The organism is Chryseobacterium sp. FH2 (assembly GCF_001045455.1).
Classification (GTDB): Bacteria; Bacteroidota; Bacteroidia; order Flavobacteriales; family Weeksellaceae; genus Chryseobacterium.
Genome location: NZ_LFNE01000008.1, coordinates 115,344 through 162,243 on the forward strand (window position 1 = coordinate 115,344; position 46,900 = coordinate 162,243).

At 33.6% G+C, this 46,900-nt stretch carries 56 protein-coding genes, 1 pseudogene and 1 riboswitch (1 of these 58 running past the window's edge); of the genes and pseudogenes, 23 read left to right on the forward strand and 34 right to left on the reverse strand.

All coding sequences use genetic code 11. The features are described from left to right. Nucleotides 1–95, forward strand: partial view of a cell division protein ZapA gene (locus ACM39_RS13570; protein ID WP_048511587.1) — the end only. Its footprint begins 193 nt before the window's first position; 95 of the gene's 288 nt are visible here — the last part of the coding sequence; its start codon lies beyond the left edge, outside the window; its stop codon occupies nt 93–95. A 228-nt stretch (nt 96–323) separates the two neighbouring features. Then, nucleotides 324–1,892: a ribonuclease Y gene (gene rny / locus ACM39_RS13575; RefSeq protein ID WP_048511588.1), complete on the forward strand. Its 1,569-nt coding sequence runs from the start codon at nt 324–326 to the stop codon at nt 1,890–1,892. A gap of 64 nt (nt 1,893–1,956) precedes the next feature. Here rny and ACM39_RS13580 read toward each other — a convergent pair whose 3' ends face one another. The 3 genes from ACM39_RS13580 to ACM39_RS13590 form a co-directional block, all read right to left on the reverse strand. Further along, on the reverse strand, nt 1,957–2,784 hold the full coding sequence (locus ACM39_RS13580; RefSeq protein WP_082140600.1) for a GLPGLI family protein: 828 nt from the start codon (nt 2,782–2,784) through the stop codon (nt 1,957–1,959). Between the two features lie 359 nt (nt 2,785–3,143). Continuing rightward, nucleotides 3,144–3,992 carry a GLPGLI family protein gene (locus ACM39_RS13585; protein ID WP_048511590.1) on the reverse strand — a complete coding sequence of 283 codons (849 nt, stop codon included), beginning with the start codon at nt 3,990–3,992 and terminating at the stop codon, nt 3,144–3,146. Between the two features lie 82 nt (nt 3,993–4,074). Then, the gene (locus ACM39_RS13590; RefSeq protein ID WP_048511591.1) at nt 4,075–4,332 is read right to left on the reverse strand and encodes a hypothetical protein; all 258 of its coding nucleotides are present in this window, start codon (nt 4,330–4,332) and stop codon (nt 4,075–4,077) included. Between the two features lie 608 nt (nt 4,333–4,940). Between ACM39_RS13590 and ACM39_RS13595 the strand changes: the two genes are divergently transcribed. Beyond that, nucleotides 4,941–6,182: an MFS transporter gene (locus tag ACM39_RS13595; RefSeq protein ID WP_048511592.1), complete on the forward strand. Its 1,242-nt coding sequence runs from the start codon at nt 4,941–4,943 to the stop codon at nt 6,180–6,182. Nucleotides 6,183–6,358: 176 nt separating this feature from the next. Continuing rightward, nucleotides 6,359–6,544, forward strand: a complete 186-nt coding sequence (locus tag ACM39_RS13600; RefSeq protein ID WP_048511593.1) for a hypothetical protein — start codon at nt 6,359–6,361, stop codon at nt 6,542–6,544. 242 nt (nt 6,545–6,786) lie between these two features. Here the strand turns inward: ACM39_RS13600 and ACM39_RS13605 are convergent, their stop codons facing one another. The 3 genes from ACM39_RS13605 to ACM39_RS13615 form a co-directional block, all read right to left on the reverse strand. Continuing rightward, nucleotides 6,787–8,091, reverse strand: coding sequence for a voltage-gated chloride channel family protein (locus ACM39_RS13605; RefSeq protein ID WP_082140601.1), 1,305 nt, complete (start codon nt 8,089–8,091; stop codon nt 6,787–6,789). Nucleotides 8,092–8,121: 30 nt separating this feature from the next. Next, nucleotides 8,122–8,188: riboswitch (Fluoride riboswitch) on the reverse strand. 19 nt (nt 8,189–8,207) lie between these two features. After that, the gene (locus ACM39_RS13610; RefSeq protein WP_082140602.1) at nt 8,208–9,047 is read right to left on the reverse strand and encodes a GLPGLI family protein; all 840 of its coding nucleotides are present in this window, start codon (nt 9,045–9,047) and stop codon (nt 8,208–8,210) included. Between the two features lie 47 nt (nt 9,048–9,094). Beyond that, nucleotides 9,095–9,562, reverse strand: a complete 468-nt coding sequence (locus ACM39_RS13615) for an acyl-CoA thioesterase (protein WP_048511595.1) — start codon at nt 9,560–9,562, stop codon at nt 9,095–9,097. A 119-nt stretch (nt 9,563–9,681) separates the two neighbouring features. On the opposite strand from ACM39_RS13615, the gene ACM39_RS13620 reads away from it, so the two are divergent. Further along, entirely contained in the window at nt 9,682–10,038 is a 357-nt protein-coding gene (locus ACM39_RS13620) for an arsenate reductase family protein (RefSeq protein WP_048511596.1), read from the forward strand. 475 nt (nt 10,039–10,513) lie between these two features. Here ACM39_RS13620 and gcvT read toward each other — a convergent pair whose 3' ends face one another. From gcvT to idi, 3 genes are read right to left on the reverse strand one after another with little or no spacing between them, the layout of a single operon-like run. Next, nucleotides 10,514–11,590 (reverse strand): glycine cleavage system aminomethyltransferase GcvT, encoded by a 1,077-nt coding sequence (gene gcvT, locus ACM39_RS13630; RefSeq protein WP_048511598.1) that lies wholly within the window; start codon nt 11,588–11,590, stop codon nt 10,514–10,516. Between the two features lie 9 nt (nt 11,591–11,599). Then, on the reverse strand, nt 11,600–12,070 hold the full coding sequence (locus ACM39_RS13635; protein ID WP_082140603.1) for a hypothetical protein: 471 nt from the start codon (nt 12,068–12,070) through the stop codon (nt 11,600–11,602). A gap of 5 nt (nt 12,071–12,075) precedes the next feature. Beyond that, nucleotides 12,076–12,585, reverse strand: coding sequence for an isopentenyl-diphosphate Delta-isomerase (gene idi, locus ACM39_RS13640; RefSeq protein WP_048511600.1), 510 nt, complete (start codon nt 12,583–12,585; stop codon nt 12,076–12,078). Nucleotides 12,586–12,843: 258 nt separating this feature from the next. On the opposite strand from idi, the gene ACM39_RS13645 reads away from it, so the two are divergent. Then, nucleotides 12,844–13,248 (forward strand): phosphoheptose isomerase, encoded by a 405-nt coding sequence (locus ACM39_RS13645; RefSeq protein WP_048511601.1) that lies wholly within the window; start codon nt 12,844–12,846, stop codon nt 13,246–13,248. A 93-nt stretch (nt 13,249–13,341) separates the two neighbouring features. After that, complete coding sequence (locus tag ACM39_RS13650) at nt 13,342–14,301, forward strand: D-2-hydroxyacid dehydrogenase (protein WP_048511602.1); 960 nt, start codon at nt 13,342–13,344, stop codon at nt 14,299–14,301. A 49-nt stretch (nt 14,302–14,350) separates the two neighbouring features. Here ACM39_RS13650 and mscL read toward each other — a convergent pair whose 3' ends face one another. Next, nucleotides 14,351–14,731 (reverse strand): large conductance mechanosensitive channel protein MscL, encoded by a 381-nt coding sequence (gene mscL, locus ACM39_RS13655; RefSeq protein WP_048511603.1) that lies wholly within the window; start codon nt 14,729–14,731, stop codon nt 14,351–14,353. A gap of 188 nt (nt 14,732–14,919) precedes the next feature. Here mscL and ACM39_RS13660 point away from each other — a divergent pair, with 188 nt between their 5' ends. Continuing rightward, on the forward strand, nt 14,920–16,434 hold the full coding sequence (locus ACM39_RS13660) for a bifunctional ADP-dependent NAD(P)H-hydrate dehydratase/NAD(P)H-hydrate epimerase (protein WP_048511604.1): 1,515 nt from the start codon (nt 14,920–14,922) through the stop codon (nt 16,432–16,434). A 79-nt stretch (nt 16,435–16,513) separates the two neighbouring features. Here the strand turns inward: ACM39_RS13660 and lgt are convergent, their stop codons facing one another. Beyond that, nucleotides 16,514–17,362 carry a prolipoprotein diacylglyceryl transferase gene (lgt, locus tag ACM39_RS13665; RefSeq protein ID WP_048511650.1) on the reverse strand — a complete coding sequence of 283 codons (849 nt, stop codon included), beginning with the start codon at nt 17,360–17,362 and terminating at the stop codon, nt 16,514–16,516. A 455-nt stretch (nt 17,363–17,817) separates the two neighbouring features. Further along, nucleotides 17,818–18,060, reverse strand: a complete 243-nt coding sequence (yidD, locus tag ACM39_RS13670) for a membrane protein insertion efficiency factor YidD (protein ID WP_048511605.1) — start codon at nt 18,058–18,060, stop codon at nt 17,818–17,820. 190 nt (nt 18,061–18,250) lie between these two features. Between yidD and ACM39_RS13675 the strand changes: the two genes are divergently transcribed. Then, the gene (locus ACM39_RS13675) at nt 18,251–19,528 is read left to right on the forward strand and encodes a replication-associated recombination protein A (RefSeq protein WP_048511606.1); all 1,278 of its coding nucleotides are present in this window, start codon (nt 18,251–18,253) and stop codon (nt 19,526–19,528) included. A gap of 50 nt (nt 19,529–19,578) precedes the next feature. Here ACM39_RS13675 and ACM39_RS13680 read toward each other — a convergent pair whose 3' ends face one another. From ACM39_RS13680 to ACM39_RS13700, 5 genes are all read right to left on the reverse strand, one after another. Next, nucleotides 19,579–20,013 (reverse strand): hypothetical protein, encoded by a 435-nt coding sequence (locus tag ACM39_RS13680; protein ID WP_048511607.1) that lies wholly within the window; start codon nt 20,011–20,013, stop codon nt 19,579–19,581. Nucleotides 20,014–20,120: 107 nt separating this feature from the next. Beyond that, on the reverse strand, nt 20,121–22,349 hold the full coding sequence (locus tag ACM39_RS13685) for a DUF2339 domain-containing protein (protein ID WP_048511608.1): 2,229 nt from the start codon (nt 22,347–22,349) through the stop codon (nt 20,121–20,123). A gap of 118 nt (nt 22,350–22,467) precedes the next feature. Continuing rightward, nucleotides 22,468–23,196: a hypothetical protein gene (locus ACM39_RS13690; protein WP_048511609.1), complete on the reverse strand. Its 729-nt coding sequence runs from the start codon at nt 23,194–23,196 to the stop codon at nt 22,468–22,470. A 362-nt stretch (nt 23,197–23,558) separates the two neighbouring features. After that, the gene (gene pheA / locus ACM39_RS13695) at nt 23,559–24,407 is read right to left on the reverse strand and encodes a prephenate dehydratase (RefSeq protein ID WP_048511610.1); all 849 of its coding nucleotides are present in this window, start codon (nt 24,405–24,407) and stop codon (nt 23,559–23,561) included. Between the two features lie 93 nt (nt 24,408–24,500). Then, entirely contained in the window at nt 24,501–24,914 is a 414-nt protein-coding gene (locus ACM39_RS13700; protein ID WP_048511611.1) for an acyl-CoA thioesterase, read from the reverse strand. 137 nt (nt 24,915–25,051) lie between these two features. Between ACM39_RS13700 and dnaA the strand changes: the two genes are divergently transcribed. From dnaA to ACM39_RS13720, 4 genes are all read left to right on the forward strand, one after another. Beyond that, entirely contained in the window at nt 25,052–26,506 is a 1,455-nt protein-coding gene (gene dnaA / locus ACM39_RS13705; RefSeq protein ID WP_048511612.1) for a chromosomal replication initiator protein DnaA, read from the forward strand. 121 nt (nt 26,507–26,627) lie between these two features. Then, entirely contained in the window at nt 26,628–27,077 is a 450-nt protein-coding gene (locus ACM39_RS13710; protein ID WP_048511613.1) for a low molecular weight protein-tyrosine-phosphatase, read from the forward strand. A gap of 100 nt (nt 27,078–27,177) precedes the next feature. Beyond that, nucleotides 27,178–27,363 (forward strand): hypothetical protein, encoded by a 186-nt coding sequence (locus ACM39_RS13715; RefSeq protein WP_048511614.1) that lies wholly within the window; start codon nt 27,178–27,180, stop codon nt 27,361–27,363. A 4-nt stretch (nt 27,364–27,367) separates the two neighbouring features. Next, complete coding sequence (locus ACM39_RS13720) at nt 27,368–28,066, forward strand: SAM-dependent methyltransferase (protein WP_048511615.1); 699 nt, start codon at nt 27,368–27,370, stop codon at nt 28,064–28,066. Nucleotides 28,067–28,149: 83 nt separating this feature from the next. Here ACM39_RS13720 and ACM39_RS13725 read toward each other — a convergent pair whose 3' ends face one another. After that, nucleotides 28,150–29,022, reverse strand: a complete 873-nt coding sequence (locus tag ACM39_RS13725; protein ID WP_048511616.1) for a DUF4349 domain-containing protein — start codon at nt 29,020–29,022, stop codon at nt 28,150–28,152. A gap of 135 nt (nt 29,023–29,157) precedes the next feature. On the opposite strand from ACM39_RS13725, the gene ACM39_RS13730 reads away from it, so the two are divergent. Next, nucleotides 29,158–30,225 carry a DUF2891 domain-containing protein gene (locus ACM39_RS13730; protein WP_048511617.1) on the forward strand — a complete coding sequence of 356 codons (1,068 nt, stop codon included), beginning with the start codon at nt 29,158–29,160 and terminating at the stop codon, nt 30,223–30,225. Here ACM39_RS13730 and ACM39_RS13735 read toward each other — a convergent pair whose 3' ends face one another. Continuing rightward, nucleotides 30,226–30,699: a DUF962 domain-containing protein gene (locus ACM39_RS13735; RefSeq protein ID WP_048511618.1), complete on the reverse strand. Its 474-nt coding sequence runs from the start codon at nt 30,697–30,699 to the stop codon at nt 30,226–30,228. Nucleotides 30,700–30,769: 70 nt separating this feature from the next. Between ACM39_RS13735 and ACM39_RS13740 the strand changes: the two genes are divergently transcribed. From ACM39_RS13740 to ACM39_RS19635, 7 genes are all read left to right on the forward strand, one after another. Further along, complete coding sequence (locus ACM39_RS13740; protein WP_048511619.1) at nt 30,770–31,615, forward strand: helix-turn-helix domain-containing protein; 846 nt, start codon at nt 30,770–30,772, stop codon at nt 31,613–31,615. A gap of 89 nt (nt 31,616–31,704) precedes the next feature. Further along, entirely contained in the window at nt 31,705–33,015 is a 1,311-nt protein-coding gene (locus ACM39_RS13745) for a TolC family protein (RefSeq protein WP_048511620.1), read from the forward strand. A gap of 24 nt (nt 33,016–33,039) precedes the next feature. After that, entirely contained in the window at nt 33,040–34,155 is a 1,116-nt protein-coding gene (locus tag ACM39_RS13750; protein WP_048511621.1) for an HlyD family secretion protein, read from the forward strand. A gap of 106 nt (nt 34,156–34,261) precedes the next feature. Beyond that, the gene (locus tag ACM39_RS13755) at nt 34,262–35,854 is read left to right on the forward strand and encodes a hypothetical protein (RefSeq protein WP_048511622.1); all 1,593 of its coding nucleotides are present in this window, start codon (nt 34,262–34,264) and stop codon (nt 35,852–35,854) included. A gap of 118 nt (nt 35,855–35,972) precedes the next feature. After that, nucleotides 35,973–36,785: a siderophore-interacting protein gene (locus ACM39_RS13760; RefSeq protein WP_048511623.1), complete on the forward strand. Its 813-nt coding sequence runs from the start codon at nt 35,973–35,975 to the stop codon at nt 36,783–36,785. Between the two features lie 80 nt (nt 36,786–36,865). Then, nucleotides 36,866–37,570, forward strand: coding sequence for a class I SAM-dependent methyltransferase (locus tag ACM39_RS13765; RefSeq protein WP_048511624.1), 705 nt, complete (start codon nt 36,866–36,868; stop codon nt 37,568–37,570). A 181-nt stretch (nt 37,571–37,751) separates the two neighbouring features. Beyond that, the gene (locus ACM39_RS19635; RefSeq protein ID WP_410470251.1) at nt 37,752–37,856 is read left to right on the forward strand and encodes a helix-turn-helix domain-containing protein; all 105 of its coding nucleotides are present in this window, start codon (nt 37,752–37,754) and stop codon (nt 37,854–37,856) included. An 84-nt stretch (nt 37,857–37,940) separates the two neighbouring features. On the opposite strand, the gene ACM39_RS19640 is transcribed toward ACM39_RS19635, so the two are convergent. Beyond that, nucleotides 37,941–38,063, reverse strand: coding sequence for a CHC2 zinc finger domain-containing protein (locus ACM39_RS19640; RefSeq protein WP_410470252.1), 123 nt, complete (start codon nt 38,061–38,063; stop codon nt 37,941–37,943). Nucleotides 38,064–38,293: 230 nt separating this feature from the next. Here ACM39_RS19640 and ACM39_RS13770 point away from each other — a divergent pair, with 230 nt between their 5' ends. Then, a complete protein-coding gene (locus ACM39_RS13770; RefSeq protein WP_048511625.1) occupies nt 38,294–38,587 on the forward strand; it encodes a helix-turn-helix domain-containing protein in 294 nt (97 codons plus the stop codon). Nucleotides 38,588–38,716: 129 nt separating this feature from the next. Here ACM39_RS13770 and ACM39_RS13775 read toward each other — a convergent pair whose 3' ends face one another. The 7 genes and pseudogenes from ACM39_RS13775 to ACM39_RS19480 all read right to left on the reverse strand — a co-directional run bounded on the left by ACM39_RS13775 (nt 38,717) and on the right by ACM39_RS19480 (nt 41,908). Beyond that, nucleotides 38,717–39,109, reverse strand: coding sequence for a hypothetical protein (locus ACM39_RS13775; protein ID WP_048511626.1), 393 nt, complete (start codon nt 39,107–39,109; stop codon nt 38,717–38,719). Nucleotides 39,110–39,119: 10 nt separating this feature from the next. Continuing rightward, nucleotides 39,120–39,332, reverse strand: a complete 213-nt coding sequence (locus ACM39_RS13780; RefSeq protein WP_048511627.1) for a hypothetical protein — start codon at nt 39,330–39,332, stop codon at nt 39,120–39,122. Nucleotides 39,333–39,434: 102 nt separating this feature from the next. Then, the gene (locus ACM39_RS13785) at nt 39,435–39,671 is read right to left on the reverse strand and encodes a hypothetical protein (RefSeq protein ID WP_048511628.1); all 237 of its coding nucleotides are present in this window, start codon (nt 39,669–39,671) and stop codon (nt 39,435–39,437) included. Next, on the reverse strand, nt 39,643–39,885 hold the full coding sequence (locus ACM39_RS13790; protein ID WP_048511629.1) for a hypothetical protein: 243 nt from the start codon (nt 39,883–39,885) through the stop codon (nt 39,643–39,645). Before ACM39_RS13790 ends, ACM39_RS13785 begins: the two co-directional genes overlap by 29 nt. Next, a pseudogene (locus ACM39_RS18895) lies at nt 39,878–40,066 on the reverse strand (RHS repeat-associated core domain-containing protein); the annotation flags it as partial. The gene ACM39_RS13790 and the pseudogene ACM39_RS18895, both read right to left, overlap by 8 nt. Nucleotides 40,067–40,128: 62 nt before the next feature. Further along, on the reverse strand, nt 40,129–40,794 hold the full coding sequence (locus ACM39_RS13795) for a hypothetical protein (protein WP_048511630.1): 666 nt from the start codon (nt 40,792–40,794) through the stop codon (nt 40,129–40,131). Between the two features lie 4 nt (nt 40,795–40,798). Beyond that, a complete protein-coding gene (locus ACM39_RS19480) occupies nt 40,799–41,908 on the reverse strand; it encodes an RHS repeat-associated core domain-containing protein (protein WP_048511631.1) in 1,110 nt (369 codons plus the stop codon). A 392-nt stretch (nt 41,909–42,300) separates the two neighbouring features. Between ACM39_RS19480 and ACM39_RS19485 the strand changes: the two genes are divergently transcribed. Further along, nucleotides 42,301–42,480 carry a hypothetical protein gene (locus ACM39_RS19485; RefSeq protein ID WP_228377116.1) on the forward strand — a complete coding sequence of 60 codons (180 nt, stop codon included), beginning with the start codon at nt 42,301–42,303 and terminating at the stop codon, nt 42,478–42,480. A 137-nt stretch (nt 42,481–42,617) separates the two neighbouring features. On the opposite strand, the gene ACM39_RS13810 is transcribed toward ACM39_RS19485, so the two are convergent. From ACM39_RS13810 to ACM39_RS13840, 7 genes are all read right to left on the reverse strand, one after another. Beyond that, nucleotides 42,618–42,923, reverse strand: coding sequence for a hypothetical protein (locus tag ACM39_RS13810; RefSeq protein WP_048511633.1), 306 nt, complete (start codon nt 42,921–42,923; stop codon nt 42,618–42,620). A gap of 11 nt (nt 42,924–42,934) precedes the next feature. Further along, on the reverse strand, nt 42,935–43,570 hold the full coding sequence (locus ACM39_RS13815; RefSeq protein WP_048511634.1) for a hypothetical protein: 636 nt from the start codon (nt 43,568–43,570) through the stop codon (nt 42,935–42,937). Between the two features lie 213 nt (nt 43,571–43,783). Next, nucleotides 43,784–44,473, reverse strand: coding sequence for a hypothetical protein (locus ACM39_RS13820; protein WP_048511635.1), 690 nt, complete (start codon nt 44,471–44,473; stop codon nt 43,784–43,786). After that, on the reverse strand, nt 44,474–45,295 hold the full coding sequence (locus tag ACM39_RS13825) for a JAB-like toxin 1 domain-containing protein (RefSeq protein WP_410470250.1): 822 nt from the start codon (nt 45,293–45,295) through the stop codon (nt 44,474–44,476). Further along, entirely contained in the window at nt 45,186–45,410 is a 225-nt protein-coding gene (locus tag ACM39_RS19645) for an RHS repeat-associated core domain-containing protein (protein ID WP_048511637.1), read from the reverse strand. The genes ACM39_RS13825 and ACM39_RS19645 overlap by 110 nt, the downstream gene beginning before the upstream one ends. Before the next feature lie 2 nt (nt 45,411–45,412). Next, complete coding sequence (locus ACM39_RS13835) at nt 45,413–45,949, reverse strand: hypothetical protein (RefSeq protein ID WP_048511638.1); 537 nt, start codon at nt 45,947–45,949, stop codon at nt 45,413–45,415. A 3-nt stretch (nt 45,950–45,952) separates the two neighbouring features. Beyond that, nucleotides 45,953–46,900, reverse strand: a 948-nt coding sequence (locus tag ACM39_RS13840) for an RHS repeat-associated core domain-containing protein (protein ID WP_048511639.1), incomplete at its 5' end; no start/stop codon positions are given.

Genomic DNA, 46,900 nt, shown 5'->3' on the forward strand with positions numbered 1-46,900 from the left:
CTGAAGTAGTGTCTGCAAACTACGAAAAAACGATAAACTCTACCAACGAAAGATTAGCCCTGGTTAATAATTCGTTGAACGAAATAGGGAAATAGATTTTTTTTCCCGCAGAACTGCCTACAATAATTCTAACACATTAAAGGTAAACTCAACGCTAAACAATTACCGAGCAAATGTCCATCGAATGGCGTGCCGATTTATCGGATTACAGACAATGGAAATCAGTTCAAATCGTGTTGATTAGGAGTTTACTCTCAATCTCTGGATTATTGTGGGCTTTTTTTATTTAAGAATATGAAGACAATTAAAACTCAATATAGATTATGACAACAGCCATTATAGTCGGCGTTATTTGCCTGGTAATTGGTGCAGTAATAGGAATACTTTTCTCTAAAAGCTCACTCAATGCTAAGGGGAAATTTATTATAGATGATGCAAAAAAGAATGCCGAAAACCTTATAGAAAAAGCTAATGTACAAGCTGAATCCATAAAAAAAGAAAAGAACCTTCAAGCTAAAGAAAAATTTTTAGAATTAAAATCTCAGCATGATGCAGATATCCAGTCTCGTGAAAGAAAGATGCAGGAATCTGAGAAGAGAATCAAAGACAAGGAACATAAACTGAATGACGAGCTTAGCAAGGCAGGAAAGCTTGAAAAAGATTTAGACAGGCAGATTGCTGATTATGCTAAGAAAAACGAAATTTTAGACAGAAAACAGCAGGAATTAGACTTAGTAATGTCTAAAAAGGTTGAAATCCTTGAAAAAATTTCTAATTACACGGCAGAAGAAGCTAAAGCAGAATTAGTGGAATCTATGAAAGCTGAAGCCAAAACAAGAGCTCAGGCACACGTTCAGAGTATCATGGAGGAGGCTCAGCTGAATGCAAAAGGAGAAGCGAGGAAAATCGTTATTCAAACCATTCAGAGAATCGGAACAGAGCAGGCTATCGAAAATTCGGTATCAGTTTTTAATATCGAATCAGACGAAGTAAAAGGTAGGATTATTGGTAGGGAAGGTAGAAATATCCGTGCCCTGGAAGCGGTAACAGGGGTAGAAATCATCGTAGATGATACTCCGGAAGCAATACTTCTTTCATGTTTTGATCCTGTAAGAAGGGAAATTGCAAGGCTGTCACTTCACAGGTTGGTTACGGATGGCAGAATCCACCCTGCAAGAATTGAAGAAGTGGTGGAAAAAACAAGAAAACAAATCGAGGAGGAGATCATTGAAGTAGGAAAGAGAACTATTATTGATTTAGGAATCCACGGATTACACCCTGAGTTGATTAAAATCGTAGGTAGAATGAAATACCGTTCTTCTTACGGACAAAACCTATTACAGCACTCCAGAGAAGTAGCAAATATTGCTGCAACCATGGCTGCTGAATTAGGATTAAACGTAAAATTGGCCAAAAGAGCAGGTCTGTTACACGATATCGGTAAAGTTCCGGAGCAGGAATCTGAACTTCCACACGCTTTACTAGGTATGCAATGGGCTGAGAAATATGGTGAAAATGCAGAAGTTATTAATGCAATTGGGGCTCACCATGACGAGGTAGAAATGACATCATTATTATCTCCGATTATCCAGGTGGCAGATGCTATTTCAGGAGCAAGACCGGGAGCAAGAAGACAGGTTCTTGAATCTTATATCCAAAGATTAAAAGACCTTGAATCTGCCGCATTAAGCTTCGAGGGAGTGTCCAGTGCATACGCAATTCAGGCGGGTAGAGAGCTGAGAGTAATGGTAGAAAGCGGAAAAGTGAATGATGAAGTAGCTTCTCAGTTATCTTACGACATTTCTGAAAAAATCCAAAACGAACTGACTTATCCCGGGCAGGTAAAAGTAACAGTTATCAGAGAAACGAGAGCCGTGAATATTGCCAGATAATAATTGATTCAAGATATGTATAAAAACCTTTCAGGAAACTGAAAGGTTTTTATTTTTTGAGATATCAAGGATATTTGATTGCTTCAGACAGTTCTATTGGATTGTTATTTCGCCTAATATAATCCTGCTCCTGTTTTGTAAGTTCTTTATAATCGGGGGTAAATGGTTGTCCTTTTTCATCTTGCCAGATAACTTTCACATTGCCGGATTTCATTTCCCTATACGGATCGTTATAATGATCCATACAAACTTTTGAGATTTGTTTTTTTGTAACGTCCAGAGGTTTTGCAGACAAATAGTTTATATCTACAGATTCATCTTTCTTTATGGCTGTAAGCTGAAATTCGTAAGAACCTGTGGTGTCTTTCATGTAAACAATCAGTCCAGGCAGACCATTAAAAACAGAAGGACCGTCTTGCAGCGCAATATCTGTTGTAAACCAGGCTTCCCAAACTCTGTTGGAATAATTAAGTGTGGCTTTCTGACATATATAATTTCCTATTTTATTTGTTTCCTTGCCAACTTTCCAATTGTAAAAAGGCATTTCTTCTGTTGTTTTATAAAAATTTCTTAATATAGAAGAGAATTTGTAAATTTTTCTTTCTTGATTATCTTTTATAATCATAAAATTATAATCATATTTTTTTTGTGATTTTAATCCATTTTTTTCTGATGCTGTCATTAAAGAATCATTAATTAGCTGATCTTTAGAATAAAATTTTGATATTTTCTTATTGATTAGCAAGATCATATCCTTCTTCTGGGTTTCTTCGGCCAAAGAGTCTTTTTTGAAAGTCATTTGATAGTTAATCCTATAGTTTTGTCCAAAAGATATTATATAGAGAAATATGAGTAATAAGGTAATTATTCTAAATAATATTTTCCATTTCATAATATTGTATTGCTTTTTGTTTTAAGGGATTTGTGCTCCATTCTTCCCATTCACCGGTATAGGGGTTGTACCTGCACTTTAGAGGTTTTGAAACGTCCAATTCGGCGTTATTTGTATGGGATAGTTCTGTATATGCTCTGCAGTCTGGGCAAATTTACCTGAATTCACAATCTTTGCAGGTTTCTATTTTGTCCTTAGTGAGGTTCCAGTATTTTTTTAAGTCTTTATTACTCAAAGCTTCTTCCAATCCTGTACTCTTTAGAATTAGAAAAAGTAACACCTTCAAAAATCGGTTTTGTAATAAGGTTTTTATTTAGTTTTGTATTTTTCAATACTCATTCCATTATTATTTGAGATTTTTAATTGCTTAGTTCTATTGGGTTTTCATATTTTTTGTTTAACTGTCGTTCTTTTATTTTTTGCTGTATCATTTCTTTACCCTCTATAATAGTAGTTCCATAACTTGCAAGCATGCCAATTGCATTGTCGTTAGCATCTTTTAATGCTTGTTCAAATTTCGGCTGTGTCGTTTCGGCAGCATTGGTATAACGACTTTCGTATAAACTTACTACTTTCCCTCTCAGCCTATCATTAGGTACAGACTTTACAAGCTCAAATTCATAATCTCCTTTATCATCTGTTATTTTGATTATTAATCCCGGCAGTCCACTAAATTTATAAGGGCCATATGGAAACGGAATTTCAGTAGAATACCACGCAATCCAGTTTCTTCCTTTATAATTAAGCTCAGCTTTTTTACAACTAATCGTATTGATTACTTTTGATTCGTTAATAAGTTTCCAATTGCTTATTGTTGGTTCTTTATAGGTAAGTAATGACATTCCAACCAATCGAAAATATTGAATATTTTCATTTGACTGTATAATGGTATATGGAAAATTTGTTTTTGGAACCGACACTCCTTTAAGGCTAAGAATAGTAGTATTTCCTTCAGTAATTGTTTTTGTTGAATTTTTTAGTACAGAATCCCTTTTAAGAGATTGAGTGCTGGCAAAAAAGGCTCGCATATTACCTACTTGTAATGTGAAAAATTCTTCATGCTTATAATCCGGTGTCTGTGTATTTAACTTGGCTTTTAGCAGATAGGTGAAGTCACCATGTAGACTATCTTTTTTATCGGATTGTGAATAAAATAACGTGGCAAAAAATAATAAGAATAATTGAAATAATTTTTTATAATAATACATAAGAATTTGTTTAAATGTAAAATTGCACTTATAAAGTAAATAATTACGTTATAAGTGCATATAATTTGATATATTCTAAATGTTAATAACCATTTCCACAGTAATTTGCTTCAACCATATTAGCCCATATCTGACCTTGCTCTTGAGTCCAGTCTTGAGTGGTTGTGGCAGCCACTCCACAAGAAGTATAAGTAACAAAAGTACTTTTAACTTTTTTAGATTTTAGTTTTACTTGTTTAGAGGACTTTTGAATGTTGGAATTTGAACTTTTTATAGTTATCGTTTTCGCACTTGTCATACCAGCTACTAAAATTGCAGTTGCTAAAATTAAATTTTTCATCTTTTTTTAAAAATTTTTAGTTTTTTTATCTGAATCTCAAGTTTATACACATTGATTGCTCTATGGTGTTTACTTAAAAGTATATTTAATCATCTTTCTCTTGCATTGTACACTACAAAATACTCCATGTTTAAACTGTTTTCATTCCCAAGCTAGCCAGTTATAAAACTAAAAAAGCGTGGAACTATGTCTATTGTTCTAGTAGGTACTGGTATACCCGAGAAACGAATAGAATAGCCCACGCCGAAGCGTGAGCATTGCTATTCCTGTTTCTCATGAAAATTACCAGTTTTACTAGAACAAGAAAGCTAATGCTTTATATTTTAAATGACAGATTAGTATCTATTTTCTGACTACAATGTTAAATCTTTTTTTTCACAAAAAAAAGATTTTTGGAAGAGGTTTTAAAAATAATTGGGCTGCATTAACTGTTCTCCGATAATGTCTGTAAAAAAAACTAAAATACATATTAACTTGTTGATATTTTTAATCATCAGGCCGGTTTATTAAAATAAGGGTATGGAGAATAATTCATTTATGACAGATATATTTAGTAAACATGATATTTTTTTGAATTAATTTTTATTTTTATCAAAATTAAAATTCAGATGCAAGAACTATCTTTATCTTCAAAATTGAAGTGTATTTTTTCTATTCCGGTGATTATTGCGGCTTTAGGCTATTTTGTTGATATTTATGACCTGCTTTTATTCGGTATTGTAAGGATTCCAAGTTTAAAATCTTTAGAACTGAATCCGGATATTGACGGAACCTTTATTCTCAACTGCCAAATGGTTGGCTTGCTTATCGGAGGGATTTTCTGGGGTATGTTCGGAGATAAAAAGGGGAGGCTTTCCGTATTATTCGGATCAATCCTGGTATATTCTTTGGCTAATATTGCCTGTGGATTTTTACCTTATTTTCCAAAAGAGCATTTAGTATATCAATATGCGGCTTTAAGGTTTATCGCAGGCATTGGTCTTGCCGGAGAGCTGGGAGCGGGAATTACCCTTGTTTCTGAAAGTTTACCAAAAAATTTAAGAGCAATCGGAACCTCTGTGGTAGCCGGTTTTGGCTTGATGGGTGCTGTTGTGGCACAGCTAACCGTAGAATTATCAGGTGGCTGGAATATTTCATATATTATTGGCGGGATTTTGGGGATTCTTCTCTTGTTTTTAAGAATCAGCGTTTCAGAATCGGGTATCTATAAAAATATTGAAAGTAAATCTGTTTCAAAAGGCAATTTTCTGTCCTTTTTCACTCATAAAGATCGTTTAATCAGATATTTAAAATGCATTGCAGTTGGCTTACCCACGTGGTATTGTATCGGGATTTTAGCGGTTTTGGCCAATCAATTTGCTCCGGAATTGGGCATTAAAGAAATCAACCCCGGAAAAGCAATTATGTGGGCCTATGTTGGTATTTCTGTAGGTGATTTGATGAGCGGGTTTATTTCTCACGCTTTGAAGTCCCGTAAAATGGCTATTTTTTATATGCTTGCTTTTACCATTATCGGTGTTGCTTTTATGCTTTTCGGAAATACAGATACAGAAACTAAATATTATATTTTTTGTGTGTGGCTTGGTTTGGGAACGGGTTATTGGGCAATGTTTGTGACGTTGGCGGCAGAACAGTTTGGGACAAATATCAGAAATACGGCAACGACTACCGTTCCGAATATGGTGCGCGGTTTGGTTCCTGTGATGATTTTTGGTTTTGATTTTTTTAAGAAAGACTTTTCAGTGATTATGAGCGCTGCTATTGTTGGTATCATCGTCTTTGGGTTGGCTTTTTATTCTTCGCTTACCATTTCTGAGACTCATAATAAAGATTTGGAATTTACGGAATAAATAAGATTTGTTTAAGAAATAATTAATAGTAATCTTCCGTTTATAACATAAGTAAGTGCAACAAAATAAATTAATTATGAAATTTACTATTAAATTATGCGTTGAATAATTAATATTTGTTTAACTTTGAAATAGAACTAAAACTATATTGTTTAATCTCAAAAACACATCACACCATGTCACAAGAAATTTTAAAAAATGCTAAAAAATTAAGAAAAAGCGACCTGAAAAACATTATGGGAGGAGTCGGTAAAATTGGAACTCCGGATTTATCTCTTTGCGGTTGTAGCTGCACGGGAGCTGTTACAGGTCCTAAATATTGTTCAACATACATTGGATGCCCACAGGTAATTACTTGCTAGTCTGATGTTTAAACAGAATTATTTCAATTAGAAATAAACATTTCCACATTTAATACGCAAAAACCTTCTGGATTTCCAAAAGGTTTTTGTTATTTTAATATATTGTTGTTCAGAACAATAGGATACTATAAATTTATAGCTCATAATTTTTCCAGAATAAAAAAGTTTTCCGACACTTATAAAAAAATCATAGAAGTACACTGCTAGAGCTAGCTCCTAATTTTTAACCTCGGGCTTTTCATTTATAAATCGGAAAAACTTTTATCATTAAGATATTCAAACCTTTTATTTTTTGCTTCCCCAATTTTTTGTTTCGTATAAATGCTGTTATTTCCTGAAAATAAATAAGATATAATGCAGGCGATAGCTATATAAATGCCCGATTCAACTCCAAATAACTCAATTCCCATCAACATACAGGCCAATGGAGTATTGGTTGCTCCTGCAAAAACTGCCACAAACCCCATTCCTGCCAATAATCCGGAAGGTAACGGAATAAATAATGATAAAGCGCTTCCTAAAGTGGCTCCAATAAAGAATAAGGGAGTTACTTCACCTCCTTTGAAACCTGCAGAAAGTGTGATAATCGTAAAAATCATTTTTAATGCAAAATCATAAAGAGGAAGTTGGGTTTGGAAAGATTCTACAATAGTTGGAATTCCCAACCCGATATATCTCGTCGTTCCCATTGTAAAAACAGCAATCGAAATAATAATTCCGCCAATTACGGGACGTAAAGGAGGATATTTTATGTTAAACTTAAAAATAGAACTTCCCCAATGAATCATTTTGCTAAAAGTTGCTGCACAGGCTCCAAAAGCAATTCCGGCTAAAATACTGTATATGACAGGCAAAAATTCAAGTTTTGGGATAAAATCTATATGATAGTGAGTGTGTTTTACATTCCAGAGATGAGTTGCCCAATCCGCGAGAATTGCAGAAGCAAAAGCAGGGAAAATAGCATTATAACGAATTCTTCCAATCAAAAAAACTTCAAGCCCGAAGACCGCACCCGCCAGGGGTGTCCCGAAAACAGAACCAAACCCTGCCGCAATAGCGGAAATAATTAAAATTTTTCTTTCATTTTTGTCTAATTTAAAAGGTTTACTGAACTGATCTGCAATCGCTCCGGCCATTTGAAGAGCTGTTCCTTCCCGTCCTGCTGAACCGCCGAAAAAATGAGTCACCATTGTCCCCAAATAAACAAAAGGAGCCATTTTGAACGGAATTGTTTTTTTAGGTTCGTGAATGGTGTCAATCAATAAATTATTTCCCGATTCGACCTCTTTTCCGAAATAATAATATAAAACTCCAACCAAAAATCCGGCAGCGGGCAGAAATGCGATTAACCAGATATTATTTTCTCTGAAATTTGTTGCCCACTCTAATGATTGTAAAAAACCTGCAGAGGCTGTTCCCACCAAAGACCCCATCATAAGACTTATACAGAACCATTTGAAAATATAAGGTAAAGCCGGATACTTTCTAAAGAAAAATTTTGTGTGAAAAGTTGCTTTTCGTTTTAATGTTCGTTGGTTTTTAGACATAATTTCCCTGATTAGTTATTATCAATAATCTCTTAATCAGGCGTCATCAGCTTTTGAAAGCGGTTGGGGAAGGAAGAGCACCATTTCCTTTTGTGTTGCAAATATAAGTATTATTTTTAATTTTTATAGTGAACAGCTTTGTCAATCTCAATAGGATTGTTATATTTTCTGATGATTTCCTGCATACTTTTTACCTGCATATTTAGCTCATCAATGCTATGGATTTCTCTTCCGTTGATATTGATATTTAAATTGTTGTTGGTTTTACTGAAATTTGTCCTTTCGAAAGAAAAAGGATCATTATAAAATTCTAATAAAAGCTTTTGTTTTTGCTTTTCATTAATAGGGATTGCTTTGTCCCCGAAATTTGATTCAAGAAAATCTTCGGTAGGATAGATATCTTGAAGTTTCTGGTGTTTAATAAGATGATAAATAAAATTTTTCTTTGTATCGGAAATCTCAAATATGAGACCGGGAAGCCCTGAAAATTTAAAAGGCCCTTCATTGAAGGGAATCTCTTTATTGAACCAGGCAATCCAGCTTCTTCCGCCAAAATTGGCTGTTGCTTTCTGTAAGGTGTAATTTTGAACCTTTTTAGTTTCACTGGAAATATTCCAGGTAATTTTATCATTGGTTTTAAATGAGTAATAGCCAAATTTAATATTGATAAAATTTTCATTATCAAAAGTATTAGGTTTTCTTTTTACAATTTGCCCTGTCATATCAACATGTTTGTTGTCTATGTTTCCGAATTTTTTGTTTAAAGAATCTGCGATGAGAAGGTTACGTCCGTAAAACTTAACATTTTGAGAATTGATATCCAAAATCATATTGAATTTTTGATAATCAGATTCGGTGGAATCCATTTTCAATTGCAGTTCATAAACAAATCTATGAGTCTGCGAATTCAAAGAAGCTATGAGCAATAACCCAATAAGTTTTAAAATTTTTTTCATGATTGGTCATCTTATATTAGATCCTAAATTTTATAAATATTTTGACCTTATAAAAATGGTTTCATTTCGTCTTCGATCTGGGTTCTGAGCTCCATAAGACGTTTTGCATACTGTTCCTGTTGTTTTTCTTCTTCAGTTTCAGGAACCCATTTCGGAACAGGAAGTTTTTTCCCGTTTTCATCTACAGCCACAAAAACAATAATACAGTGTGTTTTTTTGTCAAAATTGGGTTGCTTCAGATTTCTTGAAAATACATTAATTGAAATATGCATACTTGAAGAGCCCGTATAAATTACCTGGGCTTCTACTTTTACAATTTCCCCGATTTTAATGGGCTCATAGAAACGTATTCCGCCAACATAAACAGTGACCGAATAATTTCCGCTCCATGTTGTTGCACATGCATAACCCGCCTGATCAATCCATTTCATCACGCTTCCTCCATGTACATTTCCTCCGTAATTAACATCTGAAGGCTCTGAAATAAACTGAAAAGTAATAGGTTTGTTTTCCATCCCTGTAAAATTTGAATAAAGATATTTAATAATTTTTAAAATCTTAGATTAAATCCTACTTTTGAAAGATGAAACCTTGAGAAAGGCAATTTTTAATAAATAATAAAACCATATATACAATGAAGAAAGTATTTTATCTTAATACATGTGATACTTGTAGAAAAATTTTAGCCCAGTTTGACCTTACAGACTGGGAGCTTCGTGAGATTAAAAAAGAACCGGTTACCAAGGAAGAGCTTGCTGAAATGTATGAAAAAACAAAATCTTATGAAGCACTTTTCAGCAAAAAATCAACTCAGATAAAATTGAGAGGGCTGGATGTAAAATCTTTGAAAGAAAAAGATTTTAAAGAATTATTGCTTGATCATTACACATTTTTGAAACGTCCTGTTTTTCTTACAGACAATGAGATTTTTGTAGGAAATGATAAAAAAAATGTGGAAGCCTTGAGAGAATTTTTTGGAGTAGCTGAATGAAGTATTTAGTTTCCATATTGATTTTTATTTCATTCACTCTGAAATGTCAAACGGTTTACAGAACACCTTCAGGTACGAAGTATCATCTTTCATCATGCAGAATGGTGAAAAATGTTTCTTCAGGTCTTGATGTGAGTAAAGCTTTGGAGCAAGGCTTGCAACCATGTAATATTTGTAAACCTTCGATAAGAAATACTTATGGGATTGTCTCTAAACCTAAAAAAATAAATGGAACAAATAAGGGAAATCAATGTCTAGGAATTACAAAGAAAGGAACAAGATGTCAACATTATACTAGGATTGGAAATGATTATTGTTTTCAACATATGCCTTAATAATTCTGCTTTTCGAATTTCGAAAGAAAATTTTATGGGAGCAAAATTATAAAGGATATTTTGATTATCATTAAAAAAAAAGAAAACCGGCGCGCTAAATTTAGCGCGCCGGTTTTCTTTATAAGATATCCTTTGTCCTATTATACGAAAGGAGCCTTAACTACTTTTGCAGGAATATTTTTATTTCTTACCTGAATGAAGATTTCAGAACCTAATTTGAAGTGAGGCTTATCAACATAAGCCAGTCCTAGACCAACTTTTTTCATTGGGGACTGAGTCCCGGAAGTTACTTTCCCGATTACGTTTCCTTCTGCGTCTACAACAGGGTAGTCATGTCTGGGAACACCTTTTTCAGTCAGTTCAAAAGCAACCAATTTTCTTGTAACACCTTCTTCTTTTTGCTTTGCGAAAGTATCTTTAGAAACGAAGTCTTTGTCAAATTTTGTAATCCATCCAAGGCCGGCTTCGATTGGTGAAGTGGTATCGTCAATATCATTTCCATAAAGGCAGAAACCTTTTTCAAGTCTCAAAGTATCTCTCGCAGCCAATCCGCAAGGAATAAGCCCCTCAGGTGCACCAGCTTCGATAATGGCATCCCAAAGTTTTACAGCATCTTCATTCTTGAAATAGATTTCGAAACCTCCGCTTCCTGTATATCCTGTGTTTGAGATGATTACATCATTTACTCCTGCCACAGAACCTACTGTGAAGTTATAGTAAGGAATTTCAGAAAGGGTAGTTTCTGTTAATTTCTGAAGGATTTCAGTAGCTTTTGGCCCCTGAACGGCCAATAACGACATATCGTCAGAAGCATTCGTCATTTTAGCCCCGAAAGTATTGTATTTTGAAATATGATTCCAGTCTTTATCAATATTTGAAGCGTTTACAACGACAAAATATTTATCATTTTCTATTTTGTAAACGATAAGGTCATCCACAATTCCTCCATTTTCGTTTGGAAGGCAAGAATATTGAGCTTTTCCGTTTTCCAGAGCATCTACATTGTTGGTAGTTACCAATTGTAAAAGTTCTTTAGAACCGGGACCTTCCACAAAAAATTGTCCCATGTGAGAAACGTCAAACAATCCTGCTTTTTCTCTTACTGCAAAATGTTCTTCAGTAACTCCGGAATATTGTACAGGCATTTCGAAACCTGCAAAAGGTACGATTTTAGCTCCCAGAGAAACATGTTTGTCGTACAAGGCTGTTTTCTTCATATTTAATTTTTATTTCTTTATTTTAAAACTGTTAAAAGTTTCGTTGAAAAGTGACATATAGTTTCCGTTCCAGAATTTCTGACCACAGTTGATGGAAACTAAATATAAATCTTTGTCTTTCTGAAAAACCTTAGTAATCCAGAAAAGTTTTTCTTTTTCGTCAAAGTATTCGTAAAAATATTCTGTATATCCTTTTTTACCCTTACTGCTTTTTACTTTACTCTCATCATCAGAAGAATGATAAAGTGCAAGGATAAATTTTTTTGTTTTTTCTTTCGGGAGTTCCAAATCATGATATTCTGAAATGGTAATTGCCCCGATTTCACTGGTGGGGAAAATGTTTACAATATCACTGTCGTTAGTAGATTTCCAGCCCTCCGGGACATTGATAGAGTAATTTGAACTGTCATATGTTTTAACTCTTTGAGCAGAAGAAAAAAATCCTGCTAAAAATGTCAATATTAATATTCCTCTCTTCATTATTATTAAAAATGGTGTTTATATTCTTCCAAGATAATTTTAAACCATTCTGTAAAATTTTCGGGGGTTTCAGATATTTCTTTGTCTAAATCTTCCATAGAAATATATTTTATTTCTTCAACTTCGTCTTTATTTAAATTAAAATGACCTTCATAGTTTCCCACAAAAACATGGTCTAGTTCGTGTTCCCAAAGTCCTCCGCCCACATCAGCTTTATAGATGAAATTAAACTTTTCTGAAAGCTCAGTCTCAATTCCCAATTCTTCTTTTATACGGCGTTTTGCTCCTTCAATATAAGTTTCCCCGGTTTTGGGGTGCGAACAGACTGCATTGGTCCATTTCAACGGAGAATGGTACTTTTCGTTGGCTCTTTTTTGTAAAAGCATCTCGCCTTTATTGTTGAATAGAAACACAGAGAAAGCCCGGTGCAACAAGCCGTTGATATGAGCCTGCTGTTTTTCCATTAAGCCTAAAATTTCGTCTTGAGGGTTTACTAAAACTACGAATTCTTCCATTTCTACAAATGTAAGTTTAATAAATGTATTTTGGAAATTTTTGGTAAAACATCATGGCTTTTGCCGGTGAATATGATTAAAACATTAAAAATAGATGGATGCAAAAAAAGAAAATTTTTAATCAGAATTACAAAAACACAAGCAGATTGTTTATTTTATTCTTTAAATACTAATTTTTATAGTATAAATTTAATTTAAACTAAGTTTAACAATAGTTTTTGGGTCAAAAATCGTAACTTTGCAACTCAAATTTTAATGATGGAATTAGAGTACATAGAGCATATAAGTCCAATTCTGAAGGACGGAGTAAAGAATTACTTAATCGATATTGATGGAACAATTACCGAAGATGTTCCAAACGAAGAACCGGAAAGAATGGTCACCTGTGAGCCTTTTCCAGACGCTTTGGAAACTATTAACAGATGGTATGATGAAGGTCACCAGATTTGTTTTTTCACTTCAAGAACTGAAAACCTAAAACAAATTACCATTGACTGGTTAGACAAGCACGGTTTTAAATACCACAGTGTCCTGTGTGGAAAACCAAGAGGAGGGAATTATCACTGGATTGACAACCACCTGGTAAGAGCTACAAGATATAAAGGTAAATTTACCGACCTTGTGGAAAAGCAAGTAACAATTGAAGTTTTTAAGGAAGATTAAAATTATAATTAAAGATTTAAAGATTAAACGATTAAAGTATGCACTTTTCTTTTAGTTTTTAAATCTTTCAATTTTTAAACAGATACTGTATTTATGAAAGTTTTAGCAAACGATGGATTGGATCAATCTGGTATTGATGCACTGACCGAGAAAGGTTTTGAGGTAATCACTGCAAAAGTTCCGCAGGAGTTTTTGATAGATTATATTAATGAGCACAAAATCCGTACACTTTTGGTACGCAGTGCTACGCAGGTGAGAAAAGATATTATTGATAGCTGCCCTTCCCTTGGAATCATTGGTAGAGGAGGAGTAGGAATGGATAATATTGATGTAGATTATGCAAGAGAAAAGGGAATTCATGTAATCAATACCCCTTCTGCTTCATCAGAATCGGTTGCTGAATTGGTTTTTGCACATTTATTTTCGGGAGCAAGGTTTTTACAGGATTCAAACAGAAAAATGCCTTTAACAGGCGATACTGAATTTGCAAATCTTAAAAAATCTTATGCTGCAGGTATCGAATTGAAAGGGAAGACAATCGGTATTATAGGAATGGGAAGAATCGGGCAGGAAGTGGCAAAAATAGCTTTAGGCCTTGGTATGAGAGTGATTGCAGCTGATAATAATGTAGGTAGGGCAAGTATAAAAGTAACATTTTACAACAATCAGTTTATCAACGTGGATATTGAAACTGAGCCGCTTCAAGATGTTTTAAAGCATTCAGATTTTATTACCCTTCATGTTCCGGCGCAGAAAGAAGGATATATGATTGGAAAGAGTGAATTTGAAATGATGAAAGACGGAGTTGCTATCGTAAACTGCTCAAGAGGTGGTGTTATTGACGAAACAGCTTTAATCGAAGCATTAGATTCAGGAAAGGTAAGATTTGCGGGTCTTGATGTTTTCATCAATGAGCCGACTCCTTCAAAAGCTATTTTGAATCACTCAAAAATTTCTTTAACTCCTCACACAGGTGCTTCCACACTGGAAGCTCAGGATAGAATCGGGCTTTCTCTGGCAGAACAGATTTCAAGTATTTTACAGATACATTAATTTCTGAAATTTAAAATAAAAAACACCTCAATTTGAGGTGTTTCTGTTTTTATATATTGTTTTTGCTTTTCAACAAATCTCTGATTTCCATTAATAATTTTTGGTCTTCGGTTGGTCCCGCAGGAGCTACTTCGTCTTTTTTAATAACCTTGTTTGCGCCTTTTATCAGCCAAAAAAGTACCATTGCGATACATAAAAAACTAATCACTGCAGAAAGGAAATTACCATACGTAACGCCATTCCATGATAATTTTGATATGTTTTCCGCGCCTGCAGCCTTTAAAGCCGGATTTAATAAAAGCGGAGTAATTACATCTTCCACTAAGGAGGAAACAATTTTTCCAAATGCCCCACCGATGATCACACCGACAGCTAAATCAAGTACGTTGCCCTTAAATGCAAACTCTTTAAATTCTTTAACAAATCCCATAATTTATATTTTTAATAATTATTTTCAAAATGTATGTTTAAAAATATGAAAAGTTTTACACTTTTTACACTTTTTTGATTAAAAATCTACAGATTTATTGGAGTCGGGAGATGCTTTTGTATATTGGGATTTTAAAATACTTTTTGTAAATTGCTTTAGGCTTAATCAGTTAAGTCTTTATTATAAATATGAAAATTTTTACTACCGAACAAATTCGTGAAGCTGATCACTATACTATTCAACAGGAATCAATTTCTTCCACCCAGTTAATGGAAAGGGCGGCTTTCGCCTGTGTACACTGGATTTCAGAAAACTGTAAAAATCACAGGAATTTTGCTGTATTTTGTGGTAATGGCAATAATGGAGGAGATGGTTTTGCTATTGCAAGAATGCTGTATTTAAAAGGTTTTGATGTGGATGTTTTTGTAAATCCCAAAGCTAAATTATCTCATGATGCCAATGTAAATTTTAAAGAATTAAAGGAAATTCCGGAAGTCATTATCAAGAATTTTAAAGATGTTGAGCATTATCGTTTTGATAGCCGGACAATTATTATTGATGCTGTTTTCGGAACAGGTTTGTCAAGAAATATAGAAGGTGAATTTAAAGATTTGATTGATGTTTTAAATTCAAAAAAGAGCGTCAAAATATCTATTGATGTTCCATCGGGACTTTTTGCCGATAAAACGTTAGATGAAAATTCCACTGTGTTTAAAGCTGATTATACATTGAGTTTTCAATATTGGAAAAAAAGTTTTTTACATCCCGAAACAGGAAAATATACAGGGAAAGTGGAGATTTTAGATATAAGTTTAAGTGAAGAATATATTTCGCAAACCGAAACAAATGATTTTATCATCAGTGATGAAATTGTTAAAAATATTTTTAAACCAAGACAGGATTTTTCCCACAAAGGAACTTACGGTGAGGTAACGATTGTTGCCGGAAGTTATGGTAAAGTAGGTGCTGCTGTTTTATCAACAAAGTCAGCCTTAAAAACGGGTACGGGGCTAACTTTTGTTAATGCTCCTGAATGCGGTTATGAAATTCTCCAAACCTCCTGCCCTGAAGCCATGTTTGTAGAAGGAGGAAGTGAAATTATTGAAAGTATTGAAGTTAATGAAGATTCAGTTTACGGAATTGGCCCAGGTTTGGGAACTGATGAAAAAACAGAAAAAGCTTTATTAGAATTTTTAAAAAAATATGCTAAACCATTGATTTTGGATGCTGATGCTTTAAATATTATTTCTAAAGTTAAAAATAGCTTACAATTAATACCTGAAAAATCAATCATTACACCACATCCTAAAGAATTTGAAAGACTATTTGGAAGAACAACAGATTCATTTGAAAGAGTAGAGCTGGCTAGGAAAAAAGCTGGAGAATTAGGAATTATAATTGTTTTAAAGGATCATCACACACAGATTGTTACTCCTGAAGGAAATGTTTTTTATAATATTACAGGTAATGCAGGGTTGGCAAAAGGCGGAAGCGGGGATATTTTGACGGGAATTATTACTTCGTTTTTAGCGCAAGGCTATTTTGAAGAACACGCCGCTATATTGGGGATTTGGTTTCACGGGAAGTCTGCTGATTTTGCTGCTGAGAAATTTTCTAAAGAAGCTATGTTGCCAACAGATGTTATTAATGAATTCGGGAATGTTTTTAAAGAAATTAATAGTAAAGTTGAGAAAGAACTGTGACATATAACTTACAGAAATGAAAAGACAAGTTTATATTATCGTAAACTTGTCTTTTTTATAATTGAATTTAACTGAAAAACTATTCAGGTTTTTCGTTTTCTGCCTGCGTTATTTTAAATTTCTTAGAAACAATCATAATCACAACACCCGCGATCATAAAAGGAATTGAAAGAACTTGCCCCGTATTTAATCCTCCGAATTGGATAAATTCATCACCTTGAGGCTCTTTTAAGAATTCTACAAAGAACCTGATTGCCCAAAGAATAATAAAGAATAATCCGAATAGCCATCCCTGCTGGTATTTTTTATTGGTCTTTCTGTATAAAATCCACAATAAAACGAATAAACAAACATATCCAAAAGCTTCAAATAGCTGCGCAGGATAACGTGGAACAGTGATTCCGTATTCGCTGCTCTGCTGTGGAAAAAACATTGCAAAAGGTGAGTTGGGATCAACTTGTTTTCCGATGATTTCAGAGTTGAAAAAGTTACCCATTCTTACAAAAGCCCCACCCAAAGAAACTACGATTCCCAATCTGTCATACACCCAGAAAGGATTTTTCTTAATAATTTTGAATGAATAATACAATGTCGTGAAAATCAAGGCGATCGTTGCACCATGACTTGCCAAGCCTGAAAATCCTGTAAATTTTAATCCGTTTTTAGTACTTATCGGTAAAAATACGCTCCAGAAATCTTCTTTGAATAGTTCCGGCTGATAAAAAATAACATGCCCCATTCTTGCACCTAGAATAGTTCCAATCAATGTCCAGGTGAAAAGAGGCTCAAGATATTTTAAGTTTACGTTATCAATTTTGAAGATTTTTGTCATTAAAATATATCCAAACCCAAAAGCGAAAATAAACATTAAGCTATAAAAATGCAGTGTAATCGGGCCTAATTGAATTCCTTTTGAAGGATCCCATATTTTGAAAGAAGTTTCAAGCTCTACTTTATCTGAAGCTGTGATAGGTTTATTTGATTTTACAGCATATTTAAAGGTATTAATAGTTTGCTCTGAAACCGGAGTATCAATTAATTTGAAATTCTTATCAAAAAACTGATATTGAGCGTCTTTAAATTTAGTTAAAGTTAATGCGCTGAAATTATAGTAATTGGGTTCAAAGTTAGATTCGTTCAAAATTACCAAAATATTGCCGTCTATCTTTCTGTCCGGAAATACGTTGAGATCTCCAAGCTCAGTCGTAGCATAAATCTTTACAGGAACATCTGTGGAATTCACTTTTAAAGTTCCGTCTGACAGGCCTCCGGGATAGTTTTGAGCAAAAAGACATTGTGTCATGAATGCAAATATTGTGAGGTAGATTCTGAAAAAAATATTACTCATTTTTATTTTTTTAGTAAGTTTTTTATTTATTGAAATTATTTTTTGGGTGGAACGGGATCATATCCGCTTCCTCCCCAGGGATGACATCTTGCTATTCTTTTTAAGCCTAACCAAAACCCCTTGAAAATGCCGTGAACCTGCAATGATTTTACCATATAGTGCGAGCAGGTAGGCTCATATCGGCAATTTTTGGGAAGTAAAGGCGAGATGAACCATTGGTAAAATCTGATTAAAATTACCAAAGGAAAAGTAATGATTTTGTTGGTTGTAAGTTTCAAAACATTGCAAAAATAGGGTAAAAAATTGAAAATTAGTTTAAATTTGTTGAAGTTTCAGGACATGAAAAGGGAGTTTCGTCGGATAAAACAAGGTGTTCGTCGATTTGGCATCTTTATGGATTTACAATCATAATATTTATAGCTGTTCTGTACTCTTTGTATTGAAAATTTTAGTTTAAATTAAAAAATCTTGAATCAAAATATTCCATTAGCAGAAAAATTAAGACCTAAAACGTTGGATGAAGTTTTAGGACAGGAGCACCTTACCGGAGAAAAAGGGACAATCAGGAAAATGATAGATAATAACGCTCTGAATTCACTTATTTTATGGGGACCTCCGGGAACAGGAAAAACAACTCTTGCGGAAATCATTTCTGAAAAATCCGGTCGTAAATTTTATAAACTTTCCGCTGTTTCTTCAGGTGTGAAGGACGTTCGTGATGTCATCGAGGATGCTAAAAAACAAAATTTATTTTCAGGCAAATCGCCTATTTTATTCATTGATGAAATTCACCGATTTAATAAATCTCAGCAAGATTCTCTTCTTCACGCTGTAGAAAAAGGCTGGATTGTTCTTATTGGCGCTACAACAGAAAATCCTAGTTTCGAGGTGGTTTCGGCTTTGCTTTCGAGAAGTCAGGTATATATTTTAAAGGCTTTGAGCTATGAAAAACTTGAAGAATTAATTGACATCGCTCTGGATAGGTTTAATAAAGATGAAAATACCGATTTTATAATCACTGACAAACAAGCTTTTATTCAATATTCGGGAGGTGACGGAAGAAAATTAATCAATTCTGTGGAATTGGTTTTAAATCAATACATCAATTCCAATAAAAAAGAAATTCTTAACGAAGATGTGCTTGAAGTTTTACAGGAAACGATGGCATTGTATGATAAGAATGGGGAGCAACATTATGATATTATTTCAGCTTTTATAAAATCAATGCGGGGAAGTGATCCGAATGGTGCTGTATATTGGTTGGCAAGAATGATTGCGGGAGGTGAAGATATTAAATTTATTGCCAGAAGGATGCTGATTTTAGCTGCGGAAGATATAGGCCTGGCGAATCCAAATGCGTTGGTTATTGCTAACAATTGTTTTCAGGCTGTAAACGTCATCGGAAATCCTGAAGCGAGAATAATTCTTAGTGAAGCGGCTGTTTATCTTGCGGTTTCTCCAAAAAGCAATTCTGCGTACATGGCGATTAATGATGCTTTGGCTTTGGTGAAAAAAACCGGTAATCTGCCGGTTCCGTTACATTTGAGAAATGCACCTACAAAGCTGATGAAAGATTTGGATTATGGAAAAGAGTATAAGTATGCACATTCTTATGAAGGCAGTTTTGTAGATCAGGATTTTCTTCCCGAGGAAATCAAAAATATAAAACTTTATGAACCGGGAAATAATGCTACTGAGAAAAAGATTTATGATGAGTTAAAGAAAAAATGGAATAATAAATATTAAAAAAGGATACTCTATTGAGTATCCTTTTGTTTGGATATGATCTTGGGAAATTATCTCGAAGTATTTATGAATAAAGACTTTTTACCATTAATGTCTTTCACTTCCATATTCGCTAAGATGTCTCCGTACACTTTGGTTTCAGTGTCTGAAAATTCATAACCGTCAATGAAAACAGGAGTATCTTTTGGGAGTTGCTTTTGTTCATTTAACTGTGCAAGTGTCAGTCTGTCTAGTCCCTCAAAACCTTTTTTGATTTTAAATTCCGTTAATCCTTTTTCAGCAATATCACTGTATTTTTTTAAGTTTGTAGGCAGGTTTGCAGGTGTTTTATAGACATTCATGCTTTGTACAATGTCTTTTCTTGCATTAAACATATCTATTGTTCCTACAATATCATTGGCAACCGCAAATCTCGTGGTAGGGTTCTTCTGAGCCAATAAAGTAGCAGAAGCAAATAGTAATAAAGAGTAGAAAATTTTTTTCATAGCTGGAAGAATATGTAAATGTTAAAAACTGGATAAATATAGTTATTTTTCACAAAATGTGAATGGATTTTCGGTTTAATTTAATAATTAATCATAGAATAATGATTTTATTGAGATTCTGTATTATTGTTTTCATGGTTTCCTTCTTTTTTATCTACCAGATTTTTGATGATATTTTTTAGTCTCTGGAATGTAAAAGAACTTAATAATAATATGATTCCCAATATAATAAATGCAATAATTCTGGAAACATTATCCATTTGCCAAACGTCATAAGTATACAATTTTAAAATCATAATGCCGATCAACATAAAACCTGCTTTGCTGAGCTCGGAAATATCGTTTTTTAAGCCCCTGTAAATAAAAATACTTGCAAGAACAGCCCAGATAATGGGTAAATACAGGATGCTGAAGTGGTTTTGAAGTTGGTAAGATTCTGTTATGTTATCTGCATTTCCCAAAATATATAAATGGTATAATTCAAAACTTACAAGAATGGTAATCGTAAATGAAATCAACCAATATGAAATATTTGTTTTAAAAAAATCTGATTTAGGGAATATCTTCCAAATTAAATAAACAAAAGGAATTAGATACAAAAGTTGGAAAATGAAATAGTTTTTTTGAAGTTCCTTTAAAAGCACCGAATCAGTAATTTCCGAGGAAACAAAAGAACTGTTTATGACGACCAATAATATAACCTGATATATGAGCCCGGTTTCAAAAAATTTATTAAGCTCCAGGATCTTTCTTAAAAGAAGTAAAACAAATATGTAGCAAATACTATATAAGAAGCTTATACTTAAAATAAATGACAGAGGCTTTTCTGAGATATGATAAATTATTTCCAGTAATAATGCTAAATAAATTACACCATAACTCACAAATGTGAATATACCTTCAAAAAAATCGGTTTCGTCTTTTTTACCGGATAGTTTTCTTAGTAAAATTAAATTGGTAAGTGTAGTAATTATAGTTACCGTGCTTGTCAGGAACACAGGATTGAAAATGATGTTTAGCTGTTTTGCATTATAGTATTCCGTCCAGGTGGTAAACTGAGAAAGGATAACCATTGGAAATAAAACGTAAAAACATATTTTGAAAATAGTAAGTCTCGTTTTCTTCCAGATAAATAGCAGTAAGGTAGCCTCAATAGCCCAGACACTTGTAATAAGATGCGTTTTAAACTGTAAAGCGATGGCAAGTGTCACAAGGCTGATAGTTATTGCTGCAAAAACAGAGTAATTGGTTCCGAAATCTTTTTTTGAGTTTTCTCTGAAAAGTAAAATAGAATTAATGAATGCAAAAACAACCGGGAAGATAATGACAGGTTCATATTGTAGTTCGTTGAAAATATAAACCAAGCCAATGATGCTTGAGAAATTTATTAGGACCAGCATCAAAATGTCACCAGACGAAAGTTTATTTGTTTTAAAATAATCCTGCAAAGCATATGCATAGAAAATAATATAGGTAAGAATATAAAAATAAATAGAAAGAATCTCAGTTTTTTCGGCAGTCCAGTAAAAAAGATAAATGCCTGTAAAAATAAAGGCAATCCACCCTGCGCTTCTCCAGTTTTTAAGAAAAACGATAACAAGCATTCCTACATTTAATACCGTCAGATAAGTAAAAAGGAAGAGGTAGTTACTTTCTCCTGTACTAATCATTAAAGGGGCTAAAAAACCACCAAACAATGAAAAAGTAATTAGAATTTCACTCTTATAATAGTACGAAAGTGCTATTGAAAGTAAAGTAATAATGCTGGTAAGGAAAAATGCAATATTCTGGCTGAAAAGATGATATTCTCTGAATGCAATGGTGATTGTAAAATATAAAACAGCGATTCCGCCTCCTGTAATGATTGATGAAAAAACAGTATAATTTTTCCTCAGAAATTGTCCGATAACTATAATAATGGTTCCGATTGCTATTCCGATTGCTACTCTTGTGGTTTCTCCAATCCAGTTTTTGTCAATTGCATATTTTACAAAATATCCGATTCCTAAAACCAATGTTACAATTCCAATGACTGTTAATGCATTTTGCTTCAGAAAATCAAAAATAGGAGTGAGCCAGTCTTTTTGTGGTATATCCGGAAATTTTTCTTCTGGTTTGGTTTTGTGTTGATTCGCTTCCGGAAGATCGGCTTTAAAAGAAACTTCAGCCTGTAAAGGAGTGGTTGTTTGTTGGATAACTTCTATAGGAGATTCAGCTTTATTATCTTTTTTTGTTAATTCAGAAATTTTATTTTCCAATTCATTGATCCTATTATTTAGCCTGTAATAAACAAGGAGCGTGACTATTATTAATATGATAATGATTGTATTGTCCATTTGTAGGTTTTATTTTAATCAAATATAATTAATTGTGAGGAATAGCCCATAAAACAATTAATCCATCACACAAAAATATGATGGATTAATTGGTAGAGTGATTAAACTATATAAAATTCTAATTAGATACTTTGTAAATATAAAAAGAACCTACACTAGATCCCAGCAAACCAACGTCCAATGCAGTTGACCCGGTGAGTCCAAATGAGATTTTATCTCCCGCCTGGAATGTATAAAGAGAATTAATACTCGTCTCGGAAATCGTTAAGCTAAGAAGAATAAGATTAGCTCCACTGAATGCACGGCTGTCAATAATTGTTCCTACACCGGCTCTGTTTCTTAGAATTCCGATTCCTGGAGAATTTGCCAATATGGAGGCCTGTAGCCCTGTTCCGTAACGGAAAGAGTATCCTATGGCATATATTCCGTTTGAAGGAATTGTATAGGTATTATCTGTATCGGAGAATAAGGCAGCTGATCCTACTGATCTTTCTGCTGCAAGAAAGTTAACAGCTCTAAATCCTGTTGGAAATAATGCTAGACTTAATAAGCTTATCCCTGCTGACTTTTTTGCTGCATATACAGAAGCATTTGTATTAGCATTGATTGTAATACCATCAATTATTAGCTGAGGATCGACCTGGGCAACCTGAAAGTCACCACCACTATTTAGATTTACTGCTAAAATTTGATATCCCGAAAGTGCAGGAGCGGCCGGCGTCTGTCTGAGTTTCATCGTTCCATTTACGTCTAGTGTCGCTGTTGGTGTTGTTGTATTAATCCCAACTTGCGAAAAAGCGGAGAAAGAGACTAAAACTCCAATAAGTGTAAAGATGTTAGTTTTCATGGGTAAATATTTTAATTAGTTTTCTTGTTTAATACTGCAAAAATTATGCCTGTGTCTTGTGGTATTTTTAATGTTTAACTTCAAATAGTACAATATTTTTAATCATATATTTTATATTGAGTGATAAAATTCTTTTAAATCATTTATGTTTTAATATATGTAAATATAAAACTTATTTGCAAATATATTCATTAATTTAAATAACTCTCTATTTGTTGAATAAATTTTTTGTTAATTAATAATTTCTTATTACACTCTGACCCTATTTTATATCTCGATAAAATGGCTATAATAAATGGGTCAAAAAAAATCCTGTAAGAATAAACTAACAGGATTGTATAATGATTTTTAGGCCTATTTTTTTAGCTTTCCAAAAGAAATTCTTTATAATTACCCAAAAAATCTACTTCTGCATGGATTGATTTTAATTCTTCCAATGCATTTTCATGAAGCACATCATTCCATTTTCCGGCTACATTGATGAAAAAGAAATAATTTCCAAGACCGGTTTTTAAAGTTCTTGATTCAATTTTGCTGAGATTCATTTTTCTCCATGCAAAAACAGACAGTACCTGATGCAAACCTCCTGCATGATCCTCGGGCAGGGTTATCAGTAAGCCTGATTTTTCTCCTGATACTTCTAATCTGGCGTTATTGTAATTACTTTGAATTTTAGATATGATAATAAACCGGGTATGATTTTGTTCAAAATCCTGAATATTCCTATTAATGATTTTTAAGCCATATAAATTAGCTGCAAACTGATTGGCAACAGCAGCTCTTTTAAGTTCCGGATGCTCTGAAATATATTTTGCCGCAGCAGCAGTAGAAGAAAATTCTTGTCTTTGTACATTTTTATAATGAGAATCCAAAAAGTGAAAACTCTGGGCCAGTGCCTGAGGATGAGAATATATTTTTTCAATATTCTCGGCATCATTTTCAGGATGTATCATCAAATGATGAGCAATAGGCATTACTGCTTCAGCTTCGATTTTAATATTTTGAGTTTTATATAAATAATCCAGTGTCATAGAAACCGTCCCTTCAATGGAATTTTCTAAAGGAACGACCGCTTTATCTACTTCTCCATTTTCTACAGCTCTGAAACAATCTAAAATGTTAGCCTGTGGTAAAAGTTCTTGATCCGGGAAAAGCTGGGTCGCGGCAAGTTGCGTAAAGCTGGCCTGTGGTCCCAAAAATGCAATCTTCATGTGTATATAATTAAAACTGAAATGCAAATGTGCAAATAATATAATAAAGTTTAAGTGTAATTCTTAAACCTTAATTCCGGATTTGTATTAAAATTAATCTTCTTTCCAATTTTCTTCAATCAATTTCATTAAAGCCTCAGGACATTTGATGATTTTACCAGTTTTTGCATCTAGAAAGAAAAGGGTAGTGGAAGCTTCGGTAATTTTAATATGCTCTTCATTGTAAATCTCATATTCGAACTCAATTTTTACTCCCGGAACTTTTTTTATGTAAGTATGAATTTCCAAATTTTGATCATACAAAGCCGGTTTCAAATACTTAATTTTGTACTCCGAAACAGGCAGCCAAATTCCTTGATTTTCAATCTCGTTATATGACATTCCTATGCTTCGGAAAAGCTCAACTCGGGCTACTTCAAAGTATTCTGCGTAATTGCCATAGTAAACGTATTTCATGGGGTCTGTTTCTCCGTAACGTACTCGTATTGAGTGTGTTGTGTGTATCATTTTTTTGCTTTACTTATACATACAAATATATTTTTTAATAATCAATACCTGCAAAATTTTTTTTTAAAATAAAAAATTAGACCTTTGTCTTCCTTCTAAAAAAATGTACTAACCATAGAATAATCGGGGCATAAAAAATGGATGAAAATTTAATGTTGATATGGCAGAAATGTCTTCAGTTCATGCGAGATAATTTGAACGCTGCTGAAGATAATTCTGATTTGAAAAAGCTTGAGAAATCTTTCGACTTATTGTTTGATAAGGTACAGCCAATTTCGTTGGTTGAAAACAATCTTACATTGATGGTTCCGAGTGATTTTTACAAGGAATATATTGAGGATAATTATTTATCTCTACTTTCTGCTGCCCTAAAGAAAAATATTGGTAAAGGAGTCAAACTTTGGTATTCTGTAATGGAAAACAAACCATCTGGGATGGAGAAGCCTGTTACAATGAATATGAAAGGTAAAAGTGTTCCTACACCAAGAGTTCAGGAAACAATGCCGCAGGGTTTTTCAGCAAATATTGTAAATCCTTTTGTAGTTCCTGGAATCAAAAAAGTAAATATAGACTCTAATCTGAAAGCAGACTTCTCCTTCGACAATTATGTAGAAGGTGAAAGTAATAAGTTTGCAGCTACAGTAGCTCGTTCTATTGCAAAAAGACCGGGTGCGACAGCTTTCAATCCATTGTTTTTATACGGAGGTTACGGAGTGGGTAAAACACACCTTGGCCAGGCTGTTGGTTTAGAAGTAAAAAGCCAGTTTCCTGATAAAGTTGTTCTTTATTTATCATCAGAGAAGTTTATCCAGCAGTTTATTTCTGCCGCTAAGGCTCATAAACAAACAGAATTTGCTAACTTCTATCAAATGGTGGATGTATTGATTATCGATGATATTCAGTTCTTGTCCGGTAAATCTGCAACTCAGGACAGTTTCTTCCATATTTTTGATTATCTGCATCAAAACGGAAAGCAGATTATCTTGACTTCAGATAAGGCTCCGGCGGATATTATGGATATTCAGGACAGGATTGTATCCCGTTTCAAATGGGGACTTTCTGCAGAAATCAAATCTCCGGATATAACAACCCGTAAGAAAATTATTGTTGATAAATTAAGCAGGGACGGTATTATTCTTCCGGATGATATGCTTGATTTCTTGGCTGCAGAGGCCAAGACAAACGTACGGGAGCTTATTGGGATTATCAATTCAGTGATTGCATATTCTACTGTATATAAATCAGAACTGAGCCTTGAATTGTTGAAGGATACAATCAATAAAATTGCTGCAAACCAGAAAAAAGTTATCAATATTCCTTATATTCAGGATGTTGTGTGTGACTATTTTGGAATCAAAAAAGAACAGCTTTTATCAAAAACAAGAAAAAGAGAAATCGCTCTTCCAAGACAATTGGCTATGTATTTTTCAAAAGAGCTTACAAATGCTACTTTCACTAAAATCGGTGAAGAAATGGGAGGGAAAGATCATTCAACTGTAATGTACGCCTGTGACACAATCAAAGATGTTTCAAAGATTGATAAGGAAGTGAAAAAATATGTAAAAGACCTTTCTGAAAGGATTAAACAATAAGAAATAATTTAATTTAAATATTGAAAATGGAGAATAAAATTTATTCTTCATTTTTTATTTAGTTTTGTAAACTTAAATCAATTTTTATCATTAAAGGTTTAAATTTAAAAATTAAGTTGCCATGAAAATATTGATGGTTTGTTTAGGGAATATATGTAGAAGCCCTTTAGCAGAAGGAATTATGAAAACAAAAGTTCCTGAGAATTTTTTTGTTGATTCTGCGGGGACCATTTCTTTGCATGAAGGTAAGCATCCTGATAAAAGGGCGATAAAAATTGCAGCAAACCACAATATTGATATTTCAAGTCAAAGATCAAGGCCTGTCACAAAATCGGATTTTGAAGAATTTGATAAAATTTACTGTATGGATATTGATGTTTTGGCAGATGTGGTTTCAAAAGCCTTAAATGAAAAACAAAGGCAAAAGGTTTCTTTATTTCTGGAAGTTTTGGGTGACCATAAAAATGCGGAGGTTCCTGATCCATATTGGGGAGGCATGGACGATTTTGAAAATGTTTTTCAGCTTTTGAATAGAGGCTGTGACGCTATCATAAGTCAAATTTTAAAATAATATGAAACAATTTTTACTTTTCTTTTTACTAATCTGTAATATCAATAGTTTTAAAAAGTTGAGTTTAAAAATAAAACAGATAATATTAAAATAATTATTAATGGTGAGATTCCCAATGCTGTTTGTGATTACAGTTGCTTTTATAAGATGTAATGGAACATTGGGGAAAGAAATTCTTACCTTTGCTAAAATTGAAGATGAATGGAAAATTTCAACCATTACATTTTTAGTTGAATCAGCCCATCACTTTAAACAACCCTCTTTACAAGAAAGAACTAAAAAATAATATAATGCTTTTTTTACTTCCAGCTTATCTTTCAGAAAACACTTCTCTCACTCATTTTTCACCTGTTATAAAAGAATATATCATGCAAACTGATTATTTTTTCGTGGAAAATGAAAAAACGGCTAGAAAAGTTGTTAAATTTTTCGCTCCGGAGAAAAAGCAATCAGATTTGAAACTTTTTCTTTTAGATAAATACACTGAAAATGCAGATATTAAAGAAGCACAGGAACTGATGCTGAAAGGACAGGATTTCGGATTGCTTTCAGAAGCCGGGCTTCCATGTATTGCTGATCCCGGAAATTTGATTGTAAAATGGTGCCACGAAAAAAATATTCGGATCATTCCTGTTTCAGGGCCTTCGTCGATTATTTTGGCATTGATTTCCAGTGGTTTTAACGGGCAGGAATTTACTTTCAATGGGTATTTACCAATTGACAAGGGTGAGAAGAAGAAGCAGATTTTACATTTAGAAAGCTTGGTTCAAAAAACAGGTTATTCCCAGATTTTCATGGAAACACCTTATAGAAATAATGCACTTTTTGAAGATTTGGTTAAATTTTTACCGTCGAATTCAAAGCTTTGTATTGCTGCAAACATCAATGACCCGGAACAGGAGTTTATCAGTACAAAAACGATAAAAGACTGGCAAAAACAGAAGCCGGAACTTCATAAAATTCCGGCTGTATTTGTTTTGGGTAAATAAATTTACTGAAGAAACTCTTGCAAATTCTTTTAATTTTAATTAAAAGAATTTGCATCGTCTTTAAATTTGTGAAAAAATAACAATTATTTTTTTCTTCTGCCTTTCCACTTTCTCCAAAGAAAAATAAGTATTGGAATCAGCAGAAAAAACGGCCAAAACGAAATTATACCAAGGAAAAAACCAATAAAACTATTCCAGCCTTCTGTAAAAGAATCACCAAAACGACTTCCAAAACCTATTTTTGATGTGGTAGAAGTTCTCACTTTTTCTTTATATAAACTTAAGTTTAAAGTGCTGTAATTCACGCGGTCATCTATAAAACGGAGTCTGCCTTCTGCAACGTCTATTTCATCTTCCAGTTCGCGGATATTTTCCTGAATCTCCAGCATATCTTTCGTTGTTTTGGCACTTTTAAGCATATCCCGATATTTTTCAAGATAGATTTTCTTGTTTGCTAATTTTATAGACACGTCGGTATATTCTTCTGTGACGTCATTTGATGAAATGTTTTTAGATAATACAGAACCCACACCATCTGAAAATGAATCAATTAAAGTATCAAAATTTTTATGTGGAACACGGATTACCAATTCTAAATTTTCGTCAACATCAGTATTTCTGAAATTTTCTTTTTGAATATAAGCTTTGGTTTTAGTCAGAATTTCACTGATTTGGTTTTGGGCCCTTTTAATATCTCCAACCTGAATAGTCATTTCTCCATTTTTGATGATTTTTTTTACAATACTATCCGATTTCGGTGAGTTATTGCTTGAAACTGATTTATCATCCGGGAGAAGTTTTTCAGAGATAGCTTGAGGCGGTATTGGTTGCTTATTTACCACGTCTTCCTCTTTTAGAGAGACAGACATTGCACTTACAGATTCATTTGCAACTGATTTGTCTTTCTGACAATAAATCAATGTAAGAAAGGATAATGATAAGAATAGTTTTTTCATGTTACATTTTTTTTAATTTCATCAAAGATTATGCTTAAAACAGTATATTAGGTTATAATTTTAATTGTTATACTATCAATTTATAAATCCATATTTGAAGATGTTACAATTGAAATTATTTTATATTTTTATTGAATGAAAAAGAGCCTTGTAGCCATTATATTTTCTCCTTTTTTGATATACGCCCAGGAAGTTCCGAAGCTGACGGACGAAATGGCTGTCAAATTATCTGAGAAACCAATTCATTGTATTACTCAGGAATACCCGAATAAAACAGCACATATTATTAATAATGCTGGTGAAGTCCCTTTAACTCCAAAAGATTTGCATCCGGCTTTTTATGGCTGTTTTGATTGGCATAGCTCTGTTCATGGGCATTGGATGCTAGTTCGTTTGTTAAAAACAAAACCCGATCTATCAATTTCAAATGATATTGAAAAAATTCTGGATAATTCATTTACAAAAGAAAATCTTCAGAGAGAGGCAGACTATTTCACAAAATATCAATTAACAGGTACTTTTGAAAGAACTTACGGCTGGGCCTGGCTGTTGAAATTAGACGAAGAACTAATAACCTGGGACAATCCAAAAGCAAAAATATGGCATCAGAATTTAAAGCCCTTAACGGATAAAATTCTAAATTCCTGGAAGGCTTTCTTACCTAAACAAACGTATCCAAACAGAACGGGAGTGCATCCGAACACTGCATTTGCAATGGTTTTTGCACTCGATTGGGCAAGAGCAGCGGGTGATAAAGTATTTGAAAATCAACTGATAGAAAAGGCAGAATATTTTTATTCAAATAATACAAAAACCCCTGCGTATCTTGAGCCGGACGGTTCAGATTTCTTTTCACCAAGTTTAGAAATTGCAGATCTTATGCGCAGAGTTCTTCCTCAAAAAGAATTTGTAGCATGGCTGAATAATTTTTATGAAAAACGAAGTCTGGAGAATATTGAAAAGATTCCGGTAGTGAGTGATTTATCAGATTACCAAACGGTTCATCTGGTTGGGCTATCTTTCACCAAAGCGTGGTGTATGAAAGGAATTGCAAAATCTCTCCCAGACAATCATCCGTTGAAAAAGGAATTCCGGAAAACTGCAACAATATTTTTAAATAACGGGCTTCCGTTACTTTTCCAGGGAAATTATGGAGGCGACCATTGGTTGGCTAGCTTTGCGGTTTACGCTTTGGAAGATTAATTAATACTTGATTCCCAATTTTTTAAGGACGAAACTTAGAAGCCAGATAGGTCCTATCAAAAGAAACTGTAAATCTTTTAAGAAAGATGGTTTCTTGCCTTCTATTTTGTGTCCTAGAAACTGCAAAACCCATGTAATGACAAATATAACAAGGAAAAATAGCCATGAATTTGTTCCGAAAGTAATATTGGCTAATGAAACGAAATGCTCCATTAAAAGCATTACAAAAATCATGATTAATGCAATTCTCCATGATAATCTGAAATAAAAAATGGTAACCAAAGTCAAAGCAATAAAACTTGCAATACTCAGAAAACCAAAGTATTTCAGATAAATATTCGGGGTCGGGATGTATGAGATAAAACCTAAAATCGTCCAGAAAATCAAAGGAACACAAATCCAGTGAATCAATTTGTTGGTTGCATTTCTGTGGCTTTCGCCGTATTCTGCAAGGAGTAAATCAATCTTTCTCATAATAGGAATTTGGAAAATACTAAAATAATAAATTTTTGCAATCGCTCAAGACTTTGCTTACATTTGTGTTATGTCTGTCTTAGAAAAATTCGGAGTAGAGATTTTTACACAACATAATATTTTCGAGAGAATAGCTGTCGATAAGCCTTTTCGTCCTGATAATCCGGCATTTATATTCATTAAAACGGGTACGATAAAACTCAAACAGCATTTTCGTGACTTAGAACTTTCTGCAAATATGTTTATGGTTACAGATCCGCAGACAATTTACGAAGTAGTTTCCGTAAGTGATGATTTTCAGTCAAGAATGGTTTCCTATAAAAGAGAATTTATTTCGGCCTTGTCATTGAAATTCAATCGATTAATTACTTATCGTTATTTCAGGCAGCAAATGAATATTGGAGTTCCTTTTCATCAAAATGAAATGGATATTGTCTGGAAAAGCGTGAATTTCCTGAAATATATCCTGGATTCAGAAACGGAAATGACTTACAAAAAAGAGATTGTAGAGCATTTATTTTCTGTTTTCTGTTACCAGATGGCAGGAATTATTTCTCAGGAAGACAGCAATTCGATGAGTCAGATGTCCCGGCAGGAAGAAATTGTTTTTGTTTTCCTTACAGATGTTGCAGAACATCACCTGACAGAGCGTACGGTTGAGTTTTATGCCGGGAGGCAGTCGATTACAACCAGACATCTTTCATCAGTTGTGAAGACCATTACAGGGAAGTCGGCGAGCCAAATCATTGCTTTAATTGTAATTAACGAGGCGAAAGTGTTGCTAAACTCTTCCAATAAGCCGGTTGCAGAGGTTTCTTCGATTCTTGGGTTTAGCGATCAATATTCATTTTCCCATTTTTTTAAGAAACATCTGGGTGAAAGTCCTACCCAATACCGGAATCAGTTTGAAAACTAAAATCCTACATCTGAACATCTTTTTCCAATTCTCAAACATTTGTTTGAATTTCTTATCACCATACCTTTGTACCCGTAAAACAAGGTAAAATGATAAAGAATGTAAAAACAGCACTATCACTCGTGATAGCATTATTTCCTACGCTGTTTTTTTCACAAGAAATCAAACAGTTGACAGCGAATGAAGTCGCTGAGCTTGCTGTACAAAATCATCAACAGTTAAAAGTTTCGGCACATAATATTGACATTGCAAAACAAAATACAAACGTTGTAAAACTTCAGAAGTTACCGGTTATCACAGCTTCTACAAGTCAGTTTTATCTAGGTGATGCGGTGGCCATTGACAAAGATTTTTCAAACTCCACGAATATTCCGATGCCTCATTACGGAAGTTCTTATGCAGTCCAGGCAACTCAGTTAATTTTCAAAGGAGGGCTGGTGAATAAGACTATTGAATTGGCGGGTCTTCGTGAACAACTTTCTGAACTGGATTTAGAGAAGAACAAGCAGGATGTGAAATTTTTAGTGATATCCAACTATCTGGATGTTTATAAAATTTTAAATCAACAGGAAGTCTTTCAAAACAATAAAAAACTGGCTGAGGAACGTCTGAAAAATATCCGGAAATTCTATGAACAAGGAATGGTAACCAGAAACGAGGTTATTCGTGGTGAATTGGCTATCAAAAACTTGGACCAGGGAATTTTAACTTTAGCCAATAACAGAAAAATCCTTAATTATAATTTAAATATTGCTTTAGGTTTGCCAGTGAATACTGAGATTGTTCCTGTCGAAAGTTTAGAGAACAAAGAATCGGGAATCGGGATGGATTATTATGTAAATCTTGCTCACGAAAGCAATCCGCTAATACAATCTGCAAAAACCAATATCGATGTTGCGAACAAGAATATAGAAATTATAAAAACCGATAAAATGCCTACTGTGGCCGGATTCGGAGGATATACTTTACAGAGACCCATTACTACGAGAAATCCTGTCTTGGATATGTATTCGGGAGGCTGGCAAACGGGAGTTTCTCTTAGTTATAATATTGATAATCTGTACAAAACAAAAGAAAGAGTAAAATTGGGAGAGCTTCAAAGAAATCAGGCTGGCGATGTGATGATATTGACGCAGCAGAATATTGATATGGCAGTAAATGCGGCTTATGTAAAATATCAGGAATCTATCCAACAGGCTGAAATTCTGAATGATGCTAAAAAATTAGCCGAAGAAAACTACAAAATTACTGAGGCTAAATACCTGAACCAGTTGGCTGTACAAGCGGAAATGATTGATGCACAAAACCAAAAACTACAATCTGAACTAGATTATGCTAATGCGGAAATCAATGTGTTGTATCAATACTATAACCTTCTGAAATCTACAGGAACTCTTTAATTTTTAAAAACTAAAAAACAAACAATGGAAAACAAGGAACAAAATACTCAAAATACACAGCCAGCTCCAGCTGTATCAAGTGCTGTGGCAAAGAAAAAAGAAGCTAAAAGAAATAAAATCAGAGCGATAATTTCTAACATTATTGTATTTCTGGTTATTGGTTTCGGATTGTTCTGGCTGGTACGTGAATATTTCCATATCGGAGATAAAACCTATACAGAAGCGGCTCAGGTTGAAGAGTTTATTAACCCCATCAACACAAGAGTTTCAGCTTATATTAAAGAAATTAAATTCATTGAACACCAACCGGTTAAAAAAGGGGATACGTTGGTAATCCTGGATGACCGTGAAATTTTAACACAGCTTGGACAGGCTGAAGCAGCTTATCAGAATGCTTTAGCTCAGCGTACAGCAACAAGCTCTTCCGTAAACACGGTTTCTAACAATGTCAATGTAATGGAATCAAATATTGCAGGAGCAAAAGCAAGACTTTGGAATGCAGAACAGAATTTAAACAGATATAAAAACTTATTGGCTTCCGAGGCGGTGACAAGACAGCAGTATGACCAGGTAAAAACCGAATATGATGCACAAAAAGCGGCTTACGAAACTTTGGTTAATCAGAAGCAATCTGCAAACCTTTCGACAACAGAAGTAAAAAGCAAATTCGGCATCATTGATGCTGAAATCAAAAGAATGAAATCTGCTTTGGATATGGCGAAAATCAATCTTTCTTATACCATAATTACAGCACCTTACGATGGAGTGATGGGAAGAAGAACGATTTCTGAAGGACAATTGATTCAGCCGGGACAACAAGTGGCGACTATTGTTTTAAACGGACAAAAATGGGTGACAGCCAATTTCTTAGAGAGCCAAATGCCGAATATCAAGGTGGGCGAGAAAATGATGATGACAGCCGATGCACTGGGAGGAAAACAATTTGAAGGAATTGTTACGGCTGTTTCTGCTGCTACGGGCTCAAGATATTCAAGTGTTCCAACAGATAACTCTACGGGTAATTTCATTAAAGTTCAGCAAAGAATTCCTGTAAGAATCGAGTTTACAGCTTCTAATAAAAAAGAAGATATTGAAAAGCTGAGCGCGGGAATGAATATGAACATTAGTATTAATAAGTAGATTTTTGGCTAGGGGGTCTGATATAGAAAGAAGGATATTTAAACGTCTAAATAACTTCTATCCTCTATCTTCGGACTTCCAACTTTCAACCTTTAAATTTTAACTCATGTACAACAAAGGATTATATCGCGATTGGGTTCCCAAACCCGTACAGCTGTTGATGATTGTATTACTGCTTGCCGTCGTGATGCCTCTTGGTGGAGTGTATACGGGAAACATCAGTTATTTGGTAAGCGGAACGGGAGCGATGACAGAATATTTTATGTGGGCCAATTATGCCACTACGATTGGGATGGGGGCGTGTATGCCTATTGTTCTTAGAATGAAAATGAGATTTAAAGTTCGTGATAAAATGACAGTTTTATTAGTGCTTTTAGGATTACTGAGTTATCTCAACTCTACAACTTTTGATCCTATGATTTTTGTTTTTTCGGCTTTGATTATAGGATTTTTAAAAATGATGGTAACGATAGAGCTATTCTTACCATTGATGGCCATGATAGGAAACAGAGGAATGTTTTACGGGGCTTTTTACACCTTTGTCTTGGTTCTGAATCAGATTTCGGCATATTATGCGGTAGAGGTTTCGATTCGCTATAACTGGCAGCATTTTTATGTGATTATGTCGGTTTTATGTTTTGCGTTAGCGCTTTTACACTGGATTTTTATGCATGATAAATATTTTGCTTTAAAAATTCCTTTACATTATATAGATTGGCTAAGTATTTTACTTTTTGTTTCAACGTTCATGTTTTCTGCTTATGTTTTCTCTTTTGGAAAACAGCAGGATTGGTTGAACTCAAGAAATATTATTAATGCCAGCATTGCCTCTTTCGTAAGTTTTTCTCTATTGGTAATTAGACAATTAACATTAAAGAGACCCTATTTATCTTTTACAATATTTTCGAAAAATAATGTTCAGCATGGTTTATTTATGTTATTATGTCTGGGAATGTTTCTGGGGACAACTTCTATTCAAAATACTTTTGCAGTCGGAGTTTTGGGGTATGATCAATTGACGAATGCGAAATTGAATTTATTAATGATTCCCGGACTGATTCTAGCGGGAGTAGCTGCCATCTTTTGGTTTAAAAAAGAATTCCCGTTGAAGATGTATATTTTTTTAGGCTTTTCGGCGATGATGGGATATGCTATTGTAATGTATTTTTCAATGGTGTTGGAATTCAGTTATGACGGCTGGTATTTGCCTATGTTTTTGAAAGGTTACGGAATGTGTTCGCTTTTCATTTCAGTATGGTTTTATACATTAGATAAACTTGAATTAGATGATATGCTGGCTGCTATCGGATTGGTCTTGGTTTGGAGAACATTTCTTGCCGTTGGATTTTTCTCTGCATTATATTCCTGGTTTCAATATCATTTTCAGGTAGTTGCCATCGGAGATTTGGCAGTTTATATGGATGGAATGACGATATCACCGCAAAATACAGCTTCTAATATGAAAGCTGTACAGCTAAATGCCATTATTATAGCAACCAAAAAAATATTTGGATACATTATTTTAGCGGGTTTTGGAGTGTTGATATACGTTTTCACCCACCATTTCGGTAGAGAACGGTTCCAATATGTAAGATTTATAAGAGTTCTAAGTGGAAAATCAGTAATTGCAAGAAGAAGATTACGTGAACGTAAAAAAATATTAGAAGAGATAAAAGACGCCGCAGGACCTGCGATGTAAAGATACCTTGTTTTTCATTTGTGAAGCTCCATTTTAATTGTAAAGTGGGGCTTTGCATTTTTAGGGCAATTATTTTTATTTAGACGAAATAAAAATTAAATTTGTATAAAAAATAAGTATGAATAAAATTGCAGTAGGGCAGATTGTAGCCGAAGTAACGAGAAAAGAATATATTACAAAACACTTTATCAGAATTTATCTATATTCTCCTGAAGTTCATTTGTTTAAAAATACGACAATCGGGGATAACAATAAGATAGCAGTTCCGCCGAATGGTGTGAACGAAATTCATTTTCCGGCTTTAGATAAAAATCATCAATGGATTTATCCTCCGAAAGAAGTGGCTCCAGCCATCAGGACATATACTCATCGGGGGATTGATTTAGAAAAAAATGAAATTATTATTGATTTTGTAGATCATGGCGACGGAGGTCCTGCTTCAGGATGGGCGAGGGAAGCTGTAGCGGGTTCTAAACTGGGTGTGATGATGCGTCGTGAAGGAAAGGAATTATATCCTCAAGCCGACTGGTATTTTCTGATTGGCGATGCAACAGCAATTCCTGTTTTGAGCGCTATTTTGGAAACGCTTCCTGAAACCGCAAAAGGGGTTTGTATAATCGAAATTCACGGAAAAGAGGATGAACAGATTTTAGAAACTAAAGCTGATATTGAGTTTATCTGGGTTTACAATACAAAACCGCATACAAGCAGTAATTTAGTACCGGCAGTAAAATCTATTGAAATTCCGGAAGTCTCAAAATTCGGATATGTGGCCTGTGAGTTTTCGGGCGTGAAGGAAATCCGTTCATATTTAAGAAAAGAAAAAGGCTGGACCCAACAAGAATTATACGCTTATTCTTATTGGAAAGCCGGTGTTGCAGAAAATGAATCTCAAGCTGACAGGCAGAAGGAAAAAGATACGGTAGAATAAGGTTTTTATTTGAAATGTAGTTGTTTAAGAATATTCGACTAAGTTTAAAAACCAGTATCTTTGTAACTTTAAGATTAGCTATGAAAGATTTAATGGGTAAGGCAATCCGGGATTATTACTATAATGAAAATCCTGAAGATTTGCAGACTGAAACTTCAATTTCTGAGCTGGATGAGCTTCCGGTTGATTATCTTTTCAGGGATTTTGAAGAAATGAATGATATCGAACAAAAAGCTTTAGAATTATCCTGGGGAAAAGTTTTGGATATCGGGGCAGGAGCGGGCTCACATTCTTTATACCTTCAAGATAAAAAAAATCTGGATGTTTTAGCGTTGGATATTTCACCAAAATCTATTGAAATCTGCAGACTAAGAGGAATTAAAAGAACCATTTGTGAAAATATGCTGGATTTCTCAACTGAAACTTTTGATACTATTTTGTTATTGATGAACGGTACCGGAATTTTTCAAAGTCTTTCTAAAATTGATATTTATCTAAAAAAACTTCATACTTTACTTAATGAAAATGGACAAATTCTAATTGACAGTACAGATATTTTATACATGTTTGATCGTGATTATGATGGTGGAGTGTATATTCCTGCAGATGGTTATTATGGTGAGTTGGATTATATCGTTCATTATAAAGGCGAATCAGAAGACCCTATAAAATGGCTGTATCTTGATTTTAATACGTTAAAAAATGCTGCAGAAAATAATGGCTTTAATATTGAAAAAGTATTGCAGGATGAGGATTCTTATTTGTCAAAATTAACGAAAAAATAAATAGGGAAAATCTGAAGGTTAGTTTTTATTTTTATAGATTATTTACAAACACTCATAATGTGTAAAGTATCAATAGATCTGCTACACAAATGACTTAAATTTATGGTATAAAGTTTAAAACCTTTATCCATGAATAAAGAGCAACAGCAAGTCAAGGCTCGCAAAGATTGGCTTAAAATCTATTTGGAATCAGGGGTCTGTAACAAATATGGCTTTACGTTGTGGAATTGCAAGGTCAACACTTTACCGTTGGATAAAAAGATATAAAGAACAAGCTCTTTGCTGATTTCTCTCTTTTCTGTTGCCGGGTTTAAAATCTCCTGTGCTTTTTTATCGCTTCGTGTTTCGTGCAATTCTCTTTATGTAAAATCTATCCCATCCCATCCATACTTTTGCCGTGCGTTTTGCAATTGGAAGAAAAACAGTAAGCTGTTTGCGTTTTGTAATACACCTGCATTGATGGTGTTTTATCTTCGTGGAACGGACAGCACATTTTATTATTCTTATCGGGTTTTAAGCCGTAATAATGAAGGACCGGCAATTGATAATTGGGATTTTATTTCTGTAATCTCCATAAAAGAAAAGTAATATTTACAATTGCCAACTTTGTTTGGCAATTGTAAATATTACTTTTCTTTTAGACAACAAAAACACATTTCTTTTGTCAAACTATTTTATCTAAATTTGCTCATAATTGCTATTTTAACTTAATATTCGTCAAGTATGTTGAACATTGGAGAACGCATGATACAGCTTCGCAAACAGTTTAATCTTTCGCAGGAAGATTTTGCCAAAAGGATTGAAGTTTCCAGAACGATCATCGGGAACTACGAGCGTAATGCAAATACTCCTTCGATTGAAGTGTTGATGAAAATGGCTAAAACATTTGATGTAACGGTAGATTATTTGATCGGAGGGGGTGAGGTTTTTTCTTACGATAAAGAAGTAATGAAGCACATCGAAGATATCGACAAGCTCGATCGTAATCAAAGGACACCTGTTATTTCTCGTAGATAGCATTATCCAAAATTTTAAAACTAAACAAGCGTTTGCTAAATAACACAAAACCCACTGCAAAGCGGTGGGTTCTTTTTTTATTTGCTACACCATACAATCGTGCGGTAGCATTTTTTTACTTATAGTTGATTACAGAATTTGCGGAAAGGAACTTAAAAAATCTTTTATATTTTCATTTTTAGTATAAAATTCAAAAGATAAATTATATAAATACCCTATATCACGAACTTGTCCATTAATACATATTTCGTCATTGTTTCCTATTTCAAAGTCTAAAGAAAAACGTTTATCCAAATCCTCATAAGCAAAACGGAAGATATTTTTATTGAATAAATTATTTAATCCTTTTTGAATATAATCTATATCTATTTTTTCTAAACTTAACTTTTCAACAGTCACTAAATTTACAATCCTTACTTCTACTTTTGTAGCTAAAAACAAAGGATTAATGTTGTCTTCAGATTCTTTCTTAAATGGATGAAATAAGATGTAAGAATCATTATTTATACTTGAAATTTTCATAAATAAAAAATTATAATTTTGTTTTACTAAGAGGTCTAAATGCTTTGTGAAAAATTACATTTTCAGGACTAATACCTATTTCATAATTACCTTGATATAAACTTCTTGATGATTTCATTGTTTCAGATAATTCATAGAAAGAAGAACCATCTACAAGTCTTTGAGTCCAAGTTCCCTCTTCCATGATTTTGGGAATTAACGCATTATCGAATGCATGAAACATATCTGTTTGACCAGCTAACCTAGAATGTAAAATAGGATTTCCATAAGGAATAGACTTAAAACTTGTTTGGACTCCTACACCTCCTAATCCATCTCCTGTAACCTAACCTGTTGTAGATAAAGATAATCCACCCGTAATTCCTACTGCACCTAATGCTGCTTCCACAGCAATTCCAGATGCAGCCATTTGCATACCGATTAATCCATTGTAAGCTAATTGTGAAGAAGGATTAGCAAAAGGATTATCAGGATTAGCTCTAATATATGAACCATCGTCATTTCCAAAAGCCATTGCACTCATTGCTGGTGCATTATCTCCGCCCTGAATTAATGGGGTCAAGATTTGTACCGATTCCAATATTCGTTATATTAAAAGAAGTATTTGTAAATGAAGCATCCGGATTTAAGTTTACATAAGAACCATCTGCTGCTGAATAAGTTCCGCTTTTCCCTAAATAGGTTTCGTTTGCTCCTGCTGTTGCTTGGCTTACTGCGTTATTATTCCAGTAAACCTGATTAGTTTGTCTGTACCCAATCTGTTCCCTGTCTTCCATCAGGGTCAATAAATCGTAATGGATTATTAAAAGCATAGTTATAAGGCGACCAACGTCTTGAAGTTTCCGCCAGCGGATCCACCATGTCCCATCTACCTAAATCTGGCATATAGAATCTTGCTCCATAATCATACATTCCCGTCTCCTGCAACTCCTTGCCGTTGTACTTATATTGATAAGTAACCTCGCAAATTGCGAGTTTTTTTTATCTACCATATTATACAATCGTGGTAGCGAGAAGGATTATTTAGGATGTGTATGAAACTTATATTCCGAATTCTTTTTACTTGTTGCTTTATATTTTGTTTGACTAACTGGAATTTCTTTTACATCTAACCTATACCAAACTTTCACAAAGGTTTTTAAATCAAACGTATTGACTCGGACTGGAATAAACTCGTTGTTTTTTTTGTCAAAACTGATAGCATTTTCTGGATAGTCTTCTGTAAATTCGTTTCCTTTATTAAAAGTAAAATATTCCGATCTAATTATATTTTTTTTGTTAATCTGGATTTCATTGGATAATTTTTTCATTTGATCAATATCAAAATATTCTAAACTACCACGAAACACCAATACTATCTGTGAGGAATAATTATAAAACATCCACTTATTGTACTGATCTTCATGAAAAATAAATTGCCCCTGTTCATTTAAAACTCCCCATGACAAGGGAATACTGGTTGAATAATTAAATCCTAACATTTCTCTTTCTACAACCTTTTCTATATCAAAAGTTATAAAAATAACTTTATTCTTTATTTCCATAGGAATAAACTTGGTTTCATTTAAATATTCAATACTTCGCTGTATTTCTTTTTTAACACCATTATCTTTTATAAATGATAATCTGTCTTGAGCAAAAAAGAGGTTGCTGATTAATAACAGCCCTAAAAAAAAGATTCGCATATTTTTAAGGAATTAAGTTAGGTAGTTTTATTGATCTATAATTTGATTTTGGAGTGGCAATATTCTTACCAGTTTTTTCATCTTTCCTTAACCAGTATGGTACAAAATAATTTTCTCTTTGTTTATCTCCATAGCCTGCACCTGTATAATAAATAAAATTGTAAATTCCAGGTTTTGATATGTTGTTATCGTGTGGCTGTGGCATTCTTGTGAATGGATGGGTATGTCCTGCATATAGAACATTGTCAAAGGTTAGTCCTTTCTCTCCGAAAGCCCAAGGTGCAGTCACTTTATCAGTAACCCCTGAAGTACCTACTAAATACTTATCAACCGTTCCTTTTCCTTTTGTATCAAAACCACCGATTGACCATTCTACATTTGTATTTTCAGCTCCAAATTGAAATACTTTTCTGGCATCTGTTCCATTGGTTGTTGTCCCATATCTTTGCTTACCGTCAACATTGGTTTCAAGCTGACTAATAATTGTTGCATCTTTAGCTTCGGCTTTATTTACAGTAATACTTTTACCTGTATTTACATTTCCATTTTTATCACTGGCATATAAGGTATCTGATTTATCTTGTGTTTCTTTTATCAGTTTAACCTCCCCGTTTTTAAGTAATTGATAATCATTCTTTACTTCTCTTCCATCGGGGTCAATATTACTAATAGGATTATTCAAAACATAATTGTAAGAACTAAATGGTTGATACATTTCCGTCAGTGGATCAATTACGCTCCATCTTCCCAGATCAGGCATATACATCCTCGCTCCATAATCATACATCCCTGTCTCCTGAAGTTCTTTGCCATTATACTTATAATTAAAATAACTTCCCAACTGTGCGTAACCTGTTCCGCCTATGTGGTTTAATCCGAATGGATAATAATTGTTGGTATCCGTGGTTTCCTGAACGCCTTCGCTGTTTTTTCCAAAACTTACCCTTACATTTCCCAGGTGATCTCTGTACTGGTAAATATAATGGTTTTCCGTGAAACTGTAAAATCCTTCTGCTGTAGGTACAAAATCAAGGTCCCATTGTAGGATGGTGGGCAGGGGATCAAATGTTTTGAAAGCCTGCTGCTCGAAAGCGACTTCTGTTTTACACCCCAAACACGTAGAGGATTCGCGATAAGTATATTGAAAACCATCCAGGTAATCTGTTATGTTTTTCGTTACAGGAGAACCTTTTCCGCCTCCGCTGCTGTATGTTTTGCGAAGTTTTGTGCCGTCTGCACGGTTCTGTTTCCTCTTCTACAAAACGAAACAAAATATAACCCACCCTAATTGCGGTGGGTAATTTTTATTTGCTACAAAGTCGGGGGAGACTTTGCGTTGCGGGGGAAATTACTCATATTCACATTTATAAGAGTCTTTATCATTAACAACAAACGCTAAAACTATTTTGCTATTTGAGAAAGTAATAATCTGTGTGTATTTATTTGCACTTAACCCTAAAGCGAGATTTAATTTACTTCTTGAGTGCCATTCCTAATTATAATAGAATGGAAAAAGGAGAACGGGAGATTCCTGTAAAAGTGCTGGAAAAATTAGCCGATTTGTACAAAATGAAGATTGATGAGATTATTCATTTTGAAGAGGGCAAAAAAGCTCCTAAAGAAGTACAGATAGAAGATAAGGAGCTCGTAGAACAGGTTAAAACTAATACAGGAACTGGAACCTGATGAAAAATCTATGATTTTTAAAATGATTGATACTTTTATCAACCAGAAAAAATTTAAGGATTTTATAAAGCAAAATGTTGCGCTATAAAACACAAAACCCACCGCTTTGCGGTGGGTTCTTTATACTTGCTCGCGGATTACAAATCCGCAAGATCGGGTTTTATAACAAAAAACTCATCAATAAAATTTTTACCTTCATCTAAATACAAAACATAAGAACCTATGCTTTTCCTTTTACACTCTATACTTATTTCAATCTTATAACTATTCTTAAATAGTTCATTCTTGTCATATAAAACATAAGAAATATTCTTGTTTATTAGTTTTATATTTTCATTTTCACAAGACTCTTTTAACTCTTGTAAAACTTCTTCATCTTTTAAAATATTATTTATATACTCTAAAGAAAGTTTGAATAAATCTTCTATATTTCTATTTAACATTTTTATTAATATTAGTGCCCCATAACTTTTTCAAAAACAATATGACCATTTGGATTACCATAAATCCTAATGTCACCCCCTTTACCTAAAATTTTAACTTTATATTGATATCCTGTCTGAGCAGCCTCTGTTGCAGTTAATTTTATTATTTCTTGTTGTCCTGTAGGAGCAACTATTCCTTTACTAATAGCATTTTTAATTTTTGCTTGTATTGAAGTATCTAAAGAATTAAAAACTTTACTGATTACCCAACCGGAAGTGTTTTTACCGACACCCATTTTAGCAATATTACCAATTTTTCCTTTCTTTAAATTAACTAATAAAATTGCTGTAGCTATTATAGCTTCTTCTTTGTCTTCACTATCTCCAATTGATTTTAAATTTTCCCACGTATCCGCTAAATTACTTGGCACATCTTTAATTTGTTTCCACATAACATTGAGACTGCCCATTACACCATTTGCTTTTCCATATCTCGCATCTAACATTGTTTGTTCTGCTGGAGTTACAGGTCTTATAGGAGTCATGATTTCTGCGATTTTGTTAAAGTCAAAATTCGCAGATTTTTTATGACTTGTTATAACAACCTCTTGTATAAGCTGTCCTCCTTTAGGACCATAAGTTGCATTTGGATCGGGTTTGGGCAACTCTTACAAGGTTCTCCAATCATCCCCGTTGGGTCATTAAATCTAATCGGGTTTCCATAAACATAAGAATATGGACTGTAGCAAATTGTAATTCACTTAATGGATCTACCACACCCATCTCCCGATATCCGGCATATACATCCTCGCCCCATAATCATACATTTTGCTTTCCTGGAGCTCCTTACCGTTGTACTTGTAATGTTAAAGAAATTTTTATTTGTTGTTGAGGTGCGTATGAAAATTATTTATAGTTTTTTTCTTCAACAATTTAGACTTTGCAGAATACTGTCTACTTTCACCAACTGGAATTTCATTTACATCTAATCCATACCAAACTTCCATAAAAGTTTTTAAATCAAACGTATTAACTCGAACTGGAATAAATTTATTATCTTTCTTTTCCAAGGAAATAAAATTCTCAACTGCATCCAATGTAACTTCATTACCTTTTTCATATTTAAAATACTCTGACTTTGTAAAACTTTCTTCACTAATCTGAACTTTATTTGATAATTGTTTCATTAGATCTTGATCAAAAAATCTATCTCCTTTGAAAAACACAAATACAATGTTTTGAGAATAATTAAAGTATTTTATTTTGTTTTGAGAATCAGTTGTAAATTGTCCATCTGCGTTTAAAACAGAATATTTTGTTGGTAAATAAGTTGAATAATTAATACCCATAATTTCTGCTTGTGCTTCATCAAAAATATCATCAAAATCAAAAGTTATAAAGACAACTTTATTTTTGATTTCTATGGGAATAATATTGGTCTTACTTAAATATTCTACACTTTTTTCAACTTCTTTTTGAACTTCATTATTTTTTATAAATAACAACCTATCTTGTGCTGAAAAGAGTACGTTCACAAAAAGCAATATAGAAAAATATATAGTTCTCATTTATTTAATCAAATTAGGTAATTTAACTTGCTGTCTTTGGTTTAGTTTTGGAGAAGCTATTGGTTTGCCATCTTTTCCCTGAATAATACTAAAAGGGACAAAATAATTTTCTCTTCCATCCCTATAACCTGCTCCTGTATAGTATATAAAATTATATGCATCGGGATTGGATATTCCTACATCATGAGGTTGTGGCATTCTAGAATATGGATGAGTATGTCCAGAATAAATATTATTCTCATAGGTAAGTCCTTTTTCTCTAAATTCCCGAGGTGCTTGCACTTTATCAGTAAGGTGGGTAGTTCCTACTAAAAACGTATTTTCTTTTCCTATTCTAAATCCTCCAATTGACCATTCTACACGACTATTATCCGCAGCAAATTGAAATACTTGTCTTGCATCTGTAAAATTATTTGTAGTTCCATGACTTAATCCACTACTATCTTTGCCTGAAAGTTGACTAATTATAGTTCCATCTGAAGGACTGCTTTTATCCACTTTCACATAATCCTTGTTTTCTTTTCCTATTCTTTCTGTTTCTTTCTGTGCGTTACCATTTGCATCTTTTACAGCATTTCCATTTGCATCGCTTTTTGCTTTGTAAAGTCTATCAAAATTATCATCTGTTTTCTGAATTAAACTAACATTTCCATTATCATCTATACCATAATCGTCGTAGTTCATTCCATTATCATCGACATAGAAAATCAGATTATTTCCGGACATATGATAAGGAGACATTGGAAAGTATTTTTCCGCCAACGGGTCTATCATCCCCCCATCTTCCAATATCAGGCATATAGAAACGTGCCCCATAATCATACATTCCCGTCTCCTGCAGCTCCTTCCCATTATACTTATAATTATATGTAACTAAAATGTGAAACTTGTTATTATCTCCCACACGATAAAATCGTGCGGGAGCGAGGGGGAACATTACTATTCATTATCTTCAAAATCTTGACTGAACTTTATTCCTTTTTTTAAAAGTAAATCTTTTATATATTTTGATTTTTGAAAAGGAGATATTCGAATAATTTCATTTTTTGAATTAAATGTGATAAGCCAATATTTAGAATCATAATCTATTATATTCTCTGCTTGATTTAAATTCTCAAATTTTGTCTCTTTAAATGAGTTTTTAAATATCTGTGATTTATTTTTTGACTCTTTTGATTCATCTATAATTAATCTATATCCATCAATAATATAAACTTTACTGTACTCAAATCCACTTAATAATTTTGGATTTACAAAAGACATTACAATATTGTAAGAATCCTTGTCATTCTCGCTATTATTAGCACCTAATATCAATATATTTTCTTTAGAATCAATCTTTACTTGTGAACTTCTATCTTCTATAAATGCTCTAACAATGGATTGGTAAACATCCTTCTTTTGTTGGGCATGAAAATTATTTTTGCAACTATTCGCTAAAATAATTATGCAAACTAATAAAAAATATTTTTTCATAATTTATTTTTTTGTCTTTCCTGTATATGTTGCTGTATCTCTATTATATTTAAAATAACCTACTCCGGGTGTATATTGATATGTACTTCCCACATTAGGATTGTAAGCTTTTCTATCTCCTGCAGGATTTAAGAAAGTCTTTTGAACCGTTAACTCTCCTGTTTTACTGTTACGAGAGACATCGAAACCTGACGGGCCCCATTCAGAACCTGGTGGATGAGAGTGTACTCTTTCCTGTCGAATTGCATCTTTTGTAATATGGAACCCCGAACCTCCTAAATTATTACTTTCAAGAACATCTGCAGCACTAGCACTTTCATTAGTAGAATGATTAGTACCTACAATATTTGTAGAAAAGCCATCAGAAAAACTAAATGTATCTTGTCCAAGCTCAACAGAGGTATTGCTAGCTGCAAATTCAAAAACCTGTGTTGCAATATCATAATTTTGTATCTGCATATAGGTAAACTCATTTCCTCCTGCAACTCCCTCGTGACCAGGTGTATTATAAGAAACCGTTTTAGCATTTCCTATTTGCGAGTCTCCTGTAGGATTTGATTCTGACACATTTGTTCTTGCAATTTGAATAGATTTGGATTCATCTTCGTTGGTAACGGTATCATAAACATTATTGTCTTTTGTTCTTTCTATATTACCATTATTGAAAATCTTAATCTTATCTTCATTCTGCATTCCATCAGGGTCAACAAATCTTATCGGATTATTATAAGCGTATGTATAAGGACTCCATCTTCTTGAAGTTTCCGCTAGTGGGTCAACAACTCCCCATCTACCGATATCCGGCATATACATCCTCGCGCCATAATCATACATTCCCGTCTCCTGCAGCTCCTTCCCATTATACTTATAATTAAAATAACTTCCCAGCTGTGCGTGACCTGTTCCGCCTATGTGGTTTAGCCCGAATGGATAATAATTATTGGTATCCGT

Coding starts and splice junctions, on each gene's coding strand:
- ACM39_RS13715 (WP_048511614.1), top strand. CDS start 27,178: ATGGTGAGATTCCCAATGCTGTTTGTGATTACAGTTGCTTTTATAAGA.
- ACM39_RS13595 (WP_048511592.1), top strand. CDS start 4,941: ATGCAAGAACTATCTTTATCTTCAAAATTGAAGTGTATTTTTTCTATT.
- ACM39_RS13685 (WP_048511608.1), bottom strand. CDS start 22,349: ATGGACAATACAATCATTATCATATTAATAATAGTCACGCTCCTTGTT.
- ACM39_RS13610 (WP_082140602.1), bottom strand. CDS start 9,047: ATGAAAAAAATTTTAAAACTTATTGGGTTATTGCTCATAGCTTCTTTG.
- ACM39_RS13760 (WP_048511623.1), top strand. CDS start 35,973: ATGAATAAAATTGCAGTAGGGCAGATTGTAGCCGAAGTAACGAGAAAA.
- ACM39_RS13605 (WP_082140601.1), bottom strand. CDS start 8,091: ATGTCTAAAAACCAACGAACATTAAAACGAAAAGCAACTTTTCACACA.
- ACM39_RS13645 (WP_048511601.1), top strand. CDS start 12,844: ATGGAATTAGAGTACATAGAGCATATAAGTCCAATTCTGAAGGACGGA.
- ACM39_RS19640 (WP_410470252.1), bottom strand. CDS start 38,063: ATGTGCTGTCCGTTCCACGAAGATAAAACACCATCAATGCAGGTGTAT.
- ACM39_RS13660 (WP_048511604.1), top strand. CDS start 14,920: ATGAAAATTTTTACTACCGAACAAATTCGTGAAGCTGATCACTATACT.
- ACM39_RS13690 (WP_048511609.1), bottom strand. CDS start 23,196: ATGAAAACTAACATCTTTACACTTATTGGAGTTTTAGTCTCTTTCTCC.
- mscL (WP_048511603.1), bottom strand. CDS start 14,731: ATGGGATTTGTTAAAGAATTTAAAGAGTTTGCATTTAAGGGCAACGTA.
- ACM39_RS13635 (WP_082140603.1), bottom strand. CDS start 12,070: ATGAAGAGAGGAATATTAATATTGACATTTTTAGCAGGATTTTTTTCT.
- pheA (WP_048511610.1), bottom strand. CDS start 24,407: ATGAAGATTGCATTTTTGGGACCACAGGCCAGCTTTACGCAACTTGCC.
- ACM39_RS13730 (WP_048511617.1), top strand. CDS start 29,158: ATGAAAAAGAGCCTTGTAGCCATTATATTTTCTCCTTTTTTGATATAC.
- ACM39_RS13750 (WP_048511621.1), top strand. CDS start 33,040: ATGGAAAACAAGGAACAAAATACTCAAAATACACAGCCAGCTCCAGCT.
- ACM39_RS13585 (WP_048511590.1), bottom strand. CDS start 3,992: ATGTATTATTATAAAAAATTATTTCAATTATTCTTATTATTTTTTGCC.
- ACM39_RS13790 (WP_048511629.1), bottom strand. CDS start 39,885: ATGGAAGACAGGGAACAGATTGGGTACAGACAAACTAATCAGGTTTAC.
- ACM39_RS13720 (WP_048511615.1), top strand. CDS start 27,368: ATGCTTTTTTTACTTCCAGCTTATCTTTCAGAAAACACTTCTCTCACT.
- ACM39_RS13770 (WP_048511625.1), top strand. CDS start 38,294: ATGTTGAACATTGGAGAACGCATGATACAGCTTCGCAAACAGTTTAAT.
- ACM39_RS13680 (WP_048511607.1), bottom strand. CDS start 20,013: ATGAAAAAAATTTTCTACTCTTTATTACTATTTGCTTCTGCTACTTTA.
- ACM39_RS13745 (WP_048511620.1), top strand. CDS start 31,705: ATGATAAAGAATGTAAAAACAGCACTATCACTCGTGATAGCATTATTT.
- ACM39_RS13795 (WP_048511630.1), bottom strand. CDS start 40,794: ATGCGAATCTTTTTTTTAGGGCTGTTATTAATCAGCAACCTCTTTTTT.
- ACM39_RS13775 (WP_048511626.1), bottom strand. CDS start 39,109: ATGAAAATTTCAAGTATAAATAATGATTCTTACATCTTATTTCATCCA.
- gcvT (WP_048511598.1), bottom strand. CDS start 11,590: ATGAAGAAAACAGCCTTGTACGACAAACATGTTTCTCTGGGAGCTAAA.
- ACM39_RS13580 (WP_082140600.1), bottom strand. CDS start 2,784: ATGAAATGGAAAATATTATTTAGAATAATTACCTTATTACTCATATTT.
- ACM39_RS13755 (WP_048511622.1), top strand. CDS start 34,262: ATGTACAACAAAGGATTATATCGCGATTGGGTTCCCAAACCCGTACAG.
- ACM39_RS13600 (WP_048511593.1), top strand. CDS start 6,359: ATGTCACAAGAAATTTTAAAAAATGCTAAAAAATTAAGAAAAAGCGAC.
- ACM39_RS13710 (WP_048511613.1), top strand. CDS start 26,628: ATGAAAATATTGATGGTTTGTTTAGGGAATATATGTAGAAGCCCTTTA.
- dnaA (WP_048511612.1), top strand. CDS start 25,052: ATGGATGAAAATTTAATGTTGATATGGCAGAAATGTCTTCAGTTCATG.
- ACM39_RS13615 (WP_048511595.1), bottom strand. CDS start 9,562: ATGGAAAACAAACCTATTACTTTTCAGTTTATTTCAGAGCCTTCAGAT.
- ACM39_RS13590 (WP_048511591.1), bottom strand. CDS start 4,332: ATGAAAAATTTAATTTTAGCAACTGCAATTTTAGTAGCTGGTATGACA.
- ACM39_RS13620 (WP_048511596.1), top strand. CDS start 9,682: ATGAAGAAAGTATTTTATCTTAATACATGTGATACTTGTAGAAAAATT.
- ACM39_RS13810 (WP_048511633.1), bottom strand. CDS start 42,923: ATGTTAAATAGAAATATAGAAGATTTATTCAAACTTTCTTTAGAGTAT.
- ACM39_RS13780 (WP_048511627.1), bottom strand. CDS start 39,332: ATGTTTCATGCATTCGATAATGCGTTAATTCCCAAAATCATGGAAGAG.
- ACM39_RS13825 (WP_410470250.1), bottom strand. CDS start 45,295: ATGATTATGGGGCACGTTTCTATATGCCTGATATTGGAAGATGGGGGG.
- ACM39_RS13820 (WP_048511635.1), bottom strand. CDS start 44,473: ATGAGAACTATATATTTTTCTATATTGCTTTTTGTGAACGTACTCTTT.
- rny (WP_048511588.1), top strand. CDS start 324: ATGACAACAGCCATTATAGTCGGCGTTATTTGCCTGGTAATTGGTGCA.
- ACM39_RS13725 (WP_048511616.1), bottom strand. CDS start 29,022: ATGAAAAAACTATTCTTATCATTATCCTTTCTTACATTGATTTATTGT.
- idi (WP_048511600.1), bottom strand. CDS start 12,585: ATGGAAGAATTCGTAGTTTTAGTAAACCCTCAAGACGAAATTTTAGGC.
- ACM39_RS19645 (WP_048511637.1), bottom strand. CDS start 45,410: ATGTTCCCCCTCGCTCCCGCACGATTTTATCGTGTGGGAGATAATAAC.
- ACM39_RS13735 (WP_048511618.1), bottom strand. CDS start 30,699: ATGAGAAAGATTGATTTACTCCTTGCAGAATACGGCGAAAGCCACAGA.
- ACM39_RS13835 (WP_048511638.1), bottom strand. CDS start 45,949: ATGAAAAAATATTTTTTATTAGTTTGCATAATTATTTTAGCGAATAGT.
- ACM39_RS19485 (WP_228377116.1), top strand. CDS start 42,301: ATGGAAAAAGGAGAACGGGAGATTCCTGTAAAAGTGCTGGAAAAATTA.
- ACM39_RS13740 (WP_048511619.1), top strand. CDS start 30,770: ATGTCTGTCTTAGAAAAATTCGGAGTAGAGATTTTTACACAACATAAT.
- ACM39_RS13650 (WP_048511602.1), top strand. CDS start 13,342: ATGAAAGTTTTAGCAAACGATGGATTGGATCAATCTGGTATTGATGCA.
- ACM39_RS13700 (WP_048511611.1), bottom strand. CDS start 24,914: ATGATACACACAACACACTCAATACGAGTACGTTACGGAGAAACAGAC.
- ACM39_RS13765 (WP_048511624.1), top strand. CDS start 36,866: ATGAAAGATTTAATGGGTAAGGCAATCCGGGATTATTACTATAATGAA.